This window comes from Streptomyces mutabilis (genome assembly GCF_014649815.1).
Classification (GTDB): Bacteria; Actinomycetota; Actinomycetes; order Streptomycetales; family Streptomycetaceae; genus Streptomyces; species Streptomyces mutabilis.
Map to the genome: position 1 here is coordinate 1 of NZ_BMTT01000021.1, position 57,671 is coordinate 57,671.

Genomic DNA, 57,671 nt, shown 5'->3' on the forward strand with positions numbered 1-57,671 from the left:
GCCACCCTCTACAAGACCGGCATCACCCCCCACCCCCTCGACGACGCCCCCACCCGACCCTGGTCCCGTGACCTCGGTGCCCTCGCCGAGCATCTGGGCAGCGCACGGCCCGACCGGCTGCGCGTCACCGGGGTACCCCACGCGCGGATCGCGGCAGACCTCGCCGCACAGCGCGCGCTCGAGTCGGGGACGGCACCGGACGTCCGGGACACGGACGGCGTCGAGCCGGAGGACCTGCACAGCCTGGGTGAGAAGTACGGCTACTGGACGGCGATCAGCTGGAACGGGCACGACCCGGCCGCCCTCGACCTCACGTACGTCAAGCGCGAACTGCTCGGCGAGGGGGTACCCGTCGGCTCCTACGCGACCACGGGCGCGGCCGGCCCCGACACGCCGCTCTCCTCCTGGACCACCAGTCCGGCCACCGCCCGGAGCACCGGCGCCCTGCTCGTGGCCGTACGGGAGCACCTCCGCCGTCGGCTGCCCGAGTACATGCGCCCCACCGCCGTCGTTCCGCTCGACCGGCTGCCGCTCACCTCCAACGGCAAGCTCGACCGTGCCGCGCTGCCCGTGCTCGAACCGGAGCGCGCCGACATCGGACGGGCGCCGGCCACCCCGCAGGAGCAGGTGGTGTGCGAGCTGTTCGCGGAGGTCCTCGGTCGGCCGGTGGTCGGTGTGAGCGAGGACTTCTTCGACCTGGGAGGGCACTCCCTGCTGGCCACCCGGCTGATGGCCCGGCTGCGCGCGGCCTTCGGCGTCGAGCTCGGCGTGCGGAGCCTGTTCGAGGCGCCGACACCGGCGGGCATCGCGGCCCGGCTCGACGTCGACGACGCGGACGGCTCGTACGAGGTGATGCTGCCGTTGCGCACCGGGGGCAGCAGGCCGCCGCTGTTCTGTGTCCATCCGGGCGGGGGCATCAGCTGGTCGTACAGCGCGCTCATCAAGCACCTGGGGCCGCAGTATCCGCTGTACGGCATCCAGGCGCGCAGTCTGGCCCGGCCGGAACCCCGGCCCGCCAGCATCGAGGAGATGGCGGTGGACTACGCCGACCAGATCCAGAGGGTGCAGCCGCACGGGCCGTACCACCTGGCCGGCTGGTCGTTCGGCGGGCTGTGCGCGCACGCGCTGGCCGCGGAGTTCCAGCGGCGCGGCGAACCGGTGGCACTGGTCGCGGTGCTAGACGTGGTCCCCGACTGGCAGGGGCTCACCCACGCCGACGTGCCCGCCCCGGACGACCGGGTGATGCTGCTCTACCACGTGGGTCTCGTCGACGACGGCAGTCACCACGACGACGAGGAGATGACCTTCGCCAAGGCGCGGGAGATCCTGCGCCGCCAGGGCAGTGTGCTGGCCAACCTGGAGGAGGACCGGCTCGCCACGATCACCGAGATCTCGGCGAACAACACCCATCTGACCGTCGACTACCGGCCCGGCCCGATCGACGGAGACCTGCTGCTGATCGCATGCTCGGAGGAGCAGGACCCGCCGGTGACCGCCGGGGCCTGGCAGCCGTACGTGCGCGGCTCCGTCGAGGCCCACGTGGTGCCCGGCGACCACGGGTCGATGCTGACCCGCCCGGACACGCTGGCCGAGATCGGCCGCATCCTCTCGGCCAAGCTCCACGACCTCACCGGCGACGAGTGACCTTCGCGGGCCGCCCACCAGGAACCCGCCGTCCGCTGTCCGCGAGGACCGACACCCGAGGACTGACACTGATGCTGACCGACGTGCTCTCCGTCGATGTGGCCAAGGCCCTGGCCACCGTGGACGAATGGCTGAGCGAGTACATCCGTCGACCGCACGGCGAACTCGGACGCACCGGCCCGGTGTGCCCGTTCGTCGAACCCGCCCAGCGCGCCGACGCGCTGGAGATCCGGGTCAGACTGGTCGGCCCCACTCCGAGCCAGACCCTGATCGACGAGATCGTCCGCTGCGGCCTCGACGAGTTCAGCGAGGTCGAGTGGAAGTCCGGCAACCCGAATCTGCGCTCGCTGCTGCTCGTCCTGCCGGACCTGCCGGCCGAGCACCTGCACCTGTTGGACGCGGCGCACACCGCGCTGAAGCCGGAGAGTGTGCGGCGGGGGTTGATGATCGCGCAGTTCCACGAGAAGTGCGAGGAGAAGGCCGCACGCAATCCGGCGTTCGAGGTGAGCCACGCCCCGGTGCCGATGATGGCGGTGCGGTCGATGGCGATCCACGACGTGCTGTTCCTGGCCGACCGGCGGGAGTGGTTCGAGGAGTACGCGAGCCGTTTCGGAGCCCGCTACCGCAGCGGGTCGCACGGCATCGACCCACTGCTGACCGAGGTGTACGAGCGGGCCCGTGCCGCACACGCTTCGGGGAGCTGATCGCATGCACGACGCACCGCCGGCCGGAGCTGCCGTGTACCGGGGCATGGACCGGGCCACGCTGGACCGGCAGTACTCGCCGAGTTCCCGCGTGGCGAGCCTGGACGCCTACCTGCGCGAGTACGAGCGGCTGAGCGAGGCCGCCCGCCGGGCCCACCCGGTGCGGACCTCTCTCGCCTACGGCCCGCACCCGGCGGAGAGACTCGACTACTTTCCAGGACCGGGAGCCGGGCGGGCGCCGCTGCTGGTGTTCGTGCACGGCGGGAACTGGCAGGCACTCGGCCGCGCCGAATCGGCCTTCCCGGTGCCGCCGTTGCTGGCCGCCGGCGCGGCGGTCGCGGTGATCGAGTACGGGCTGGCTCCGGACGTCGGCCTGGACGCCATGGCGGGCATGGTGCGCCGGGCCGTGGACTGGCTGCTGCGCCACGCGGAGGGGCTCGGGTTCGCCCCGGACCGCCTCCATCTGTGCGGCACCTCGGCCGGTGCGCACCTGACCGCCATGGCCTTGCTGCCCGATCCGTCGGTCGGCCCGGACGTGTCCGGCCGGATCGCCGGGGCGGTGCTGCTCAGCGGCATGTACGACCTGGAGCCGGTCCGCCTGTCCTACGTCAACGACGCGCTGCGGCTGGACGAGGCCGCGACCCGCCGCAACAGCCCGATCCTTCGACTGCCGGCGCGGCTGCCCGAGACGGTGGTCGCCCGCGGCGGCAACGAGACCGAGGAGTACGTCCGCCAGCACGACCGGATGGTGACGGCGCTGCGCCCCCGGGCAGCGGTGACGGAGGTCGTCGCCGATCGGCGCGACCACTTCGACCTCCCCTACGACCTGGGCGTGCCGGGCACCGGGCTGGGCGACGCGGTCCTGGCGCACTTGGGACTGGAGGGAACGACCGCATGACCACCGAACAGACCACCCGAAGCCCCGCGTGCCCGTTGTCCGTGGGATCCCCGTCGGACACCACCCCGTACGCCCACTACGCGAGGATGGACGAGCTGCTGGCGTTGCAGCATCCGCTCAGCTCGGCCCGTACCGAGCCGGGGTTCATCATCATGAGCCAGGTCAAGGAGCTGCTGTTCAAGCTGCTGCACACCGAATTCAGCACAGCACGGGACCAGTTGGCGGACGACCTGCTCGACGACGCGTTGTGGACGCTGCGCCGCGCCGCGCGGGTGCAGCAGGTGCTGCTGGTCTCGTGGGAGACGTTCTCCGTGCTGTCCCCGGTGGAGTTCGCCGAGTTCCGGGACGTCCTGGGGTCGGCCTCCGGCTTCCAGTCGGCAGGCTACCGGCGCCTGGAGTTCCTGCTCGGCAACAAGAACCCCGCGATGGCCGCGCCACACCGGAACACGGCGGGCTACGACGCGGTGGTCGGCCAGCTGCACGAGCCGAGCCTGTACGACGCCGCCCTCGCGCTGCTGGCGCGCCGCGGGCTGCTCACGCCGGACGACTCCACGGGCCGGGACGTCACCCGGCCGTACCGCGGCGGCGCGGAGGTCGAGGAGGCCTGGCGGTCGGTCTACCGGGACCCCGTCCGCCATCGCGACCTGCATCTGCTCGCCGAGGCGCTGATGGACACCGCCGACCAGTTCGCACGCTGGCGCTACACCCACCTGGTGACCGTGCAGCGGATGCTGGGCGCCAAGCCCGGGACCGGCGGCACCGAGGGCGTGTCCTGGCTCGCCCGGATCAGTGAGCACCGCTTCTTCCCGGAACTGTGGTCGGTGCGCTCCACGCTCTGACCGGGTGCCCATGGCCTCGCCGCGGACGGCGGGGACACGCCGACATGGACGGCACGAGACAGAAGGAGGCCGATGGTGAGCGGGATCCCGCGCACGGTGGCCGAGGAACTGGACGCGTCCGATCCGCTCGCCGCGTTCCGCGAGCGGTTCGTCATCGCCGATCCGGAGCTGATCTACCTGGACGGCAACTCGCTGGGCCCACTGCCCGCGGCCACGCCGGAGGTGCTGCGGGAGGTGGTCGAGGAGGGCTGGGGCGGGGGGCTGGTGCGGTCGTGGCAGGGCTGGATCGACTGGGGCGCCCGGCTCGGCGACCGCCTCGCCGAGCACGTACTGGGCGCCGCACCCGGGGAAGTGGTCATCTCCGACTCCACGTCGGTCAACCTCTACAAGCTGGCCGCCGCCGCCCTGGACGCGGCACCGGGGCGCGGCACCGTCCTGATGGACGCCGAGGACTTCCCGACCAACCGGTACATCGTCCAGGGCCTGGCCGAACAGCGCGGGCTGCGGCTGGTGCGGCTGCCGTCCGACCTCGACGGCGGCCTCGGCCTGGACGCGCTGCGCTCGGCACTGAACGGTGACGTCGCGCTGGTGGTGCTGTCCCTGGTGTCCTACCGGAGCGGCGCGCTGCTGGACATGGCGCAGGTGAACGACCTGGCCGACGCGGTCGGCGCGCGGGTGGTGTGGGACGTGTCGCACGCCGCCGGAGCCGTCCCTGTCGACCTGGGCGGCACCGGCGCGGAACTGGCCGTCGGCTGCACGTACAAGTACCTCAACGGCGGCCCGGGTTCACCCGCCTTCCTCTATGTGCGGCGCGACCTGCAGTCCCGGCTTCGGCAGCCGGTGTGGGGCTGGTTCGGGCAGCGCGGGCAGTTCGAGATGGGGCCGGACTACGACCCGGTGCCGGGCATCGAACGGTTCCTGGTGAGCACCCCGCCGCTGGTGTCGTTGGCGGCGATCGATCCCGCCCTCGCCCTGGTCGAGGAGGCCGGCCTGGCGCGGATCCGGGCCAAAGGGCTGAGGCTGGGCCGGCTGGCCGACGATCTGGCGGACGCCTGGCTCACTCCGCTGCACTTCCGGCCCGCCTCACCCCGCCCGCCGGAGCGGCGAGGTTCGCATCTGTCCCTGTACCACCCCGACGCCTGGCGGATCTGCCAGGCGCTGGCCGCGGACGCGAAGGTCGTCTGCGACTACCGGGTCCCGGACCGGCTGCGTATCGGTCTGTCCCCCCTGGTCACCCGGTTCACCGACGTCTGGGACGCGTTGGCCCGTATGCGCGACGTCGTGGCCGAGGGCACCCACACCTCCCGGCCGGCCGGCCTCGCCCGGGTGACCTGACCTCCGCCTCCCGCACACCACCTCCTCCACCTCAGCCGATTCGGAGTGACCATGGCTCACGCATCCCCGCTCACCACCGACGGACTGGTACAGATCCTGTTCGGCTCCTCGGCCTTCCAGATGCTCCGCGCGGGCAGCGACCTGGGCCTGTTCACCCTGTTGCACCGGCGACCGGGGCTGACCCCGCCGGAGATCGGCCGGGAGCTCGACCTGGAGGAGCGGCCGGTGCAGATTCTGCTGCTCGGCACCACCGCCCTCGGACTGACGGTGCGCCGGGGCGACGGCTACGAGAACGCCGACGTGCTGAACGGTCTCTTCGCGGAGGGCACCTGGGAGATCATCGAGGATCTGGTCGAGTACGAGGAGCGGATCGTCCGGCCCGCCGAGGTGGACTTCATCGCGTCGCTGCGTGAGAACACCAACGTCGGCCTGCGACGGATCAAGGGCACAGGGGAGGACCTCTACCACCGGCTGTCCGCGGACCCCGAGCTGGAGCAGCTGTTCTACCGCTGCATGCGGTCCTGGTCCCGGCTGTCCAACCCCGTGCTGGTCGAGAAGGCCGACCTCACCGGAGTGCGGAGCGTGCTCGACGTGGGCGGCGGCGACGGCGTCAACGCCATCGCCCTCGCGCAGGCCAACCCCGGCGTGGAGTTCACCGTCCTGGACCTTCCCGGCACGGTGGAGATCGCCCGCGAGAAGATCGCCGAGCACGGCCTGTCCGACCGGATCTCCGTGCGAGCCGCGGACATCTTCGCCGACGCCTACCCGACAGGCCACGACTGCGTGCTCTTCGCCAACCAGCTCGTGATCTGGTCGCCGCAGGAGAACGTACGGCTGTTGCGCAAGGCTTACGCAGCGCTGCCGGACGGCGGGCGGGTGCTGGTGTTCAACGCCATGTCCGACGACAGTGGGGACGGCCCGCTGTACGCGGCCCTGGACAACGTGTACTTCGCGACGCTGCCGGCCGCGAGCAGCACGATCTACCGGTGGGGCCAGTACGAGGAGTGGTTCGCCGCGGCCGGGTTCGTGAAGCCCGAGCGACTGCCCGGCGGCCGGTGGACGCCGCACGGCGTGATCAGCGCGGTCAAGTGACGCCCCAGCGAGTACCGGAGCCGACCATGCCCTCCACGTGCCAGGACGCCCGCCGGCCGGCGGCGGAGCGGTTCGTGACCCGCTATGACGACGTCAGCGCCGTGCCGCGCGACCGACGGTCCGGCAACGCCCCTTCCCGCGTGCCCGGCAGGAGGACGAGGTGAGTCACCCGACTACGGGTCCGCGACCCCGCCCTCGCGCTCGCTGACGGCGATCCGGAGCACGACCGTGCCCGGCTGCCCGGCAGTTGGCGGCTATACGCGTTGCGCCTGTGACTCCAGCACGTGCTCCGACCGCAGCACTGAGGGCTCCACGGTGACCGTGGAGCCCTCAGCCCTGGGGGGTGGCGGGAGTCGTGCCGTCAGGCGCCAGGCGGGTCGTTCCCCACGGCGATGGCCTGAACGAGGCAGGACAACGCGGCCTGGGTGACCTGCCGCGGGGTTGCCGTCCGTGCCCCGTAGGGTACGAGCGCGGTGTACCCGTCGTCGTCCCGGGTGGACACCGTGGGTGCCGTCAGGGTGCGCTGCCCGGACCCTGTACAGCTGCGGTGGTCGATGTGGATCTCCATTGGGGGGCGTCTCCGGTGGTCGGGCGGGGGCGTCAGTGACCGAGCTCGTGCGCGGTGGCACGGTCGAGCGTCAGCAGGACCCACTCCTCGAAGTCCCGGTCGCCCCTCGATGCGGCCTCCCGCCAGCGCTGGACACGGTCACAGGGGGCGCTGATCCGGAGCTGGCTGGCCCGTGCGGGTCCGGCCGGTCGGTTTCCTCTGCGGCTCTCCCGCAGCAGCAGTCGGAGCTGGTTCCGTGACCAGCCGTGCTGCTCCGCCTGGTCGAGCCAGGTGTCGGCCTCCGCCGGCGGTAGGGAGGCGACCTCGGCGTGATGGCCGAAGCTCAGCGTCTCGCGCCGACGCCAGAGCTCGAAGTGGCGTGCCACCCACGCGTAGTTGCGCAGCGTCTGGTAGTCGAGTCCCGCGGCCTGCACTCCGGTCTGGTAGCGGTCGGCGTAGCGGTCCTGGCCGTACACGAGCCAGTCGCCCAGGCACCAGGCGGAGGAGTCGGCGATCTGGAAGATGTGCTGCCCGGCCTTCTCCCATCGGTCGTACGTGAGGTTGGTCGGCATCTTGAGGCCGACCCGGGTGGTGAAGATTCGTTCCTGCTCGCCCGGTCTGCGAGGGCGGGCCGCCTCGGTCGCTCGGCGGCCGACTGGCAATCGACGGTCATTCCGGTCGTACTTGGCGATGTGCTGCACCGGTTTTCTCCTGAAATCGGGGCATGATACATCTCGCACCACTCCTCGCGCCCTCGAGCCATCAAGGGCGCAAGCTCGAAAAACGGTAGTCACCGTCCTAGATACCGTCAATGAGTATTTCCGGCCGGGGATGGCCGATCGGGATGTAATCAGCTCCGGTTTCGATCGCTTCAGGAGTGCGGCACGTGCCCGATCGTGCGGGCCCACCGGGCGCGCACGACCCCGTCAGGGGGTGCCGGCCGAGGCGTGGAGCGTGCCGTCGGAGTCCGTCCGCGCCGCCGCCTCGACGCCGTCGAGGATCAGGTCCAGGCCCACCCGGAACGCCTCCCTCGCCTCCCGCTCCATGTGTGACGCGGCGCGACCCGCCTCCGCCTCGGCCATGGCGGCGAGGCTCGCGGTCGACTCCAGGGCCGCGAGGGCGGGGAAGCGTTCGCTGAAGTCCGGCGCGAACTCCGCCACCAGCACGGACCGCTGCGCCCACCACTCCTCATCGGGCACCCCGGTCTCCGGCGCCGCCTGCCGGTGTTCCGTCGCCACCAGGGCCATACCCCGCACGAACTGGAACAACGCCGCGATGACCCGTCTGACGTGCAGGGGGCCCAGGCCGATTCCGCCCAGGATCCGCACCACCGTCTCCAGTCGCGCGTACTCGTTCGGCCCGAGTACGGGACGGGCCTGCGAGACCTGGAGCACCCAGGGGTGGCGCTGATAGAACGCCCAGGCGTCGTCGGCCCAGGCGGTGATCGCCGGGCGCCATCCCGCGCTCGTGTCGTACTCCGTGGGCAGTTCGGCCAGCACCCGGTCGTGCATGAGGTCGACCAGTTCGCTCTTGCTCGGCACGTACGTGTAGAGCGCCATGGCGGTCCGCCCGAGCCGGGTTCCGACCGCCCGCATGGACAGGGCCGCCATTCCCTGTTCGTCCGCCACCGCGACACCGGCGCCCACGATCGTGTCCACATCGAGTCCGGGCTTGGGGCCGGGTTTGGCGCCAGGCCCAGCCGATTCAGCCGATCGCCAGAGCAGGGACATGGATCGGCGGGCATCGCCCTGTCCGGCGAAAACAATCACCTTGCAACTCCTTACAGCATAAAGTAACCTCACCGGCGCATCTCTTTACGCTGTAAGGATACCACTGGGCGTTCGTCCGCCCCGGTATGCCCGTACGTTCGTGGAAGGTCTTGAATGGCAGAGCTCCCCGTCGCGTTCATCCAGGTCACCGACATCACACGCATCACACCGCGGATGGCCCGCGTGACGTTCGAGGCCGACCACCTGGACGACTCCGTCGGCCTGACCCCGGACCAGCAGCTCAAGCTCTGCTTCCCCCGGCCCGGCCAGGAGCGGCCCGTCCTTCCGGAGCAGAGCGACGACGCGACGGGCTGGTACCAGGCATTTCTGGCCATTCCGGAGGACGAGCGGCCCTGGATGCGCAGCTTCACCCTCCGCCGGCGCGTGCCCGGGACGAACACCGTCGAGGTCGACTTCGTCCTGCACGGCGACAGCGGCCCGGCCGGCGCCTGGGCCGGCTCCGCCCGCCCCGGCGACCGGCTCGGCATGGTCGGCCCCTCCGCGCTCTACGCCGGACCGGTCTCTCTGACGGACTCGATCGCCTCCGCAGACTGGCTGCTGCTCGCCGGCGACGAGACGGCACTGCCCGCCATCGGCACCCTGCTGGAGGCCCTGCCCGAGCGGACCCGCGCCCAGGTCTACATCGAGGTCGCCGACCGAGCCGAGCAGCAGACCTTCCGGACGGCGGGCGACGCCACCCTGCACTGGCTGCACCGCGACGGGACCCAGGCCGGCTGCAGCGAAGCCCTGATCGGCGCCGTCCGTGGCGCCGAGTTCCCGCCCGGGCGTCCTTTCGCCTGGCTGGCCGGCGAGGCAGGCGTCGTCCGGACCCTGCGGCGCCACCTGGTCAACGACCGGGGGCTCGACAAGCGCGCGATCGAGTTCAGCGGCTACTGGCGCGTCAAGCTCACCCAGGACGACGCCCCGACCGCCGACGACATGGCCGAGGCGCAGGAGCGCCTCGCCGAGTACCAGGCGGTGGCCGATGGCCAGTCCTGACGAGCCGCGCGCCACAGCCGGCATCCCGGCAGGGCGCCGCGAGTCGGCCGCACGACTGCCGGGCCGAGAGAAGGATTTCATGATCACAGTACGAGGGCTCGCCCGCCGGTTCACCGTGCGCGGCCAAAGTGTCGAAGCGGTCAAGGGCATCGACTTCGACGTGGCGCCGGGGGAGGTGGTCGGGTTCCTCGGCCCCAACGGAGCGGGCAAGACCACGACCTTACGGATGCTCACGACCCTGCTGCGCCCCACCGGAGGAACCGGAACCGTGGCCGGCTGCGACCTGCTGACGGATCCCCAGGGCGTCCGGCGCAGGATCGGCTGCGTCCACCAGGGCGGCGCCACCTGGCCCGAGTCCAGGGTCGCCGAGGAGATCGAACTCCAGGCCCGGCTCTACGGCCTGTCCCGGTCCGAGGCCAGACGGCGTGGGGCCCTGCTCGCTGAGCGGCTCGACCTCGCCGGCCTGGACCAGCGCCCCGTCAAGACGCTCTCCGGCGGTCAGCGCCGCCGGCTCGACATCGCTCTCGGGCTGGTTCACGAACCGACGCTCGTCTTCCTCGACGAGCCCACCACCGGGCTCGATCCGCAGAGCCGGGCCAACCTCTGGGACCACGTCCGCCGCCTGCGCTCCGAGCAGGCCACGACCGTCTTCCTCACCACGCACTACCTCGACGAGGCGGACGCGCTGTGCGACCGGATCCTCGTCACCGATCACGGCACGATCGTCGCCGAGGGGACCCCCGACGCACTAAAGGCCCGGGTAGCCGGCGACGCGATCACCATCGAGGTGACCGACCAGGTCGCGGAGGCGGCCGACGTCGCCGGGCGGCTGACCGGCGCCACCGAGGTGAGCGTCGACGGCGACACGGTGCGCTTCCGGGTGCCCCGCGGCGACGCCGCCCTGCCGGAACTACTGCGCACCCTCGACGGCCGGGGGATCACCATGGCCTCGGTCAAGGTCAACCGGCCCACCCTCGACGACGTGTTCCTCAGCCTGACCGGACGCTCCCTGCGGGACGGCGACCCCGCGCCCCGGACAACGGAGGCCGCCCATGCTGCGTGACACCCGTCTGATCTTCGTCCGGGACATGAAGCTCGCGCTGCGCAGCCCGACCTGGCTGCTCATCGGGATCATGCAGCCGCTCCTGTACCTGTTCCTCTTCGGCCCTCTCATGGTGTCCGTGGTCGACCACACCCCCGGTTTCCCGCCCGGCGGCGCCTGGGAGGTCCTCACCCCGGCACTCATCGTCCAGACGGCACTGTTCAGCGGCTCCTTCGCCGGGGTGGCACTGCTCACCGAGTACCGGGTCGGCGTCGTCGACCGCTTCCGCGGCACGCCCGCGAGCAGGGCCGCACTGCTGTTCGGCAAGGTCCTGGCCCAGGCCGTGCAGGCCACCGCGCAGTCCGTACTGATCGTGCTGGTGACGCTGCTCGTCTTCGACCTCGACGCCTCACTGACCGGGCTGCTGCTCAGCCTGGCGATCGCCGCGGTCCTGGCCATCGCTCTGTCCTCGGCATCGTACGCACTGGCGATGGTCCTCAAGAGCGAGGCCGCGTTCCCGGCGCTGATGAACGCCGTGCTCCTGCCGCTTCTGCTGCTGTCCGGGGTGCTGCTGCCGGTCTCCGAGCAACTGGCCCCCGGCTGGCTGTACAACCTGGCCCGCATCAACCCGCTGACCCATGTGGTGGACGCCGAACGCGCGGCGTTCCGGGGAGACATGAGCGCCACGGGGCTGCTGACCGGCTCACTCGTGCTGCTGGTCATGGCCGTCCTCGCCCTGATGTGGGGCACGCGGACCTTCCGCAAGGAGAACGCCTGACGGCACCGCCCGCAGGCCCACCCGAGACCGGGCTCCCCCTTACATCCCCCGGAGGGGGAGCCCACCCGCACCAGCAAGGAGCAACACGTGAGGACCGACGCCATCAAGGTGACCGGTGCCAGGGAGAACAACCTCAAGAACGTCTCGCTGCAGATCCCGAGACAGCAACTGACCGTCTTCACCGGTGTCTCCGGCTCGGGCAAGTCGTCCCTGGTGTTCGACACCCTCGCGGCCGAGGCCCAGCGGCAGCTCAACGAGACCTTCAGCGCGTTCGTCCGCACCTTCCTGCCCGACCACGGGCGGCCGGACATGGACGCCGTCGAGAACATCTCCGCGGCCGTCGTCATCGACCAGAAGCGCCTGGGCGGCAACCCTCGCTCCACCGTCGGCACGGTCACCGACATCAACCCGCTGCTGCGTCTGCTGTTCTCCCGGGCCGGCGATCCCGGGGGCCTGCGACCGAGCGCGTTCTCCTTCAACGACCCCCAGGGCATGTGCCCGACCTGCGAGGGCCTCGGCACGACCGTCCGCCTCGACCTCGACGCGTTCCTCGACCGCACCAGATCCCTGAACCAGGGTGCGCTGCTGCACCCGGACTTCTCCACCGACAGCTGGTACTGGCTGAGCTATGTGGAGTCCGGCCTGTTCGACAACGACAAGCCGCTGGCCGACTTCACCGAGCGGGAATGGCGGCTGCTGCTGCACGGCGAACTGCCGGACAAGCTCCGCCTCGTCTGGCAGGGCAACACCCTCAACGTCCGCTACGAGGGCCTCGTCGACAAGTTCACCCGGCTCTACGTCAAGAAGGAGGACATGTCCGAGCGCGGCCGCCGGGTGTTCCAGCGGTTCGCCCGCACCGCCTCCTGCCCCGACTGCGACGGCACCCGCCTCGCGCCCGCCGCGCTGGCCGCCCGGATCGGCGGCCACCACATCGCGGACCTCACCGCGATGGAGGCCCAGCACCTCGTACACGTCCTGGCGGAGCTGGACCTGCCACGGTCGAAACCGGTGCTGGACGATCTGACCACCCGTCTGCACCACCTGGTCGACATCGGTCTCGGCTATCTGAGCCTTGACCGGGAGACCCGCACCCTCTCGGGCGGCGAGTCCCAGCGGATCAAGATGGTCCGGCATCTGTCCAGCAGTCTCACGGAGATGCTGTATGTGTTCGACGAGCCGAGCATCGGCCTGCACCCCCGGGACGTGCACCGGCTCAAGGAACTCCTCATCGCGTTGCGGGACAAGGGCAACACGGTGCTCGTGGTCGAGCACGACCCCGACGTCATGGCCATCGCGGACCATGTGGTCGACATGGGCCCGAAGGCCGGGACGCTCGGCGGCGAGGTGGTCTTCGAAGGCAGCTTCGACGCACTCACCGGTGCCGACACCCTCACCGGGCGCCACCTCCAGCACCGACTGCCTCTCAACACACAACCCCGGCGCGCCACCGGGACGCTCACCGTCACCGACGCGACGGGCCACAACCTCAAGAACGTGACGGTCGGCTTCCCCACCGGCGTCCTGACGGTCGTCACCGGCGTGGCCGGATCGGGCAAGAGCACGCTGGTCAACGACGAGTTCCTCAGCCGTTACCCCGATGCGATCGTCGTCGACCAGTCGGCGGTGACCACCAGCCGGCGCTCCAACACCGCCACCTACACCGGCCTGATGGACCCGATCCGCAAACTGTTCGCCAACGCCAACAAGGTCAGCCCCTCCCTGTTCAGCGCCAACTCCAAGGGCGCCTGCCCCAACTGCCAGGGGCTCGGCGTCCTCTACACCGACCTGGCGTTCATGGACACGCTGAAATCGGTGTGCGAGGTCTGTCGAGGCCGCCGCTACTCCGAGGACGTCCTGGGCCACCGCCTGCGGGGCAGGTCCATCAGCGACGTCCTGGAGATGACGACGGCCGAGGCGGCGGACTTCTTCACGGAGCCCAAGCTCCGCCCCGTCCTGCACGCCCTGAACGAGGTGGGGCTGGACTACCTTCGCCTCGGCCAGCCGCTCAGCACCCTGTCCGGCGGCGAGTGCCAGCGCCTCAAGCTCGCGGCCGACCTGCACCGCGTCGGAAGCGTCTACGTCATGGACGAACCCACCACGGGTCTGCACATGTCGGACGTCCACCGACTCCTCGGCATCATCGAGCGCCTCGTCGACCAGGGCAACACCGTCATCGTCATCGAGCACAACCTCGACGTCGTCAAGAGCGCCGACTGGATCATCGACCTCGGCCCCGAAGGGGGCAGCGGCGGCGGACGAATCCTGTTCGAGGGAACTCCGGCCGATCTTCTGAAGACCACCGACTCCCACACCGCCGAGCACCTCCGGCAGGACACGGCGCCGTGCGAGAACGGCGGCAAGGACTACGCGACGCTGGAGCTGACCTTCACCAACGCCGGCTGACCCGAGTTCGGAACAGTGCCGCGGCGCCCCACGAGCGCCGCGGCACCCTCGTGGCAAGGCCGGTCACGACGCCCGGTGGCCCGATCGAGCTGCCCGTCGCCCGGGTCCGCGACCGTGGTGGTGTCTCACGGGGACGGGGAACCAGTGGGGTCGAGCCAGTGGTCGGCACCCTGGCCTAGCAGTTCGTGGAGCAGCGGGGTCGCGGGCAGTGCCGGGTGGAGGTACACACGCTCACGGCGTTGTCCGACAACGGCCAGCATCGTCCGGAAGGTGCTCCTCGCGTCCTCGGCCCGCCCGCTGTGCACCTGGGCCTGGCCCAGCAGGCCCAGGTGGAGGGGGTGGCGCAAGTACGTGCCGGACCGGCCCAGTTCGGCCAGCGAGGTGTGTGTGAGGGCGAGGCCCTCGTCGGGGTCTCCCGCGCGCGGCAGGCCCCATCCCCTGACGACACCCAGCATCGCCTTCCAGTGAAGCAGTCCGTGTTCGCCCGCGACGCGGACGCCCTCGTCGCCCGAGGCGAGCGCGGTGCGGGTGTCGCCCTCCCAGGCCGCCACGACCCCGTCCACGTACAGTGCGAAGGAGCGGTCGGACGGCCTGCTCCCGTACTCGGTGATGCTCAGGAGCTCACGTCGGCGCGCACCGGCGGTCTGCCGGTTCCCGAGAAGCCAGTGGGTGAAGGTGTCGTAGGAGCAGCAGGAGACCCGCGGGTTGTGCTGGAAGGTGCGGGCCAGCTCATGCCCCGCGTCGGCCAGGCGGTCCGCCATGCCGACGGCGCGCTCCAGTTCGGCGAGCGCCTGCGGCAGCATGCCGCGCACATGCAGCACGATGCCCTCGCCGTACGCCGCACCGAGCGACGCCACGGGCTCCCGGGTCCGGCGTGAGATGTCCCGCAGCAGGCCGGAAAACTGCCGCGAGGCGTCATAGCGGCTGGTGACCAGGTGCGCCGCGCACAGCGCCCAGAGCACCGACGGGTCCTCGGGGGCCTGAGCAGCCGTGCGCAGGGCGCGACCGCGCGTCAGGGCCGTCTCGGCCTCGTGGTGGCCGTAGCCGCGCGTGATGGCGAGCACCTGGCCGAGGTGGATGTGCAGCTTCTGCTCCAGCCGCACCGTGGCGGGATCGTCCGGCGGCAGAAGGCGATCAGGTGCTGCGCCCGGCGCAGCCACATCTCCACCTGCTCGTACGCCACGGACTGCTCGGCGTGCTCCGCGGCGAGCAGCAGCCGGGACAGCACCTGGGCGGCGGGCAGCGTGCTCTTGGCGTGCCAGCTGTGATGCGCCACCCGCTCGATCTCCTCGTCGCCCGTCTGTCCGCGGCGGCGTGCGCGCAGGGCGTCGGCGATTCTGGCGTGCAGGCGGTGGCGGTCCGCACGGGGCAGTTCGTCGACCAGCGTCTCCCGGACCAGGGCGTGGGCGAAGTGCAGCCGCCCCGGATCATGCGAATCCTCCTCGAGCAGACCGGCACGGAGGGCCGATTCGAGACCGGCGACGACCGGTTCGTCGGGCGTGGCGGTCCGGTACAGCAGGTCGGTGTCCACCTCGGCGCCGATGACGGCGCACAGCCGCAGCAACCGCAGCACCGGCTCGGGCAGCGCGGCGAACTGCTGGTGCAGTGCCTCGCGAATGCCGGTGGGAATGTGGGCCAGGAGCGCGTCGGCCGCGTCCGGGCGACGGAGGTTGCGCGCGTCGCCCACGAGGGAGAGCAACTGCATCACGAAGTACGGGTTGCCCGCGCTGCGCCGGTGCAGCACCTCGACGACCTTCGGGTTCACACCGGGCCCCGCATGTGCCTCGACGAGAGCGGCGACGGCGTCCGGGGAGAGCCCGCACAGCCGCAGCGTCTCGGTCCTGGGGCCGCGTAACACGTCGGAGACAATCCGGCGTAGCGTCGCGTCCGATTCGGCCTCGCACTCCCGGACCGTGAGGACGATGCCGAGCGGATGGCCCTGGCATCGGGTGCGTAAGAGCCTGAGCAGGTCGAGGGAGGCGGTGTCCGCCCATTGCAGGTCCTCGAGGAGCAGCACGAGGGGACGTTGCCCGGCCAGGTCGAGCAGCACCTCGCAGACCGCGTCATGGGCGAGGAAGCGGGCCTGGGACCCGTAGGAGGACAAGCTCGGGCCGCCGGTCCGGGCCGCCGACCGTTCGGGCAGGAGCGGGCCGATTAGGGCGTCGTACGGCCGCGTCACCTCGCGGAAGGCATCCGGCCGGGTGGCGGACAGCCGCCGCAGGACCTGGGTCCACAGCCAGTAGGGGGGAACGCCCTCACCGGGGAAGCAGTGGCTCCAGACGACCTCCGGTCCGGCGCCCTCTTCCTGTGCCGCCATGCTCTCCAGACGTGCGGCGAGTTCGAGCAGCAGGCGGGTCTTCCCGACTCCCGGGGGGCCGAGGACGCCGGCCACATGGCCGTGGCCCACGGCCGCGCCCGCGGCGGCGGTCGTCAGCCGGTCGAGTTCCTGGCCGCGGCCGGTGAACGGCGAAGGGGCAGCCGTCCACCCCGGCTCGGCCTCCGGGGATCTGTCGGCTCTCGGGGCGGTCGCCGGCTCGTTCGCCGGCCGGGGTAATGCCCGCCACCGGGCTGCCCCGTCCTGCGTGCCAACGTTGTCAACCCGCGCATCCGGCGGCACATCGGCTCGCGCGTGCGGGCGCGCGCCGGTCCCCGTGGTTCCGTCGCGGCCGACGGTCGCCACCGAGCCGGCTGTCGCGTGGGCGCCGCCGGGCGCCGCCGCCGTGCCGTGCCTGCGAGCCGTGACGGCCGTTCCGCCGTCCCTGGAGCCGTCGGAGCCGTCGGAGCCGTCAGAGCCTGCGGAGTCCGATGGCGTGCCGTCAGTGGTCTCGTTCGTCACGGGTGGCACAGGTGATGAGCCGAGCGACGCAAGTGGTGCGGAAGGGGTGCTCGCTCCCGGCTCCTGGCGCAGGATCATGTCTCTGACCTGGCGCAGTTCGGCCGCGGTGTCCACACCGAACTCCTCGGCCAGATGGCTGCGCGTCCGCTCGTACACCTCCAGCGCCTCGGCCTGCCGGCCGAGTCGGGACAGTGCTGTCATGAGGTGGCCGACCAGTCGCTCCCGTGTGGGATGACGGCGTGCTTCCCCGTCCAGATCGGCGGCGACCTCCTCGGCCGCGCCGAGGACCAGCCGCGCCTCCGCGCGGGATTCCACGGTGGTGAGCCGGATCTGTTCGAGTCGGGCGCACTCGTCGCTGAGCCGCGGATTGCTGTCGAACTCCGCGTACGGCGAGCCGCGCCACAGCCCGAGGGCCTCGGTGAGCCGGGCTTGCGCGGTACGCGGATCGCTCTGCTCCAGCAGCCGCCGTCCGTCGGTGACCAGACGCTCGAAGCGGCAGGCGTCGACGTGCTCGGGATCGAGATCGAGGACGTAACCGGGCGTCCTGTGACGCAGCAACGAGAGATGACCCGGCCCCGCCGCCGTGTGCAGGGCCCGGCGCAGATGGGAGACATGGCTCTGAAGGGTGGCGACGGCGTGCCGGGGTACCTCGTCACCCCACAGCTCCTCGACGAGCAGTTCGGTGGGCACCACACGGCCGAGACGGATGAGCAGCAGGGCAAGCAGCGTCCGCCGGCGTGGCGGACCGAGCGGGAGGTCGTGCCCGTTGAGTTGCGCCGACATGGGCCCCAGAACGCTCAGGAAGAGCTTGGTCTGGCCAATGGTCATGGGTGACCCGTTCGCGGTCGGAGGTACGGGCATGACGGTTCCCATCGGTCCTTTCGGGGGTGGGCCCGGCTCTTCCGCCGGGAAGAGCCGGGTTCTGCCGGGCGGTGATCAGCTTTGGTCGGAGCTGCACCCAGCGGTCGAGGGCGGTGAGGTGCTGTGGCGTCAGGCCGTGTCGCGGGTCGAACCGGCGTGGAAGATCCTGTCCAGGGTGACGGGTGTCCATTCGGTCGCGGTCGCGGTCCCAATCCCGGTTTCGGACCCGGTCCCGGTCGGTGGTCTCACCGTCGATCCACGCGCGAGGACGTCCGGTTGCCCGGTCGGCAAGGGGCGGGCTCTCCAGTGCGCTTCGCCCCTCCGGAGAGGAGGGGAGGTCCGACTGCGTCGCGGAGGGGCGGGGGCAGCGTGGAACTGATCATGAGGACACCGTAATGGTGTTCCCAGCGTTCGTAACAGGTGGTCGTTACGCGTGCATGGGCACTAACCAGCCGATACCGCGACGGTACGCCGGGGGCTCGTCGGTCGAGGAGCGGAGGCACGGGGGCCGCGGTCCGGGTGCGGGCGCCGTGCGAGACGACGGCCCGGGTGGGGATATGACACAGGCTCTTACGCGCCTGGCGGCCCCGAAATCACCGCCAGGCGGTATTTACCTGCCCGCACGGCGCGAAGTGCGAGACCGCCGGCGACTGCGCCGACTGCCTCAACGGAGCCTTTGACCGACTCCGATGCAGCACCACTATTGAGCCATCTTCCGAATCCGGAGCCGGAGCCGGATCGAACACCCCCCATGGCACGGCAGAAGTGCCTTCCGAGCAGACGATTCCCGATCGGCAAGCGAACGGCAGGCATGCGGCAGGGTTTTCGGCAAGGGGCGCGTGAAACGCCGGCGGGCGACGGCAAGGGGACGTCAGCGACTCGTCCAGGACCCCGCAAGGGAAGTGACGCACGATGTTCCGGTCTGGAGATACTGCTGGTCCAGGGCCGATGACGCCCCTGCTGACGGTCTTGACGGCCGCTCACCAGCCTTCGGATCGATCTCGCGCCCACGTTTCCGATAAGGAGCCCTTTCTTGCTGAGTGCAGCATTTGCAGCTCCGGGCCTGTGCATGGCAAGCCGCGATATTACACTGACCGCCCAGCAGGGAAACCGGATATTTCTCCGGCAGTTCATCGGTTCGTCCGAGGACATATGCGGCCCCGTTTTCCGCGGTGTGTTGCACCCGGGCGTGCAGCGGCCGTCGGCGCGTCGATTCCCCGCATCACCGGAAGGCAGGCACCAGCGATTCGTCGTGCCCGTCATCGTCATGGGGCCCGGCGAGGGGACACGCGTGCTGCCCGAGCGCGAGAAGACTCTCCGCGATGGACGCGCGCGACACCGAGGGTGTCGCCGCCGGCTGCTGCAGTCGGCAGGGCGTCGAGTGCCATGTGACCAGCCTGCTGCGGAAGATGCCGTTCCCCGGCCGCGCCGCGCAGGTCACCCGCTGTCGCAGGCACCGGGCGGGACGGCTCGAGACGCTGACCTCGTGGAGGCCGGGCCATGGGGGGCTCGGTCACCCGGTGTACGGAAGAGGGCGTGAGGTACGGCTTGCGCGCGGGCGCGCGCAGCGCGCTCACGGGTGTCTCAGGACGTGTGCCGGACCGAGCGAGTGGCCGATGCGGATGTCGGCGACTGCCTTCGCGCCGACCCCACACAGTCCCCGGTCCGTGCCGCTCCGGCCGGCTCTCCGATTCGCCTTCCCTTCCGTTTCCTCCCGTTTCCTTTCCTTCTGTTTTCTCCCCTTCGAAGCTCAGGAGCACAACACAGCATGAGCGCACATCAGCCTCTGTCGCGCCGTCGCATGCTCGGCCTCGCCGCCTTGGGCGCCGCCGCACTCGCAGGGCAGACCACGATTACCGCGGCCCCCCGGGCGGCCGCTGCCACCAGGACCGGTGTCTCCGACGGCACGCTCGTCCCCGCTGTCGTGGTCGGCACCGGATACGGCGCGGCCGTCTCCGCCCTGCGGCTCGGCGAGGCGGGCATCTCCACCCTGATGCTGGAGATGGGCCAGCTGTGGAACCAGCCCGGTCCTGACGGCAACATATTCTGCGGGACGCTCGCGCCCGACAAGCGTTCCAGCTGGTTCAAGACCCGCACCGAGGCCCCGCTCGGCTCCTTCCTCTGGCTCGACCTCGCCAACCGGGACATCGAGCCCTACGCGGGTGTGCTGGACCGCGTCAACTTCGACCAGATGTCCGTATACGTGGGACGCGGTGTCGGCGGCGGTTCGCTCGTCAACGGCGGCATGGCGGTCACGCCCCGGCGCTCGTACTTCGAGGAGGTGCTGCCCCAGGTCGACGCCGACGAGATGTACAGCACGTACTTCCCGCGCGCGGACTCCGGCCTCCGGGTGAAGAACGTCGACGAGGCATGGTTCGAGCAGACCGAGTGGTACCAGTACGCGCGCGTCGGGCGCGAGCAGGCCAGGAACGCGGGTCTGAGCACCACCTTCGTGCCCAACGTCTACGACTGGGACTACATGCGCCGTGAGGCGGACGGCTCGGTGCCCAAGTCCGCGCTGGCCGCCGAGGTCATCTACGGCAACAACCACGGCAAGGTCTCACTCGACAAGAGCTACCTGGCGGACGCCCTCGGCACCGGCAAGGTCGCCATCGAGACCCTGCACCAGGTCAAGACGATCCGTCAGCGGAACGACGGCACGTACCTGCTGACCGTCGAGCAGAAGGACGCCCAGGGCGGGCTGCTCGCGACCAAGGAGATCTCCTGCCGCCACCTCTTCCTCGGCGCCGGCAGCCTCGGCTCGACCGAACTGCTGCTGCGCGCCCGGGAGACCGGCACGCTCGCGGACCTCAGCCCGGAGATCGGTGGTGGCTGGGGCCCCAACGGCAACATCATGACCGCCCGCGCCAACCACATGTGGAACCCCACGGGCAGCAACCAGTCGTCGATCCCCGCCCTCGGCATCGACGACTGGGACAACCCGGACAGCCCCGTCTTCGCCGAGATCGCCCCCATGCCGGCCGGCCTCGAGACCTGGGTCAGCCTCTACCTGGCCATCGCCAAGAACCCGGAGCGCGGCACCTTCGTCTACGACGCCGCCAAGGACCGGGCCGACCTGCGCTGGACCCGTGAGCAGAACGCGCCCGCGGTCGCGGCCGCGAAGTCGCTGTTCGACCGCATCAACAAGGCGAACAGCACCATCTACCGGTACGACCTCTTCGGCCCGCAGATCAAGGCCTTCGCCGACGACTTCTGCTACCACCCGCTCGGCGGCTGCGTCCTCGGCAAGGCCACGGACAACTACGGCCGCGTCACCGGATACAAGAACCTCTACGTGACCGACGGCTCACTCATCCCCGGCAGCATCGGCGTCAACCCGTTCGTGACCATCACGGCACTGGCGGAGCGGAACGTCGAGCGCATTATCAAGGAGGACGTCACGGGCTCCTGACGAGCGGCGGGCGGGGCCACTCCGTGCCCCGCCTCCCTCTTCATCCGACGAACGCCCCGCCACGGTGGGCGGACGAACCAGAACCGAGAAGAAGACATCGCGTGAACTCCCCCCTCAGTGACAACGGCCTGTGGACCCGCGGGCTTCCCCCGCGCCCCGACGCCCGTGCCCGGCCGGTCCGCCTGCCCCACGCGGTCGGTCCCACCGGCTCCCCCTTCCCCGACTCCCCATCCGCACCCGGCAGCGTCGATGTGCTGCGCGAAGTGATCTCTCAGTTGACCGCACCGGATCATGAGTGCCATCGGCCGGCGCCGATACCTTCGAGGGGAGTGGCGATACCGTGATCGATGACTCGTTGGGCACGACGGCGGCCCGTGCCTCGTACATCGCGGCGAAACAGAGACCGGAGTACGGTGACATATTCCGGCTGATGTTCGAGCAGTCCGGGCTGTGCATGGCGACGCTGGATCGTGCTCTGTGTCTGCGTGAGGCCAACATGGATTTCCTCGCACAGTTCGACCGAAATCCGCAGGACAGTTACGGTCGTCCGTTCCTGGCGTTGCTGCATCCGACGGTACGGAAATCCATAGGCCGTGATCTGGCCCTGCTCGGCGCCGGTGAGCGTGACCGTGTCGGTGGAAAGATCATCGCGGTCAGACAGGACGGCGCGCTGCTGTTCGGTGAGCTGATCGCCGTTTCGGTGGTCGGGCCGGGCGGTGAAGTCGATGCCGTTCTGGTGGTGGTTGGCCGGACTTCCCGGGTCGGCAAGGCGCAGGCGATCGTTCAGCGCGGAGTGCTGCTCACCCCGATGGATGCCAGCATTCTGGAGGGTGTCGCCGCCGGGATGTCCACGGGCAAGCTGGCGGCCGTTCTGCACATGAGCCGAGGCGGGGTGGAGTACCGGGTAACGGCTCTGCTGCGCAGATTCAAAGCCATCAACCGAACCGAGCTGGCCTCCAAGGCCTACTCCATGGGCGTGTTGAATGCGGAGAGCTGGCCACCCACCGTGCAGTCGACGTACGTGCAGAACTGAAAGGCCGACAAGGAACGGAACCGCCCGGAATGGTCTTCCGGGCGGTTCCGTTCCTGTTGTATCCGGGTCATCCGGACTGCGTATCCCGGCGTCCGGTCATGTCAACGGCATTTGACGTGCTCTTGCTGGACCCGGGGCGGCCAGGTGCCGCTGCTGAGGATGCCTGTCGTGTAGGCGCGGGAGACCAGCGCCGGCCGGTTGGGAACGCCCAGCTTCCGAAGCATGGCGCTGATGTGGTACTCGATGCCTTTGCAGCTCAGGTGCAGCTGGCCGGCCAACTGGACGGTGGAGGCACCGGCGGCGACCCTCTCCAGGATCTTGGCCTCCATCTCGCTCAGCAGAGTGGACCGGGCGCCGTCCGGCGGGCATTCGGCGGGCGGCGGGTCGGTCTGGAGCAGCACGAGAAGCGGGCTGCTGGTGCGGGCGTCGGCGCGCATTCTCAACGCCGTCAGATTGCCTCGCACCGCATGGTTCGGGCGCGGGACCTTGACGTACTCGGTGAAGCGGCCGGTGCGGCCGAGGCGGAGTTGATCAAAGCCGACCTGTAACCGGGACCGGCTGTCAGGGTGTAAAAGCTCGGCGAACTCGATGTCCCGGACCTCGGAGGTGCTGCGGTCGAGCAGGGCGAGCAGGGCATCGTTGGCCTGCCGGATGCGGCTGCGCGAGTCCAGGGCCGCCATCCCGACTCCGGAGCGCTCGAACAGGGAATGGAACATGGCCGCCGACCGGGACGGTGTGCCTTGGTGCGACACAGAGCGACGCATATCGGTGTGGGAGCGTTCCGTCAGACGATCTATCGCATCTTGCATGATGTCCCTCGTCGGAAGTTCTCGGGCGATTGCGCTGGAGGCTCGTCAACGTTGACGGTGCCGCTCGCCGATCTTCTGTCTGTTGGTCGCCACCCTGAATCGTGTCAGGGCGTCCTGAACCACGTGGGCTTCGGTTTCGATGGAATCCCTGCGGCGTTTCCTGTGTGGTAACACTGTTGAAACGGAATACCTCTGTGCTGGTTAACATCACCCAGCCTCGCACCGCACGGCACCGCGTGAATTGGACCGGAATCAGGTTGATTCCCCCACCCGTCCGCCCATTTACCTCGTGCGTCGAAGGCTAGTTGCATATTCATCCACAACGCAACTCCGCGTGACTAGTGTCACGGGCCCTTGTGGGTGTCATCACGTCGTCCGGGATCCGGCTGTCTAGGGATTTCCGGCCGACGGTGCCGTGAGACTGTCCGGTGCTACCGGCCTTCACGCGGAGAGGACGCGAGCCATGACCATGGCCGAAGACAACATTCCCTCGATGGCGTCCCTGACCGCGCCACTGCTCGGCATCAACGAGGAACTCCGGGCGATGCAGGCGGAACGGCCGATCTGGAAGGTCCGGACCTTCACCGGTGACGAGGCCTGGCTGGTCATGGGCGCTCCGGAGGTCAAGCGGCTGCTCGTCGACCGGAGGCTGGGCCGCTCGCATCCCGACCCGAGCAGCGCACCGAAATACGCGCCGAGCCCGGTGTTCGAGCAGATCATGACCGAGTTCGAACGTCATGCCGAACTCCGGGCGCTGCTCACGCCGTACTTCTCGCGCGCGTCCATGCGGGCGATCCAGCCGAAGGTCGAAGCGACCGTGGCGGAACTGGTCGACAAGATGCTGGCGGGTGAACGCCCGGCGGAACTGCAGAAGGTGCTGGCGCGGCCGTTGGCCATGCGTGTGCTGTGCGAGCTCGTCGGCATCCCCGTGGCCGACGAGGAACTGGTCGGCGACCTGCTGCACCGTATGGCCGGCCTCGGTGCGGGCGACGGTGACGCCACCCTCGACACGTATCTGGCCGGGATCGCGGCGCAACGGCGGGTCGAACCGCGCGACGACATGATCTCCGGACTGGTCGCCGCGGGACAGACCGATGAGCGGGTGGCGACGATGGTCGCGATGCTGCTGTTCGCCGGCGGCGAGAGCGTTGCCACGCACATCGGGTTCGGCGTGGCCCGGCTGGCCACCGATGACGCGCTGCGGGAGGCGTTGCTCCAGGACCGCACGCTGGTCGAGCCGGCGGTCGAGGAGATGCTGCGCACCGCCAGTCACGGGGGCGGGGCGCAGCCCCATTACGCCAACGCGGACATCGAGATCGCAGGGGTGACCATTCGGGCCGGCGACCTCGTGCTGCCGGACTTCGCGCTGGCCAACTTCGATGCACGGGCCTTCGAGGCCCCGGAGGCCGTGGACATCACGCGCAGCCCGAACCAGCATCTGGCGTTCGCGCACGGGATCTGGCACTGCCTCGGTGCGCCGCTGGCCCGGATGGAGCTGCGGACCGTCTACACGACGCTGTTCGGGCGGGCGCCCTCCATCCGGCTCGCGGTGCCGCTCGACGAGCTCAACCGCGAGGCCGACCGCTTGTTCGCGACCATGCCCGAGCTCAAGATCACCTGGTGAGGCCAGGTCTGCGGTGAGCACGAGCGTGCCCTCCCGGGCAGCGTGCCGACGTCGGTCCGCTCGATGACCGTCTCGGACTGCCGGGAGGGCACGCCTTCGTGTGTCCTGCCCTGTGTGACCCTCGGTGTGACCTCCGGATCACCTGGCGGAACCGCGGCCGTGTTCCCTCATCAGGGCGTGGTGACGAACTGGGACGTGTACAGGTCGGCGTAGGCGCCGTCGGCGGCGAGGAGCTCGTCGTGCGTGCCCTGCTCGACGATCCGGCCCCGGTGCATGACGAGGATGAGGTCCGCGTCGCGGATGGTGGACAGCCGGTGCGCGATCACGAAACTGGTGCGGCTCCGGCGCAGCTCCGCCATCGCCTTCTGCACCAGCAGTTCGCTGCGGGTGTCGACCGAACTGGTCGCCTCGTCGAGGATCAGCACGGACGGAGCGGCGAGGAACGCCCGCGCCACGGTGATGAGCTGTTTCTCGCCGGCGCTGATGCCCGCCGCCTCGTCGAGCACCGTGTCGTAGCCGTTCGGCAGCGTCCGCACGAAGTGGTCCACCCGCATCGCCCTGGCCGCGGCCACGATCTCCTCGCGTGTCGCGCCCGGGCGCCCGTACGCGATGTTCTCCGCCACCGTCCCCTCGAACAGCCATGTGTCCTGGAGCACCAGGCCCGTGCGTGAGCGGAGGTCCTCGCGGCTCATCGTCGCGATGCCCACGCCGTCGAGCAGGATCCGCCCGGAGTCGGGCTCGTAGAACCGCATCAGGAGGTTGCCGAGTGTCGTCTTGCCCGCACCGGTCGGTCCCACGATCGCGACCGTCGTCCCCGGTGGCACCGACAGCGAGAAGTCCTCGATCAGTGGGCGGTCCGGCCGGTAGCGGAAGCTGACGTCCCGGAACTCCACGTGGCCGGAGACGGTGGCGAGCCTGGCCGGGGCGACCGGGTCGGCAGACTGCTCGTCGGCGTCGAGGAGGGCGAAGACGCGTTCGGCCGACGCCAGGCCGGACTGGAACTTGCCGACCACCGCGCCGATCTGGCCGGCCTGGTTGCTGAACTGGTTGCTGTACTGCAGGAACGCCTGCACCTCACCGATGGACAGCGCGCCCGAGGCGACCCGCAACATACCGATGACGGCAACGGCGACGTAGTTCAGGTTCGACACGAAGCTCAGCGAGGGTTCGACGGTCGCCGCGAAGAACTGCGCGGAAGAGCCCGCCCGGTACGCCTTCTCGTTGTGCCGGTCGAACTCCGCCTGGCTGTGGGCCTGCCGTCCGAACACCCGGACAAGGGTGTGTCCGGTGTACATGTCCTCGACATGTGTGGCCAGGGCTCCGGTCGCGGCCCATTGCTCGGCGAACCGCGGCCGTGCCCGGGCACTCAGCTTCGCCGCGATCACGGCGCACACCGGAAGGCTCAGCAGCAGCAGAGCCGCCAGCAGCGGCGAGATCACGAACATCACCGCGGTGAGGCCGGTCGCGTACAGGACGGCGGTGCCCAGCTGACTGAACGTCCGCTGGAGCACCTGCTGCAGATTGTCGACGTCGTTGGTGACGCGGCCCAGGAGCTCGCCGCGCGGCTGACCGTCGAAGTAGCCGAGCGGCAGCCGGGCCAGTTTCGCCTCCGCCCGCGTCCGTACGTCCCGGGCGACCGCCTGCACGACGTTCGCCGCGATGCGCTCCTGCACGAAGTTGGCCGCCGACCCGACCGCGTACAGGGCCAGCACCAGCAACAGCACCGACGCCACCGCCGCGAAGTCGATGCCGTGACCGGGTACGAAGTCGACCGTGTCGTACACGGACGCGAGGGTGCCGTGGCCCTCCGTGCGGAGCCGGTCCAGTGCCTGCTCCTTCGTCAGCCCGGCCGGCAGTGACTCGCCGGCCACGCCGGCGACGATCAGGTTCGTGGCGTCGCCGAGGCGGAGCGGGGCGATGATGTTCACCACGACACCGGCGAGGCTCACCAGGAAGGTGACGACGAGGACCGTCCGGTGCGGGCGCATCAGCCGCGCGATCGCCCGCAGCGTCCCCTTCGGGTCGGCGGCCTGCTGCTTGTCGGTCATGCCGCTTCCTCCGCATTGTCGAGCTGGGAGCGCACGATCTCCTGGTACGTCCCGTTCTCCGCCAGCAGTTGCTCGTGTGTGCCCCGGCCCACCACGCGGCCGTCCTCCAGCACGAGGATCAGGTCGGCGTTCCTGATGGAGCCCACCCGCTGCGCGACGATCACCACCGTCGCGTCGGCGAGTTCCGGCGCCAGCGCGCTGCGCACCGCCAGGTCCGTCGCGGCGTCCAGGCCGGAGAAGCAGTCATCGAAGAGGTAGATCCCGGGCCGTCGCAACAGGGTCCGGGCGAGGGCGAGCCGCTGCCGCTGCCCGCCCGAGACGTTCGTGCCGCCCTGGGTGATCTCCGCCTGCAGGCCGCCCGGCATCGCCGCCACGAACTCGCGCGCCTGGGTGATCTCGAGCGCGTGCCAGAGCTCCGCGTCGGTGGCGTTCTCGTTGCCCCAGCGCAGGTTGGACGCGACCGTTCCGGCGAACAGGTAGGGCTGCTGCGCGACCAGGCCCACCGCGAGACTTCGGGCGTCGTCGTCCAGCTCCCGCACGTCGACCCCGTCCACCAGCACCGTTCCGGTCGTGGCGTCGAACATCCGCAGGACCAGGTTCAGCAGGGTGGTCTTGCCGCTCCCGGTGCCGCCGATCACCGCCACGGTCCGGCCGGGCCCGGCGACCAGGTCGATGTCGTGCAGGAACGGCTCCTCCGCGCCGGGATAGCGGAACCCGACGCCGCGCAGTTCCAGATGTCCCGGCCGCGGCCGGGACACGACCGGCCGGGAGGGCGTGGTCATCTCCGGGTCGGTGTCGAGCACGTCACGGATGCGCCGCGCGGCGGCCGCGGCCCTCGGGACCGTGAGCATGACGTACATGGCGATGACCATCGAGGTCAGCACCAGCACGATGTAGCCGAGGAACGCGCTCAGCGCTCCGACCTGGAGAGCACCCGACGCGATCCGCTTCGCGCCGATCCACGCCACCACCACGGTGAACCCGTTGCCCAGCAGCCACACCAGCGGGAACATGCCGGCCGCGAGCCGGCGAACCCTGCGGGTCAGCAGGAACATCTCGGTGTTCACCGCACCGAACCGCTCCTGCTCGTGCCTGTCCCGCACGAACGCGCGGACCACGCGCACGCCGGTGATCTGCTCGCGGAACAACCGGCTCATGTTGTCCATGCCGACCTGTACGCGGTCGTACAGCCGGCTCATCCGGACCAGGATCACCGCCACCACGACCGTCGTCACCGGGATGAGCACGATTACCACCAGCGCCAGCGGCAGGTCCTGGCGCAGCGCGAGCACCACGCTCACCACACACATGATCGGCGCGGTGATGATGCTGCTCAGCCCGTCGGCCGTGAGGGTCTGGACCTGCTGCACGTCGTTGAGTGTCCTGGTGGCCAGCGATGACGTGCCGAAGCGGCCCACGTCGTGCGTGGAGAACCGCTGCACGTGGCGGAACATCGCCGACCGCAGGTCGCGGCCGACCGCGGTGGCGGCACGCGCGGCGAAGTACTCGGCCCCGAGCCGCGCGGCGAGCTGGACCACGACGACCAGCAGCATTGCCGCGCCCAGCCAGACGATCCCCCGCAGCGATCCCACCAGCAGTCCACGGTCGATGACCTGTGCGCTCAGCGTGGGGAGCATGAGGAGCGCGAGCGTCTGCACGATCTGCAGGGCGACGGTGAGCGCGACCCAGGTCCGGTAGGGGCGAAGGCACGTCCTGAGCAGTCGCAAGAGCACGCGGTACTCCGGGAGTCGGGGGCGGTTGACCGCCGGGCGCGTGCGTCCGGCGCGGGCAGCGTCGCCCGGACCGCGTCGGTAATTCCCTAGTGACCCCGGACATTTTTCCGTCCCGACACTAGGAAATTCCGGCTACCCCGAGATCGACACTGCACCAGGGTGTCCGCGAGTGAATGGAACCGACATGGATCGTGCGATGGGCAACGAGCAGCGCCTTCGGGACTACCTGAAGCGGGCGACCGTCGACCTTCGGCGCACCCGGCAGAAGGTGCAGGAACTGGAGGAGGCGGCGTCCGAGCCCATTGCCATCGTCGGCATGGGCTGCCGCTACCCCGGTGACGTGCGCGGCCCCGAGGACCTGTGGGCGATGCTGGAGCGCGGTGGCCACGGCGTGACCGACTTCCCGGCCGACCGGGGCTGGGACCCGGAGGCGCTGGGCACGTCCTCGACGCTGTCCGGTGGCTTCCTGCACGACGCCACCACGTTCGACGCGGACTTCTTCGGGATCTCACCGCGCGAGGCGCTGTCCATGGACCCGCAGCAGCGGGTGCTGCTGGAGACGACCTGGGACGCGCTGGAGCGCGCGGGCATCGACCCGACGGGCCTGAAGGGCAGCCAGACCGGCGTGTTCGTCGGCGCCATGCCGCAGGAGTACCGGGTCGGCCCGGCCGACAACATCGACGGTTTCCGGCTGACCGGCAACACGTCCAGTGTGATCTCGGGCCGTCTGTCATACTGCTTCGGCCTGGTCGGTCCGGCCGTCACCGTGGACACCGCGTGCTCCTCCTCGCTGGTGGCGCTGCACCTCGCGGCCCAGTCGCTGCGGGCGGGGGAGTGCGACCTCGCGCTGGCCGGCGGTGTCACCGTCATGTCGAGCCCGCTCACCTTCGTCGAGTTCTCCAAGCAGGGCGGTCTCGCCGCCGACGGGCACTGCCGTTCCTTCGCCGAGTCCGCGTCCGGCACCGGCTGGGCCGAGGGCGCCGGCGTGCTCGTACTGGAGAAGCTGTCCGATGCACGGCGCAACGGACACGAGATCCTCGCCGTCGTACGCGGCTCGGCCGTCAACCAGGACGGCGCGTCCAACGGCCTGACCGCCCCCAACGGGCCCTCCCAGGTCCGTGTCATCGAGCAGGCCCTGCTCAACGCGCGGCTCTCCGCCGACCAGGTCGACGTGGTGGAGGCGCACGGCACCGGCACCACGCTCGGGGACCCGGTCGAGGCGGAGGCGCTGCTCGCCACCTACGGCCGCAACCGCCCCGCCGACCGTCCGCTGCTGCTCGGCTCGGTGAAGTCCAACATCAGCCACACGCAGGCCGCCGCCGGTGTGGCCGGCGTCATCAAGCTGGTGCTGGCGATGCGGCACGGAATGCTGCCGAAGACACTGCACGTGGACGCACCGACGTCCCATGTCGACTGGTCCAGCGGAGCGCTGGCGCTCGCGACCGAGAACACGCCGTGGCCCGAGGAGGCCGACCGTCCGCGGCGCGCAGCCGTCTCCTCGTTTGGCCTGAGCGGCACGAACGCGCACGCCATCATCGAGCAGGCGCCCGCCGATGCGGACGAACCGCCCGCCGACGAGGACGAAGAGCCTGCCGGCGAGGACGAAGCGCCCGCCGCTGACATCGCGGCCGGCGCCGTGCCGCTGCTGCTGTCCGCGCGCACCCGTGAGGCGCTCGCGGAACAGGCCGCGCGCCTGCTGCCCACGGTGGACTCCGGCGCCCTGGCCGACACCGCCTTCTCGCTCGCGACCACCCGGGCCGCGTTCGAGCACCGCGCCGCCGTCGTGGCGACCGATCACGAGCAGGCCCGGGCCGCGCTGGCGGCGCTGGCCGCCGGCGAGACACCGGCCGGGCTCGTCTCGGGTGTCACACGGGGCAGGCCCAAGCTGGCCGTGGTGTTCACCGGCCAGGGCGCGCAGCGCGCCGGCATGGGCCGCGAGCTGTACGACCGCTTCCCGGTGTTCGCGGCCGCGCTGGACGAGGCGTGCGCGGCGCTGGACGTCCACCTCGACCGCCCGCTGCGCGAGGTCATGTGGGCCAGGACGGCACGCACCCTCAACCGCACGGAGTACGCCCAGCCGGCGCTGTTCGCCGTGGAGGTCGCGCTCTACCGGCTGGTGGAGTCGTGGGGCGTCAAGCCGGACTACCTCGCCGGTCACTCCATCGGCGAGCTGACCGCCGCGCATGTGGCCGGTGTCCTCGACCTAACCGCGGCAGCGGCTCTCGTGGCGGCGCGCGGGCGGCTGATGCAGGCGCTGCCCGCCGGCGGTGTGATGACGTCCGTACGGGCGTCCGAGGCCGAGGTCGCGCCGCTGGTGTCGGAACATGCCGACACCGTGTCGATCGCGGCCGTGAACGGCGCGCGGTCGGTGGTCGTCGCGGGCGAGGCCGACGCGGTCGCCGGGATCGAGGCGGCACTGGCCGAGCGCGGGCACAAGCCGAAGCGGCTGCGCGTGTCGCACGCGTTCCACTCGCCGCTGATGGCCCCGATGCTGGACGACTTCCGCGCGGTCGCCGAGGACCTGGCGTTCCGCGAGCCGCTGCTGCCGGTCGTGTCGACCGTGACCGGCGAGCAGGCGACCGTCGAGCAGCTCACCGGCGCGGACCACTGGACCGACCACGTGCGCCGTCCGGTGCGGTTCCACGACACCGTCGGCTGGCTGCGCGAGCACGGGGTCGGCGCCTTCCTGGAGCTGGGCCCGGACGGAGTGCTCGCCGCGATGGTGCGGGAGGACTTCCCGGACGCCGACGCGGTCGCGACGCTGCGCGGAGCGCAGCCCGAGGACGCCGCCCTCGCGTCCGCGGCCGCGGGGCTGCACGCGCTCGGCGTCCCGCTGCGCTGGGCCGACTACTTCGCCGGCACCGGCGCCCGCCGCGTCGACCTGCCGACGTACGCCTTCCAGCGCCGCCGCTACTGGCCGCGTGACGCCTACGCCTCCCTGGGCGACCTGCGCGCCGCCGGCCTCGGCTCGGCCAACCACCCCCTTCTGGCCGCCGCCGCGTCCCTGGCGGACTCGGACGGCGTGCTGCTCACCGGCCGGCTCTCGATGGCGTCGCACGCATGGCTCGCCGACCACGCCGTCCGCGGCACGGCCGTGCTGCCCGGCACCGCGCTGCTCGAACTCGCGGTGCGCGCCGGGGACGAGGTCGGCTGCGGCCGGATCGAGGAGCTGACGCTCGCCGCCCCGCTGGTCCTGCCCGACCAGGGCGGCGTGCAGGTGCAGCTGTGGATCGGCAGCCCGGACGCCCGCGGCCACCGCACCCTCACGATGTACTCGCGGCCGGATGCGGGCGACGCCTCCGACTCGGGCGAGGACCGCCCGTGGACCCGGCACGCCGATGGCGTGTTGGCCCCCGGCGAGCAGGTCGCCTCGTCCGACTCCACCATGTGGCCGCCGGCCGGGGCGGAGGCGGTCGGCCTGGACGGGTTCTACGAGCGCGCGGCCGAGGCCGGACTGGAGTACGGACCGGCGTTCCGCGGCCTCGCCGCCGCCTGGCGGGTCGGCCCGGACGGCACGGTCGCCGCCGAGGTCGAGCTGTCCGAGGGCGCCGCGGCCGAGGCGTCGTCCTTCGGCATGCATCCGGCGCTGCTGGACGCCGCCCTGCACGCGGTCGCCTTCACCGGTCTCGGCGACGGCACCGCCATGCTGCCGTTCTCGTGGGAGGGTGTGCGCCTGCACGCCGCCGGCGCGACGGCGGCCCGCGTGCTGCTCACGCCGCTCGGCGATGCCGCGGTGTCGATCGAGGTCACGGACGCCGCCGGCGCGCCGCTCCTGTCGGTGGCGTCCCTGGCGTTACGGCGCCTCGGGGACAACGAACGCCTGGCCGCCGAGCCGGGCAGGGACGCGCTGTTCCGGCTGGACTGGGTCCCGGTGTCCGGCGGAACGGTGCCCGCGACCGTCGCCGTCCTGGGGCCGGACGCCCCCGTGCTGCCCGGCGTGGAGGTGCTGGTCGCCGCCGGTGTCGCCGACCTGCCCGGCGCGGTGCCGCCGGTCGTGCTGGCGCCGGTGCCGGTGGGCACGGGCGATCCGGTCGCCGACGCGCACGCGAACGCCGCCTGGGCCCTGGGCATCGCGCAGGACTGGCTCGCGGACGAGCGCTGCGCAGGCTCCCGTCTGCTGTTCCTCACCCGCGACGGCGTGGCCGTGCGGCCAGGGGACACGGTCGACCCGGCCCAGGCGGCCGTGTGGGGCTTCGCGCGGGCGGCCGAGGCGGAGAACCCCGGACTGTTCGGCGCGATCGACGGTGTTTCGGGCCCGGCCCTCGGTACGGGCGAGCCGCAGACGGCGGTGCGGGACGGCGAGGTGTTCGCCGCCCGCCTCGCTCGCGTGCAGTCCGCCGACAGCGGTGCCGCCGACAACGATGCCGTCGACTGGGGCGCCGGTGCCGTCCTGGTCACCGGCGGTACGGGCGGTCTCGGCGCCCTGGTGGCGCGGCACCTCGCCGAGCACCACGGCGTGCGCCACCTGATCCTGGCCAGCCGCCGCGGTGCTGCCGCGGAGGGCGCGGCCGAGGTGGCGGCCGAGATCACCGAGCTGGGTGCGCGGGTGACGTTCGCCGCAGTGGACGCGGCCGACCGGGACGCGCTGGCCGCCGCGCTCGCCGCCGAGGGGCCCGTCACGGGCGTCGTGCACGCCGCTGGCGTCCTCGACGACGGCGTCCTGCCCTCCCTGACGGCCGACCGGTTCGACGCCGTGCTGCGGCCGAAGGCCGACGCGGCCTGGAACCTGCACGAACTGGCCGGCGACGTCTCGGCGTTCGTGGTGTTCTCCTCGCTCGCGGGCGTGGTGGGCGCGGCGGCGCAGACGGCCTACGCGGCTGGCAACGCCTTCCTCGACGCACTGGTCGTGAAGCGGCGCGCGGAGGGCCTGCCGGGCGTGTCGCTGGCCTGGGGGCCGTGGACGCGGGAGACGGGCATGACCCGCTCCCTCGACGCGTCCGGCCTGCGCCGCCTGGCCCGTACCGGCACCTTGCCGCTCTCCGTCGACGACGGACTCGCGCTGTTCGACACGGCGGTCGCCGGCCCCGACGCCGTGGCCGTCCCGGTGCGGCTCGACCTGCCCGCGCTGCGCGCCCGCGACGCGGTGCCGCCCGTGCTGCGCCAACTGGTCCGGCCCCGGGCCCGGCGCGGCACCGCGGCGGGCGTCGCCGTGAGCGGCCTGGCGCAGCGGCTCGCGCGGCTGAGCGCCGTCGAGCGTGCCGACACCGTGCTGGAGCTGGTGCGGGCGCAGGTGGCGTCCGTGCTCGGCCACACCGGCACCGACCGCGTCGACGCCGACCGGACCTTCGCCGACCTCGGCTTCGACTCGCTGACGGCCGTCGAGCTGCGCGGTCAGCTCGCGGCCGCCACCGGGCTGCGGCTGCCGGCCACGCTCATCTTCGACCACCCGACCGTCGGCGCGCTGTCCGCGTACGTGCTGGACGAACTGCTCGGCACCGATGAGCCCGTCGACGCGGTCACCGGTCCGGCGGCCGTCACCGACGACCCGGTCGTCATCGTCGGCATGTCCTGCCGCTACCCGGGCGGGGTCTCCTCGCCGGAGGACCTGTGGCGGCTGGTCAGCGAGGGCGCCGACGCGATATCGGGCTTCCCGACCAACCGCGGCTGGGACCTGGACTCCCTGTTCGACCCGGATCCCGACCGCATCGGCACGTCGTACGCGCGCTCCGGCGGCTTCCTGCACGACGCGGGCGAGTTCGACCCCGCCTTCTTCGGCATGAGCCCCCGCGAGGCGCTCGCCACCGACGCGCAGCAGCGTCTGCTCCTGGAGGCATCGTGGGAGGCCGTCGAGCGGGCCGGCATCCCGCCCGTCTCGCTGCGCGGCAGCCGCACGGGCGTGTTCACCGGCGTCATGTACAGCGACTACGTCCACGCGCTCGGCGGCGGCGAGTTCGAGGGGTACCAGGGCACCGGCACGTCCCCGAGCGTGGCCTCCGGCCGGGTGTCGTACACGCTCGGCCTGGAGGGCCCGGCGGTCAGTGTCGACACGGCCTGCTCGTCCTCGCTGGTGGCGCTGCACCTGGCCGCGCAGTCGCTGCGGGCGGGGGAGTGCTCCCTCGCCCTCGCCGGCGGTGTGACGGTCATGTCGACCCCGACGTCGTTCCTCGAGTTCTCCCGGCAGCGCGGTCTCGCCGCCGACGGCCGGTGCAAGGCCTTCGCGGACGCCGCCGACGGCGTGGCCTGGTCCGAGGGCGTCGGCATCCTCGTGCTGGAGCGCATGTCCGACGCCCGCCGCAACGGGCACGAGATCCTCGCCGTGGTCCGCGGTTCCGCGGTGAACCAGGACGGCGCGTCGAACGGCCTGACCGCGCCGAACGGTCCGTCCCAGCAGCGGGTGATCCGGGCCGCGCTGGCGAACGCCGGGCTGTCGGCGTCCGAGGTGGATGTCGTCGAGGGGCACGGCACCGGCACGGCGCTGGGCGATCCCATCGAGGCACAGGCGTTGCTGGCCACGTACGGCCGCGAGCGCGAGACGCCGCTGCTGCTGGGCTCGGTGAAGTCCAACATCGGCCACACCCAGGCGGCGGCGGGTGTCGCCGGGATCATCAAGATGGTGCTGGCGATGCGGCACGGTGTCGTACCGCGCACCCTGCACGTGGACGCGCCGTCGACGCAGGTCGACTGGGCGGCCGGTGAGGTGCGGCTGCTCACCGAGGAGACGCCGTGGCCGGACTCCGGCCGGCCGCGGCGCGCGGCGGTGTCGTCGTTCGGCTTCAGCGGCACCAACGTGCACACGGTCCTGGAGGCCCCGCCCGCGGTGGTGGAGTCCGCCCCGGAGCCGGTGACCGCTCCGGGTGTCGTACCCGTGCTGGTGTCCGGGCGCGGCCGGGACGCGCTGCGGGCGCAGGCGGAACGGCTGCTGGATTACGTCGACTCGGCTCCTCCGCTGGACCTGGCCTTCTCGCTGGCGACCACCCGTTCGCGGTTCGAGCAGCGGGCGGCGGTGATCGCACCGGACGCCGGGACACTGCGACGGGCGCTGGACGCGCTGGCCGCCGGCCGATCCGACCCGGCGCTGTTCGAGGGCGAGACGGTCCATGGCCGTACGGCCTTCGTGTTCGCGGGTCAGGGCGCCCAGCGGCTGGGCATGGGCCGCGAGCTGTACGCCGGGTTCCCGGTCTTCGCCGAGGCGTTCGACGCGGTGACGGCGGAGCTGGGCGAGGGCGTCCGCGAGGTGATGTGGGGCGAGGACGCGGAGGCGCTGAGCGGGACCGGCTCGGCGCAGCCCGCGTTGTTCGCGCTGGAGGTGGCGCTGTACCGGCTGGTCGAGTCGTGGGGCGTACGGCCCGACTTCCTCGCCGGGCACTCGGTCGGTGAGATCGCGGCGGCGCACGTCGCCGGTGTGCTGTCGTTGAGCGACGCGGCGGCGCTGGTCTCGGCGCGCGGCCGGCTCATGCAGGCACTGCCGGCCGGCGGTGGCATGACGGCGATCGAGGCCGGCGAGGACGAGGTCGCCGCCGAGCTGGCCGAGGGCGTGTCCATCGCGGCGGTGAACGGTCCGCGGTCGGTCGTCGTGGCCGGTGGGCTCGACGCGCTCGCCCGGATCGAGTCGGTGTTCCGCGAGCGGGGCTGCCGCACGAAGGCGCTGCGGGTGTCGCACGCGTTCCACTCGCCGCTGATGGATCCGATGCTGGACGAGTTCCGGACCGTGGTCGAGGGCCTGTCCTTCGGCGAGGCGCGGATTCCGGTGGTGTCCACCGTGACCGGCGCCGTCGCCGGGGACGAGCTGGCCACGCCGGAGTACTGGGTCCGGCACGTCCGGGAGGCGGTGCGGTTCGCCGACGGCGTGCGGACCCTCGTGGAGCGTGGCGTACGCGCCTTCGTCGAACTGGGGCCGGACGGCACCCTCTCCGCGATGGTCGAGGACAACGCCGCCGATGCCGCCGCCGTCGCCATGCTGCGGGGCGAGAGGGACGAGGAGCGCGCCGCCGTCACCGCGCTGGCGCGGCTCAACACGCTCGGCCTGGCCGTCGACTGGGCCGCCTTCTTCGCCGGCACCGGCGCGCGCCGCGTCGACCTGCCGACCTATGCGTTCTCCTACGAGTTCTACTGGCCCGAGGCTCATACGGAGCTGCCCGGCGACCCCGCGGACGACCGGCTGTGGGCGGCCGTCGACGAGGGCGACGCCGCCGGGCTCGCCGAACTCCTCGGCCTCGGCGACGACCAGCGCGGCTCGCTGGACGCGCTGCTGCCCGCGCTGTCGTCGTGGCACCGGGAGCGGCACGAGCGGGCCAGGCTCGACACCTGGCGCTACCGCGTCGACTGGGCCCCCTTGGAGGAGCGCGCGGCGACGCTGACGGGCACCTGGCTGCTCGTCAGCACGACCGAGCACGCCGATGTCACCGATGTCGCCGAGGCGCTGCGTGCGAACGGCGCCGAGGTCCGCACCCTGGTGGTGACCGACACCGATCGTGCCGCGCTCGCCGCCCGGCTCACCGAGGCCGGTGCCCCCACGGGTGTGGTGTGGGTGCCGCCGGCCGAGGAGGAGCCGGAGACGTTCCCGCTCGGGCTGGCCCTGACCGTCACGCTCGCGCAGGCGCTCGGCGACGCCGGTATCACCGCCCCCCTGTGGGTCCTCACGCGTGGAGCGGTGTCGACGGGTCCCAGCGACCTGGTGACCCGCCCGTCGCAGGCCGCCGCGTGGGGCCTCGGCCGCAGCGTCGCGCTGGAGCACCCGGACCGCTGGGGCGGCCTGATCGATCTGCCCGAGACGGTGCACGACCGGGCCGCACACCACCTCGCCGCCACCCTGGCCGGGACCGACGGCGAGGACCAGGTCGCGATCCGGTCGGCCGGTCGCAGCGGCCGGCGTCTCGTCCGGTACACCGCTCCCGTACCCGCCGGTGAGTTCACCGCGCGCGGGACCGTGCTCGTCACCGGGGGCACCGGTGGCCTCGGCGGCGAGGTCGCGCGCTGGCTCGCCCGCTCCGGTGCCGCCGAGCTCGTACTGACCAGCAGGCGCGGCCCCGACGCGCCCGGAGCCGACGAGCTCCGCGCCGAGCTGGAGGAACTGGGCGCCCGCGTCGAGATCGTCGCCTGCGACGTGGCCGACCGGGCCGCGCTGGCCGCAGTGCTCGCCGAGCACCCGGTGTCCGGCGTGGTGCACACCGCGGGTGTCAGCGACATGAAGGCGCTCGCGGACACCGGCCTCGCCGAGTTCGAGACCGTGCTGTCGGCGAAGGTGGCCGGCGCCCTCAACCTCGACGCCCTGGTCGGGGACGTGGACTTCTTCGTGCTGTTCGGCTCCGTCGCCGGCACGATCGGCAGCGGCAGCCAGGCGTCCTACAGCGCCGCCAACGCCTACCTCGACGCCATCGCCGAGACCCGTGCCGCACGCGGCCTGGCCGCCACGTCCGTGGCGTGGGGACCGTGGGCCGAGGCCGGCATGGCGACCGACGACGCCATGACCGCGAACCTGCTGCGGCAGGGCCTGCGGTTCATTGCACCGGCCGCCGGCATCACCGAGCTCCGCAACGCCGTCGTGCGCGGCGACACCACCGTAACCGTCGCCGACGTGGACTGGACGCGCTACGCGCCGGTCTTCACCGCCTCCCGCCCGAGCCCCCTGCTCGCGGCGCTGCCGGAGGCGGCGGCACAGGCCGAGGCCGAGGACGCGAGCGGCCGCACGGAGTTCGTCGCCCGCCTGGCCGCACTCCCCGCCGAGCAGCGGGAGCGGCAGCTCGTCGACCTCGTCCGCACCGAGGCGGCCGCCGTGCTCGGTCACGACTCCGTGGACGGCGTGCCGGAGCAGCGGGCCTTCCGCGACGGCGGATTCGACTCGCTGACCGCCGTCGAACTGCGCAAGCGCCTCAGCCGCGTCACCGGCCACGCGCTGCCCAGCACCATGGTGTTCGACTACCCGACGCCCTCGGCACTGGCTCGCTTCCTGGCCGAGGAGCTGCTCGACACCGGTGGTGCCACCGCGCAGGTGACCGCCGCGACCGGCGCCCTCGACGAGCCCATCGCGATCGTCGGCATGGCCTGCCGGTTCCCCGGCGGCGCCGGCACGCCCGAGCAGTTCTGGGCCCTCGTCGAGGACGGCGTCGACGCCAGCAGCGAATGGCCCGTGGACCGTGGCTGGGACGCGGCCGCGCTGTACGACGCGGGCCCGGCCAGGCCCCACACCACCTACACCACGCGCGGCGGCTTCCTGCACGACGCCGGCGACTTCGACCCGGCGTTCTTCGGCATCTCGCCGCGTGAGGCCCTGTCCATGGACCCGCAGCAGCGCCTGCTGCTGGAGACCTCGTGGGAGGCGCTGGAGCGGGCCGGCATCGACCCGGCCGCGCTGCGCGGAACCATGACCGGCACCTTCGTCGGCTCCAGCTTCCAGGAGTACGGCGCCCAGCACGTCGAGGACCTGGAGGCGCACGTCGTCACCAGCACCATCCCGAGCGTGCTGTCCGGCCGCCTCGCCTACGTGTTCGGGCTGGAGGGCCCGGCGGTCACCGTGGACACCGCCTGCTCCTCCTCGCTGGTCGCCATGCACCTGGCCTGCCAGTCGCTGCGCAACGGCGAGACGACGCTGGCGCTCGCCGGCGGCGCGACCGTGATGCCGAACCCCGGGCCGTTCACGGCGTTCAGCCGGCAGCGGGCGCTCGCCCACGACGGCCGGTCCAAGGCGTTCGCGGAAGGCGCGGACGGCATGGCGCTCGGCGAGGGCGTCGGCATGGTGCTGCTGGAGAAGCTGTCCGACGCGCAGGCCAACGGCCATCCGGTGCTCGCGGTGATCCGCGGCTCCGCGGTCAACCAGGACGGCGCGTCCAACGGCCTGAGCGCGCCGAACGGGCCCTCGCAGCAGCGGGTCATCCGGCAGGCGCTGGCCAACGCGCGGCTGGCGCCGTCCGACGTGGACGTCGTGGAGGCGCACGGCACCGGCACCGCTCTGGGCGACCCGATCGAGACCCAGGCGCTGCAGGCCACCTACGGTGTGGACCGGGACCCGGAGCGGCCGCTGCTGCTCGGCTCCGTGAAGTCCAACATCGGCCACACGCAGTCCGCCGCGGGCGTCGCCAGTGTCATGAAGATGGTGCTGGCCCTGCAGAACCGCGTGCTGCCGCCCACGCTGCACGCGGGGACGCCGTCCTCGCACATCGACTGGAGCGCCGGCACCGTCCAGCTGCTGCAGGAGGCCCGGCCGTGGGAGCCGGGGGAGCGGGTGCGCCGCGCCGCCGTGTCGTCGTTCGGCATCAGCGGCACCAACGTCCACGTCGTGCTGGAGGAACCGCCGGCCGCGCCCGCACCGGCCGAGCGCACGGCCGTGCCCGTCCCGGCCGTACTGCCGCTCGTGCTGTCGGCGCGGTCCGCGCCCGCGCTGCGTGACCAGGCCGCCCGCCTGGCCGGCCTGGACGCGGACCCGGTCGACCTCGGCTACTCGCTGGTGACCTCGCGGTCGCTGTTCGAGCACCGGGCCGTGGTCGTCGACCGCGACGCCTTGGACGGCTACGCCCGTGGCGAGGCGTCGCGCGAGGTGGTCGAGGGCGTGGCGGACGTCGAGGGCCGGACCGTGTTCGTGTTCCCGGGCCAGGGCTCGCAGTGGGTCGGTATGGGAGCGCAACTGCTCGACGAGTCCCCGGTGTTCGCGGAGCACATCAACGAGTGCGCCGTGGCGCTGTCGGAGTTCACGGACTGGTCCCTGCTGGACGTGCTGCGGCAGGCCGAGGGCGCGCCGGGCCTGGAACGCGTCGACGTCGTGCAGCCCGTGACCTTCGCGGTGATGGTGGCGCTGGCGGCACTGTGGCGGTCGCAGGGCGTGCACCCGGACGCCGTGGTGGGCCACTCCCAGGGTGAGATCGCCGCGTCGGTGGTCGCCGGCGTGCTTTCCCTCCGGGACGGTGCCCGCGTGGTCGCCCTGCGCAGTCAGGTGATCGCGCGGCGGCTGGCGGGCAGGGGCGGCATGATGTCGGTGCCGTTGCCCGCGGACCGCGTCGAGCCGCTGCTGCCCACCGACGGTTCCGTGCAGCTCGCGGCCGTCAACGGGCCGGGTTCGGTGGTCGTGGCCGGTGTTCCCGCCGCGCTGGACACGCTGTTCGACACGCTGACCGCGGACGGCGTCCGCGTGCGGAAGATCGCCGTGGACTACGCCTCGCATTCCGCCCAGGTCGAGGACATCCAGGACGAGCTGCTCGAACTCCTCGCCCCGATCCTGCCGCGGACCGCCGAGGTGCCGTTCTACTCGACCGTGACGAGCGAGTGGCTCGACACCACGGTCATGGACGCCGGCTACTGGTACCGCAACCTGCGCGGCACCGTGAACTTCGGCCCGGCCGTCACCGCCCTGCTCGGCGAGGGCCACCGCGCGTTCATCGAGTGCAGCCCGCACCCGGTGCTGCGGGTGGGGATCACCGAGGCGGTCGACGCGGCCGGCGTGCGGGCCGTGGTGACCGGCACGCTGCGCCGCGACAAGGGCGGCCTGGACCGCGTCCTCACCTCGTTCGCTGAGGCGTTCGTGCGGGGCGTCGACGTGGACTGGGCCGCGCTGTACGAGGGTGGCCGCCGGATCGACCTGCCCACCTACCCCTTCCAGCACGAACGCCTGTGGATTCCGGTGCCGCCACCCGCGGTGGCCGATGGCACGGACCCGGTCGAGGCGGACTTCTGGCAGGCCGTCGAGAGCGGCGACCTGGCCTCGCTCACCACCGACCTCGCCGTGGACGAGGACGCTCTCGCGGCGGTGCTGCCCGGGCTGTCGGCCTGGCGCGGCCGCCGCCGTGAGGAGTCCACCGTGGACGCCTGGCGGTACCGCGTGTCGTGGACGCCGGTGAGCACGGGCACCGCGAGGCTGACCGGACGCTGGCTCGTGGTCACCGCGGACGGCGTCGCCGCCGAGGACGTGGTCTCCGCGCTGGCCGCACACGGTGCCACGCCGGAGCGGCTCGTCCTCGACGCCGCCTGCGCCGACCGGGCCGTGGTCGCCGGGCGCCTCGAAGGATTCGACGACGTCACGGGAGTGGTGTCGCTGGTGGCGGGTGCCGAGCGCCCGCTCGAGGGCCGCTCCGCGCTGACCGAGGGCCTCGCGCTGACCGTGACGCTCGTACAGGCCCTCGGCGACGCCGGGATCGACGCCCGGCTGTGGTTCCTCACCCGTGCCGCCGTGTCGACGGGCCGTGCCGACGAAGTCCTCAACCCCGGCCAGGCGCAGGTGCTCGGCGTCGGCTGGACCGCCGCGCTCGAGCACGCGCAGCGGATCGGCGGCACCGTGGACCTGCCGGTCGAACTGGACGCCCGCGCGGCGGGCCGGCTCGCCGCCGTGCTGTCCGGCGCGACGGGAGAGGACCAGCTCGCCGTGCGTGCCGCCGGCACGCTGGCGCGGCGGATCGTCCGTGCGCCGAAGACCGCCGACGGCGAGGGCTGGATCGCCCGCGGCACCGTCCTGGTCACCGGCGGCACCGGCACCCTGGCCCCGCACCTCGCCCGCTGGCTCGCGGAGCAGGGCGCGGAGCGGATCGTGCTCACGAGCCGCCGCGGCCCGGCCGCGCCCGGCGCGGCCGACCTGGTCGCGGAGCTGACCGAGCGCGGTGCCGCCGCCGAGGTCGTGGCCTGCGACATCACCGACCGCGACGCCGTGGCCGCCCTGCTGGACCGGCTGCGTGCGGACGGGCCGCCGCTGCGGACCGTGGTGCACACGGCCGCCGTGATCGGGCTCCACACCCTCGCCGACACCACCCTCGACCAGTTCGAGCGGGTGCTGGACGCGAAGGTGACCGGTGCCCGCATCCTCGACGAGCTGCTCGCCGAGGACGAGCTCGACGACTTCGTGCTGTACTCGTCCACCGCGGGCATGTGGGGCTCCGGCACGCACGCCGCGTACGTCGCGGGCAACGCGTACCTGCACGCGCTGGCCGCGCGCCGCCGCGCCCGCGGACTGCCCGCGAAGTCCCTGTCGTGGGGCATCTGGGCGGACGACATGAAGCTCGGCCGGGTCGACCCGGAGCAGATCCTGCGCAGCGGTCTCGTGTTCATGGAGCCGCCGCTCGCGCTGGCGGCACTGCGCAACGCCCTCGACGGGGACGACACCGCACTCGCGATCGCCGACATCGACTGGGGCCGCTACCACGAGGTGTTCACCGCCACCCGGCCGACGACGCTGTTCGACGAGATCCCCGAGGTCAAGGCGCTCACCGAGGTCCGGGAGCAGGAGACCACCACCGGCGGTGCCGACGGCGAGTTCGCCGCCCGGCTGCGGACGCTGCCCGCCGCGGAGCGGCAGCGCACACTGCTGGACCTGGTGCGCGGCTTGGCCGCCACCGTGCTCGGCTACGCCTCCGGCGACGCGCTCGGCGAGCAGCGGGCGTTCCGCGACGCCGGCTTCGACTCCGTGACGGCGATCGACCTGCGGACCCGGATCGCCGACGCGACCGGCCTCACGCTGCCCAGCACCATCGTCTTCGACTACCCGAACCCGGTCGCGCTGACCGAGTTCCTGCTGTCGGAGATCGCCGGCGACACGCCGGCGGCCACGGGCACCGCCGCCGCGGCGGCCGCGCTCGACGAGCCCATCGCCGTCATCGGCATGAGCTGCCGCTACCCGGGCGGGGCCAACTCGCCCGAGGAGCTGTGGCGGCTGGTCACCGAGGGCGTCGACGCGATCAGCGGCTTCCCCGCGGACCGCGGCTGGCACGCGGACGAGCTGTACGACCCCGACCCCGACCGCGCCGGCAGGACGTACTCGCTGCAGGGCGGCTTTCTGCGGGACGCCGCGGAGTTCGACGCGGACTTCTTCGGCATCTCGCCGCGTGAGGCGCTGGCCATGGACCCGCAGCAGCGGCTGCTGCTGGAGACGGCGTGGGAGGTCTTCGAACGGGCCGGACTCGACCCGCGCGCCCTGCACGGCAGCCTCACCGGCACGTTCATCGGCGCCAGCTACCAGGACTACACGGCGTCTGTGTCGCGCACCGCGGACAGCTCCGAGGGCCACATGGTCACCGGCTCGCTGGGCAGCATCCTCTCCGGCCGCCTGGCGTACCTGCTCGGCCTGGAGGGTCCCGCCGTCACGCTGGACACCGCCTGCTCGTCGTCGCTGGTGGCGATCCACCTCGCCGCGCAGTCGCTGCGCAACGGGGAGAGCACGATGGCGCTGGCCGGCGGCGTGAGCATCATGTCCAACCCGGGCGCGTTCATCGGGTTCTCCCGGCAGCGGGCGCTCGCCGTGGACGGGCGCTGCAAGGCGTACTCCGACGACGCCGACGGCATGACCCTGGCCGAGGGCGTCGGCGTGGTGCTGCTGGAGAAGCTGTCCGACGCGCAGGCCAACGGGCACCGGGTGCTCGCCGTGCTCAAGGGCTCGGCGGTGAACCAGGACGGCGCGTCCAACGGCCTGACCGCGCCGAACGGGCCCTCGCAGCAGCGGGTCATCCGCGCGGCCCTGGCCAACGCCCGGCTGACGGCGTCCGACGTCGACGCGATCGAGGGCCACGGCACCGGCACCGCGCTCGGCGACCCGATCGAGGCGCAGGCGCTGTTCGGAACCTACGGCCGGGACCGCGACCCGGAGCGGCCGCTGCTGCTCGGCTCCGTGAAGTCCAACATCGGCCACACCCAGATGGCCTCCGGCGTGGCCAGCGTGATCAAGCTTGTGGTGGCCCTGCAGCAGGGCGTACTGCCGCGGACCCTGCACGCGGAAACGCCGTCCACGCACGTCGACTGGTCCAGCGGTGCCGTCAGCCTGCTCACCGAGCAGGTGCCGTGGCCGGAGACGGGCCGGCCGCGCCGCGCCGCCGTGTCGTCGTTCGGGCTCAGCGGCACGAACGTGCACGCGATCCTGGAGCAGGCGCCGGTCGCGGAGGAGCCGGCCGCGCCGCGCGTCGACGGCGCGCTGCCGTTCGTCCTGTCCGCACGGACCGACGCCGCGCTGCGGGCGCAGGCCGGGCGGCTGCTCGACCTCCTGCGCACCCGGCCCGACACGCACCCGGCCGACCTCGCGTACTCGCTGGCGACCGGCCGCTCGGCGTTCGAGCGGCGCGCTGCCGTCGTCGCGACGGACCTGGCCGAGCTGGGCAGCGGCCTGACATCGCTGCGGGACGGAGCGCCGGGCGCGGGTGTGGTGCGCGGCTCGGCGGAACGGGGCGGCCTGGCCGTGCTGTTCACCGGCCAGGGCGCGCAGCGCAGCGGCATGGGCCGCGAACTGTACGAGCGCTTCCCGGTGTTCGCCGACGCCCTCGACGAGGTGCTGCTGCACCTCGACAGCGAGCTGGACCGCCCGCTGCGGGACGTGATGTGGGCCGACGACACCACGGAACTGGACCGCACCGGCTACACCCAGCCCGCGCTGTTCGCCGTGGAGGTGGCCCTCTACCGGCTCGTGGAGTCCTGGGGCGTACGGCCGGACCACCTCGCCGGCCACTCGGTCGGCGAACTCGCCGCCGCGCACGTCGCCGGCGTGCTGTCGCTGGTCGACGCCACGAAGCTGGTCGCCGCGCGCGGACGGCTGATGCAGGCGCTGCCCGAGGGCGGCGCGATGGTCTCCGTACGGGCGTCCGAGGCGGTCGTCGCGCCGCGCCTCGACGAGCGGCGCGTGTCCATCGCCGCGGTCAACGGCCCGGAGTCCGTGGTGATCGCCGGCGACGAGGACGTGGTGCTGGCGCTGGCCGAGGGCTTCGAGGCCGACGGACACCGTACGCGGCGGCTGCGGGTGAGCCATGCCTTCCACTCGCCGCGCATGGACGCGGTGCTCGACGACTTCCGCCGGGTCGCGGCGACCCTGACGTACCAGGCGCCGCGCATCCCGATCCTGTCCAACGTGACCGGCGAGCCGGTCACCGCCGAGCAGGTCTGCGACCCCGAGTACTGGGTGCGGCACGTGCGCGCCGCGGTGCGGTTCGCCGACGGCGTCACCTGGCTGGCCGGACACGGCGTACGCGCCTTCCTGGAGCTCGGCCCGGACGCGGTGCTGACCGGCATGGCGCAGGAGAGCCTGCCCGAGGACGGCGTCGCGGTGGTGGCCTCGCAGCGGCGCGACCGCTCCGAGACCGCCGCCGTCGCCGCGGCGGTCGCGGCCCTGCACGCGCACGGCGTCTTCGTCGACTGGACGGCGTTCTTCGCGGACAGCGGTGCCCGCCGGATCGACGTGCCGACCTACGCGTTCCAGCACGAGCGCTTCTGGCCGGAGCCGGACGCCGACCCGGCGCTGCGGCCCGGCGACACCGTCGACGCCGCGTTCTGGGCGGCCGTGGAGCAGGCGGACGTCGACTCCCTCGCCACCGACCTCGGCCTGCCCGCCGGCACCGTCTCGGCGATGGTGCCCGCGCTGTCGGCCTGGCGGCGCCGCCGCGACGAGGAGTCCGCCGTGGACTCCCTGCGCTACCGCGTCGTCTGGGCCCCGGTGCCCGGCGGCGCCACGTCGCCCGGGGGCACCTGGCTGGTGCTCGCGCCCGGCGACTCGGAGTGGGTGACCGCGGCCGTCGGCGGGCTCGTCGCCGCCGGGGTGCACACCGTCCGGCTCGACGTCACGGAGCCCGACCGGGCCGCGCTCGCCGACGCGCTGCGCGACCAGGCCGCCGGCGGCGGCTTCGCGGGCGTGGTGTCGCTGCTGTCGGCCGCCGCGCCCGGCGACGGCGAGGTGCCCGCGGGCCTGGCGCTGACCACCGTCGCCGTGCAGGCGCTCGGCGACGCCGGGATCACCGCGCCCCTGTGGTGCGTCACGCGTGCCGCCGTCGCCGTGGACGGCACGGAGATCCCCGACCCCGACCAGGCCGCGGTGTGGGGCCTCGGCCGGGTGGCCGCGCTGGAACAGCCCGCCACCTGGGGCGGTCTGATCGACCTGCCGACACGACTCGACGCCGTCACCACACAGCGGCTGGGCGGCGTCCTGGCCGGGGACGGCGAGGACCAGGTCGCCGTGCGCGCGGCGGGCGCGTTCGCCCGCCGGCTCGCCCACGCCGCCCCCGGCGCGGGCCGGCCGTACAGCCCGCGCGGCACCGTGCTCATCACGGGCGGCACCGGCGGCATCGCCGGGCACGTCGCCCGCTGGCTGGCCGGGGCCGGCGCCGAGCACCTCGTACTGACGAGCCGGCGCGGCCCGGAGGCACCCGGTGCCGCGGAACTCGCCGAGGAACTGCAGGAGCTCGGCGCGCGGGTCACCGTCGCCGCGTGCGACGCCGGCGACCGCGAGGCGCTGGCCGCGCTGCTCGCCGACGTCACGCCGACCGCGGTCTTCCACACCGCGGGCGTGCTGGCCGACGGCGTGCTGGACGCGCTCACACCGGAGTCGTTCGCGACCGTGCTGCACGCCAAGGCGACGGCGGCCCGGAACCTGGACGAGCTCACGGCGGGGCTGGAACTCGACGCGTTCGTGCTGTTCTCGTCCACCACCGGCACCATCGGCGCGCCGGGGCAGGCGAACTACGCCGCCGCGAACGCCTGGCTGGACGCCTTCGCCGAGTGGCGGCGGGCGCAGGGGCGGGCCGCGACCTCGATCGCCTGGGGCCCGTGGGCCGACGCGGGCATGGTCGCCGACGGCGAACTGGCCGCCCGGGTGCGGCGCGGCGGGTTCGAGCCGCTGCGCCCGCAGACGGGTGTCGGCGCGCTGCGCCGGGCCGTCGAGCTGGACGACGTGGCGGTGGCCGTCGCCGATGTCGACTGGGCGACGTTCGTGCCCGCGTTCGCCCTCATGCGGCCCACCCGGCTGGTCGAGGACCTGCCGGCGGTCAGGGCGCTGCGCACGGGCCCGGCCGTCGAGCGGCCGTCCGAGTCTGGCCTGCGCGCGGACCTGCTGGGCCACAAGGAGAGCGACCGCAAGAAGGTGCTGCTGGAGCTGGTACGGGCGCAGATCGCCGCCGTGCTCGGGCACTCCGACGCGGGCCGGATCGAGCACGACCGCGCGTTCCGGGACCTGGGCTTCGACTCGGTGACGACGCTGGAGCTGCGCAACGGCCTGGCCGCGGCGACCGGCACCACGCTGCCCGCGTCGCTCGTCTTCGACCACCCGACGCCGACGGAGCTGGTGGACTTCCTGCTCGCCGAGATCCTCGGGACCGCGGAGGTGCCGGCGGCCGTGGTCGCGACGCGCCCCGTGGACGACGAACCGATCGCCATCGTCGGCATGGCCTGCCGCTTCCCGGGCGGCGTCGACTCGCCCGAGGAGCTGTGGGAGCTCGTCGCCGGCGGCGGGGACGGCATCGGAGCCTTCCCCACGGACCGCGGCTGGGACCTGGCCGCCCTCGCGGCGGGCGCGTCGGCCACCATGGAGGGCGGCTTCCTGGAGGGCGTCGCCGACTTCGACGCGGCGTTCTTCGGCATCTCGCCGCGCGAGGCCCTGGCGATGGACCCGCAGCAGCGGCTGCTGCTGGAGACGGCGTGGGAGGCGGTGGAGCGCGCGGGCATCGACCCGACCGCGCTGCGCGGCTCGCAGACCGGCGTGTTCGTCGGCACCAACGGACAGGACTACCTGACCGTCCTGCGCACCGCCACCGAGGACGTGCGCGGCCACGCAGCCACCGGCAACACGGCGAGCGTCCTGTCCGGCCGCCTGTCGTACACGCTGGGTCTGGAGGGCCCGGCCGTCACCGTCGACACGGCGTGCTCGTCGTCGCTGGTGTCGCTGCACTGGGGCGCGCGCGCACTGCGCTCCGGCGAGTGCTCGCTCGTGCTCGCGGGTGGCGTGTCCGTGATGTCCACACCGGACTCGATCATGGAGTTCACCACCCAGGGCGGGCTGTCGCCGACCGGCCGGTGCCGGTCGTTCGCCGACGACGCGGACGGCACCGCCTGGGCCGAGGGCGTCGGCGTCCTGGTGCTGGAACGGCTGTCCGACGCGCGGGCCAACGGCCACCACGTGCTGGGCCTGGTGCGGGGCACCGCCATCAACCAGGACGGCGCGTCCAACGGCCTGACCGCGCCCAGCGGCCCGTCGCAGCAGCGGGTGATCCGCGCCGCGCTCGCCGACGCCGGTCTGACCGCACAGGACGTGGACGCGGTCGACGCGCACGGCACCGGCACCGCGCTCGGCGACCCGATCGAGGCGCACGCGCTGCTGGCCACCTACGGCCAGGGCCGCGAGACGCCGCTGCTGCTCGGTTCCGTGAAGTCGAACCTCGGTCACACCCAGGCCGCCGCGGGTGCCGCCGCCGTCATCAAGATGGTGCTGGCGATGAGGCACGGCACAGTGCCGCCGACCCTGCACGCGGACACGCCGTCCTCGCACGTCGACTGGTCGGCCGGCGCGGTGGAACTGGTCACCGACGCGGTCGCATGGCCGGACAACGGCCGTCCGCGCCGGGCCGGAGTGTCGGCGTTCGGTATCTCCGGCACCAACGCGCACGTGGTCATCGAGCAGGCGCCGGAGGAGGAGCAGGCTCCGCAGGAGGAGCAGGCCCCGGAGGCGGAGCCGGCTGCTGGCCCCGTCAGCCCGGAGGTCCTGCCGTGGCCGGTGTCGGGGCGCACCCGCGAGGCGCTGGACGCGCAGCGGGAGCGGCTGACGGCCTTCGCCACCGGGCACGAACGGGTCGACGTGGCGTGGTCGCTGGTCAGCACCCGCGCCCACCTCGCACACCGCGCGGTGCTGCTGTCCACTCCGGACGGTGTCGTGGAGACGGTCACCGGCACGGCAGGCGGCGGCTCACTGGCGGTCATGTTCTCCGGCCAGGGTTCGCAGCGGCTGGGCATGGGACGTGAACTGTACGCACGGTTCCCGGTGTTCCGGGCGGCGTTCGACGCGGTGGCCGCGGAGCTGGAGGCCGACGTCCGTGACGTGATGTGGGGCGCGGACGCCGACGCCCTGAACGACACCGGGTGGACGCAGCCGGCGCTGTTCGCGGTGGAAACGGCGCTGTACCGCCTGATCGAGTCCTGGGGCGTCACCCCCGGCTTCGTCGCCGGTCACTCCGTCGGCGAGATCGCGGCGGCCCACGTCGCCGGTGTGCTGTCGCTGGCCGACGCGGCGGCGCTGGTGTCGGCACGGGCGCGGCTGATGGCCGCGCTGCCGGCCGGCGGCGGTATGACCGCGATCGAGGCCGGCGAGGACGAGGTCCGCGCCGCGCTCGTCGACGGTACGGCGATCGCGGCGGTCAACGGCCCGCGGGCCGTCGTCGTCGCCGGCGAGAGCGAGGCGGTCGCCACGGTGGCGGCACGGTTCGCGAGGTCCCGGGAACTGCGGGTGTCGCACGCGTTCCACTCACCGCTGATGGACCCGATGCTGGACGGGTTCCGCTCCGTGGTCGAGGGCCTGTCCTTCGGCCCGGCGCAGATCCCGGTCGTGTCCAACGTGACCGGCGGTATCGCCGGTGACGAGCTGACCACGCCGGAGTACTGGGTCCGGCACGTTCGCGAGGCGGTGCGGTTCGGCGACGGCGTGGCGACGCTGCTCGACGCGGGCGTGACGACCCTGCTCGAACTCGGCCCGGACGGGGTGCTGTCCGCGATGGCGGCCGAGACCGTGCTGGAGCGCGGCGCCGAGGCCACCGCCGTGGCGGCGCTGCGCCGCGACCGGGGCGAGGAACGCGCCGTCGTCACGGTGCTGGCGCGCCTCTACACGCAGGGCGTCGACATCGACTGGACGGCGTTCTTCGCCGGCAGCGGCGCACGCACCGTCGACCTGCCCACCTACCCGTTCCAGCGCGAGCGGTTCTGGCCGACCGCGGCGCCCGGCACCGCGACCGATGCCGTGGACGCGGAGTTCTGGGCGGCGGTCGAGCGTGCCGACCTCGACACGCTGGCGTCGACCCTGGAGCTCGAAGGCACGGAACTGTCCGCGGTGGTGCCGGCGCTGTCGCAGTGGCGCCGCCGCCGGCGCGACCGCGCGGCCACGGTTGGCCTGCGCTACCGTATTACCTGGTCTCCCGTCCGGCAGGAACCCGGCGACGGGCGGTGGCTGGCACTCGTGCCGGCCGGCTGGGCGGCGGACGGGACCGTGGCCTCCGCCGTGGCGGCGCTGGACGCGGTGCCCGTGGTGCCGGGCGCCGACCTGCCCGACACCGACGGCTTCGCCGGGATCGTGTCCCTGCTCGCCGCCACCGACGGCGACGACGTACCCGACGAGGCGTGGCCCGAGGCGCTGGTGGCCGCGGCCGAGGGGACCGGCCTGCCGGTCTGGCTCGTGACGCGCGGGGCCGTCGCCGTCGACGACGGTGAGCGATTGGTGCCCGCCCGCGCCGCGCTCTGGGGCGCCGGCCGGGTCGCGGCCCTCGACCATGCCGACCGCTGGGGCGGCCTGCTCGACCTGGCCGGCCCGGTGACGGCCACCACCGCCGAGCACCTCAGGTCCGCGCTCGGCGGCGCGGAGGACAACGTCGCCGTGCGCGAACCCGGCGTGCTGGCCCGCAGGCTGGTCCGTGCCACGGGCCTCACCGCGGAGTGGACCGCCACCGGCACGGTGCTCGTCACCGGCGCGGACACCCCCGAAGGAGCGCGCGTGGCGCGCTGGCTGGCCGACCGTCGGGTGCCCGGTCTGCTGCTGCTCGGCGGCGACCCCGACGACCTGGGCGTGCCGGTCACGGCGTCCGACGTGGACCCCGTGGACCGGGACGCGCTGGCCGCGCTGCTCGCCGAGCACGCCGTCTCGGCGGTGTTCGTCACGGGCGACGCCGGAGCCGACCACCTGGCCGCACTGCTGCACGACACCCCGCTCGACGCGTTCGTGCTGTTCGGGTCGGTCGCCGGCACCTGGGGCGTGCGGGACCGGGCCGGGCGGGCCGCCGCCGACGCGCGGCGCGAGGCCGTCGCCGCCGAGCGGCGGGCCCGCGGCCTGGCCGGTGTCGCCGTGGCGTTCGGTGCCTGGGCCGGCAGCGAGCGCGACGGGATGACCCGCCACCTGCAGCTCAACGGCCTGCCCGCCATGGAACCCGGCCGGGCGCTCGCCGCCCTGGACGGCGTGCTCGGCGGCACCGTCGATGTGACGGTCGCCGACGTGACCTGGGAGACCTTCGCTCCCGCCTTCCAGCGCACCCGGCGCAGCGGGCTGTTCAGCGAGCTGCCGGAGGCCGCCGTCGCACAACCGGCCGGGCACGGCCTGCGCGACCGCCTGCTCGCCCTGCCCGAGCAGGACCGCGCCCCCGAGGTGCGCAGCCTGGTCCGCGACCGTGTGGCCGCGGTGCTCGGCCACGCGGGCGGCACGGCGATCGAGCCGGACCTGCCGTTCAAGGACCTCGGCATCGACTCGCTGACCGCGGTGGACCTGCGCAACCAGCTCACCGAGCTGAGCGGGCTGCCGCTGCCGGCCACTCTGGCCTTCGACCATCCGACGCCTGCCGCGCTGGCCGACCACCTGCTCGCCGAACTGCTCGGGGAGCGGACCGAGGACCTCGCGCCGGTGCGCGCCGCGGCCGCCGACGACGACCCGGTGGTCATCGTCGGCATGGCCTGCCGCTACCCGGGCGGTGTCGGCTCGCCGGAAGATCTGTGGGACCTGATCGTCGAGGGCGCCGACGCCATCGGCCCCATGCCCACGGACCGCGGCTGGGACCTGGCCGGGCTGTTCGAGCCGGGACCGGACGGCCGGCCGCGCACGGTGGCGCGCGGCGGCGGCTTCCTGCCCGGAGCGGCCGACTTCGACCCGGCGGTCTTCGGCATCTCGCCGCGCGAGGCGCTGATCATGGACCCGCAGCAGCGGCTGGTGCTGGAGTCGGCGTGGGAGGCGCTGGAGCGGGCCGGCGTCGACCCGGCTGGCCTGCGCGGCTCGGACACGGGCGTGTACGTCGGCGGCATCAGCGGCGACTACCGGCCCGTCGCCGACGGGCGCGACTGGCAGACCGCGCAGTCGGCGAGCCTGCTGTCCGGCCGCCTCGCCTACACCTTCGGCCTCGAGGGACCGACCGTCTCGGTGGACACGGCGTGCTCGTCGTCGCTGGTCGCGATGCACCTGGCGGCCCAGGCACTGCGGTCCGGCGAGACGGACCTGGCGCTGGCCGGCGGCGTGACGGTGATGTCCACGCCCGTCAACTTCGTGGAGTTCACCGACCTCGGCGCGCTGTCGCCGGACGGCCGCTGCAAGGCGTTCTCCGACGCCGCGGACGGCACCGGCTGGGCCGAGGGCGTGGGCATGATCGTCCTGCAGCGGCTGTCCGACGCGCGGCGCAACGGCCGCGAGGTGCTGGCGATCCTGCGCGGCTCGGCCATCAACCAGGACGGTGCCTCCAACGGCCTGACCGCGCCGAGCGGCCCCGCGCAGCAGCGGGTCATCCGCCGGGCGCTGGCAGCCGCCGGCCTGGCACCGTCCGACGTGGACGCCGTGGAAGCGCACGGCACCGGCACCAGGCTGGGCGACCCGATCGAGGCACAGGCGCTGCTGGCGACGTACGGCCGCGACCGGGAGACCCCGCTGCTGCTGGGTTCCGTGAAGTCGAACATCGGCCACACCCAGGCCGCGTCCGGTGTCGCCGGTGTCATCAAGATGGTGCTGGCCATGCGGCACGGCACACTGCCGCGGACCCTGCACGCCGACACGCCGTCCTCGCACGTGGACTGGTCGTCCGGCGCGGTACGGCTCGTCACCGAGGCGACGGCCTGGCCGGAGGCCGGCCGGGCCCGCCGCGCGGCGGTGTCGTCCTTCGGCGCCAGCGGCACCAACGCGCACCTGATCCTGGAACAAGTGCCGCCGCCGACCGTGACCGAAAGGGTTCCCGAGCGTCCGCACGGCATGCTGGCGCTGCCGCTCTCCGCGGTGACCGGTGCGGCACTGCGCGACCAGGCCCGCCGGCTGCTCGCAACGGACATCACCTCGCTGCCGGACCTGGCACTCTCCCTCGGCACCACCCGCAGCATGTTCGACCGGCGCGCCGCCGTGCTCGCGGCCGACGCCGACGCCCTGCGGGACGGGCTCACCGCCCTCGCCGAGGGCACCCGGTCGGCTGCCGTGCTCACGGACCGGGCCGGCAGCGGCCACGTGGCGTTCCTGTTCACCGGACAGGGCGCGCAGCGCACCGGCATGGGCCGTCGCCTGTACGAGCTGTACCCGGTGTTCGCGGAGGCGTTCGACGCGGTCGTCGCGGAGCTGGACCCGCATCTGGCGCGGCCACTGCGCGAGGTGATGTGGGACGGCACGGACGGCGCGCTCGACCGGACGGAGTTCACCCAGCCCGCGCTGTTCGCGCTGGAAGTGGCCCTGTACCGGCTGGTGGAGTCCTGGGGCGTCAGGCCCGACTTCCTGGCCGGGCACTCCGTCGGCGAGCTGGCCGCGGCCCACGTGGCCGGCGTGTTCTCGCTGGCCGACGCGGCGGCACTGGTCGCCGCCCGCGGGCGGCTGATGCAGGCGCTGCCGACCGGCGGCGCGATGGTCTCCGTACAGGCCTCCGAGGACGAGGTGATGCCGCTGCTCACCGATGCCGTGTCCATCGCGGCGGTGAACGGCCCCGAGGCGGTGGTGATTGCCGGTGACGCCGACGCGGCCGAGGCGCTCGCCGCGCACTTCGCGCGGCAGGGACGCAGGACCAGGCGGCTCAACGTCAGCCACGCGTTCCACTCCCCGCACATGGACGCGATGCTCGCCGACTTCGAGCGCGTCGCCCACCGGGTGACCTACCACGTCCCGACGACACGGCTGGTCTCCACGCTCACCGGCGTGGTCGTCGAGCCGGGTGGCCTCGTCACCGACCCGGCGTACTGGGTCCGGCACGTCCGTGACGCGGTCCGGTTCGCCGACGGCGTGCGGACCCTGTTGGACCGCGGCGTCACGACGTTCCTGGAGATCGGCCCCGACGGCGTGCTCACCGCGATGGCGCAGGACACCGTCGCGATGCACGGCGCGGGACCGGTCGCGGTGGCCTCGCTGCGCCGCGACCGGGACGAGGACGCGGCACTGGCCGCGGCACTCGGCACGCTGTTCACGCGCGGCGTCCGCATCGACTGGGCCGGCGTGCACGCCGGCGCCGCCCGGATCGAGCTGCCCACCTACCCCTTCCAGCACGAGAGGTTCTGGCCGGAGACCACGGCGACCACGGCGACCACGGCCGTGCCCGCCGGCCGGCGCGACGACGACGGGTTCTGGGCGGCCGTCCAGGACACGGACCTGGCATCGCTCACGTCCCTGCTCGACGTCGACGGCGAGGCACTGGCGAAGGTCATGCCGAAGCTGCTCGACTGGCGGCGCGCGAAGGACGAGCAGGCCACGGTGGACGGTTGGCGGCACCGGATCGCGTGGCGCCCCGTCGCCGGACGCCGTACCGCCGTCACGGGCACCTGGCTCGCGGTGCTGCCGGCCGGCCCGGCCGGTGACGCCTGGGCGGACACCGTGGTCGGCGCGCTCGGCACGGACACCGTCCGGATCGAGATCGGCGACACCGACCGTGAGCGGGTGGCCGTACGGCTGCGCGAGGCCGTCGACGGTACGCGGATCGCGGGCGTCCTCTCACTGCTGGCGCTGGACGAGACGACGGTCGGCGCCGTACCGAACGGCGTGCTGCTGACCACCGCGCTCGTGCAGGCCCTCGGCGACGCCGGCATCACCGCGCCGCTGTGGTGCGCCACCCGTGGCGCGGTGTCGGTGGACGCGGGCGAGCCGCCGGCGCACCCGGTGCAGGCGGCGGTGTGGGGCCTCGGGCGCATCGTGGCCCTCGAACACCCCGACCGCTGGGGCGGTCTCGTCGACCTGCCGTCCCTGCTGGACGGCGCCGCGGCCGCCCGGCTCCCGGGAGCGCTGTCCGGCGAGGGCGGTGAGGACCAGGTCGCGGTACGGCCGGGCGCGGTGTTCGGCCGTCGGCTCGTCCCGGCGCTGGCGGCCGACCCGGACCGACTGTGGACGCCGGACGGCACGGTCCTGGTGACCGGCGGCACCGGCGCGCTGGCCGCGCACGTCGCCAGGTCGCTCGCCGCGGAGGGCGTGCCGCACGTGCTGCTCGCCAGCCGCCGCGGCGAGGCCGCGCCCGGCGCCGCCGCACTGCGGGCGGAACTGGAGGGCCTCGGTACGCGGGTCACCCTCGCGGCGTGCGACGTGGCCGACCGCGATGGCCTGACCGCGCTGCTGGACGGCATCCCGGCCGAGCACCCGCTGACCGCGGTCGTGCACACGGCGGGCGTACTGGACGACGGCGTGGTCGACGCCCTGACGCCGGACCGCTTCCAGGAGGTGTTCCGCGCCAAGGTGACCTCGGCACTGCTGCTCGACGAGCTGACGCGTGATCTCGACCTGACCGGCTTCGTACTGTTCTCGTCGGCATCGGGCGCGGTGGGCAACCCCGGCCAGGCCAACTACGCCGCCGCGAACGCCGTACTCGACGCGCTGGCCGAACAGCGCCGGGCGAAGGGCCTCGCGGCGACGTCGATCGCGTGGGGCGCCTGGGGCGGCGACGGCATGGCCGCCACCGCACGCGCCGACGAGGGCGCGCGGCGCACCGGCGTCGGCGCGATGGACCCGGCGTCGGCCGTACTGGCGCTGCGGCAGCTCGTCGCGGAGCCGGTGGCCACCGCGGTGGTGGCCCAGGTGACCGCCGCGGCGTTCCTGCGCGGCGCCACCGGGTCCCACCTGCGGACGCTGCTCCAGGAACTGCCCGGCAGCGAGGCCCTCGACGCCTCGGCGCAGTGGCAGGAGGAGGCGCCGCAGCTGCTGACGCGGCTCGCCGGCCTGACGGCGGTGCAGCGCCGGGAGGAGGTGCTGCGGCTGGTGCAGGACAGCGCGTCGGCGGTGCTCGGCCACGCCGACGCCGAACTGCTCGGACCCGACAGGTCGTTCCGGGACCTGGGCTTCGACTCGCTGAGCGGCGTCGAACTGCGCAACCGGCTCACCGCCGCGACCGGGCTGACACTGCCGTCCACGCTGGTGTTCGACCGGCCGACGCCCTCGGCGATGACCGCGTACCTGCTCGACGAGATCGGGCTCGACGAGGAGACCGGCGGCTCGGTGGCCGACGGCGACGAGGCGGCCGTCCGCGCGCTGCTCGCCTCCGTGTCGCTCGGCCGGCTCCGCGAGATCGGCGTGCTGGAGCCCTTGCTGCAACTGGCCGGCCGCGGCACCGGACCGGCGGAGGGCAGCGAGCCGGACGACGCCGACGAGAAGGTGGACGTCGACGAGATGACCGTGGACGACCTGGTCCGAGCCGCGCTGAACGGCTCGTCCGACCTGACGCTCGACTGAGGGAGGGAGATTTTCGGTGACCACACCCAAGGACAGCACCGACAAGGTCGTCGAGGCGTTGCGGGCGGCCGTGAAGGAGACCGAGCGGCTGCGCACGCAGAACCAGCGGCTGGTCGCGGCCACCACCGAGCCGATCGCGATCGTCGGCATGGCGTGCCGGTTCCCGGGCGGCGTCGCGTCGCCCGAGGACCTGTGGCGGCTCGTCGCCGCCGGCGACGACGCCATCACGCCGGTCCCCGCCGACCGCGGCTGGGACATCGGGGAACTGGCGGGCGGCGACACCACGCTGCTCGGCGGCTTCCTGCCGGACGCCGCCGACTTCGACCCCGCCTTCTTCGGCATCTCGCCGCGCGAGGCGCTGGCGATGGACCCGCAGCAGCGGCTGCTGCTGGAGACCTCGTGGGAGGCGTTCGAGCGGGCCGGCGTCGACCCGGCGTCCCTGCGCGGCAGCCGGACCGGCGTGTTCGTCGGCACCAACGGCCAGGACTACGCGTACCTGATGGTGCGCTCGCCCGCGGAGAGCACGGGCGAGGTGGGCACCGGCATCGCGGCCAGCGCCATGTCCGGCCGGCTCTCCTACACCCTGGGCCTCGAAGGACCGGCGGTCACGGTGGACACGGCGTGCTCGTCGTCGCTGGTGGCGCTGCACTGGGCGGCACAGGCCCTGCGCGCCGGCGAGTGCACGCTGGCGCTGGCCGGCGGCGTGAACGTGATGAGCACGCCGGGCGCACTGGTGGAGTTCTCCAAGCAGGGCGGCCTCGCCTCCGACGGGCGCTGCAAGGCGTTCGCCGACGAGGCCGACGGTACCGGCTGGGCCGAGGGCGCCGGCATGCTCCTGCTGGAGAGGCTGTCCGACGCCCGCCGCAACAACCACCCGGTGCTCGCGATGGTGCGCGGCTCGGCCGTCAACCAGGACGGCGCGTCCAACGGCTTCACCGCGCCGAGCGGGCCGTCGCAGCAGCGGGTGATCCGCGCGGCGCTGGCCAACGCCCGGCTCACCGAGAACGACGTCGACGCCGTGGAGGCGCACGGCACGGGCACCGCGCTCGGCGACCCGATCGAGGCACAGGCCCTGCTGGCGACCTACGGCCGCGACCGGGAACGCCCGCTGCTGCTGGGCTCCGTGAAGTCGAACCTCGGGCACACCCAGGCCGCCGCGGGCGTCGCAGGCGTGATCAAGATGGTGCAGGCCATGCGGCACGGCGTGCTCCCGCGCACCCTGCACGCACGGAACCCGTCCTCCCACGTGGACTGGTCGGCGGGCTCGG

Annotated in this window: 22 protein-coding genes and 1 pseudogene (1 of these 23 running past the window's edge); 15 read left to right on the plus strand and 8 right to left on the minus strand. The window is 72.8% G+C overall.

Annotated features, from left to right (window positions below):
* The 6 genes from IE142_RS29640 to acmL all read left to right on the plus strand — a co-directional run.
* On the plus strand, window positions 1-1,644 hold a 1,644-nt coding region (locus tag IE142_RS29640; protein WP_191888588.1), incomplete at its 5' end, for an alpha/beta fold hydrolase.
* Between the two features lie 71 nt (window positions 1,645-1,715).
* Window positions 1,716-2,348, plus strand: coding sequence for a DUF6875 domain-containing protein (locus IE142_RS29645; RefSeq protein WP_191888589.1), 633 nt, complete (start codon window positions 1,716-1,718; stop codon window positions 2,346-2,348).
* Window positions 2,349-2,352: 4 nt separating this feature from the next.
* Entirely contained in the window at window positions 2,353-3,246 is an 894-nt protein-coding gene (locus IE142_RS29650) for an alpha/beta hydrolase (protein ID WP_191888590.1), read from the plus strand.
* Window positions 3,243-4,085, plus strand: a complete 843-nt coding sequence (locus IE142_RS29655) for a tryptophan 2,3-dioxygenase (protein WP_191888591.1) — start codon at window positions 3,243-3,245, stop codon at window positions 4,083-4,085. The genes IE142_RS29650 and IE142_RS29655 overlap by 4 nt, the downstream gene beginning before the upstream one ends.
* Window positions 4,086-4,157: 72 nt before the next feature.
* Window positions 4,158-5,420: a kynureninase gene (locus IE142_RS29660; RefSeq protein WP_191888592.1), complete on the plus strand. Its 1,263-nt coding sequence runs from the start codon at window positions 4,158-4,160 to the stop codon at window positions 5,418-5,420.
* Window positions 5,421-5,471: 51 nt separating this feature from the next.
* Window positions 5,472-6,512 (plus strand): 3-hydroxy-D-kynurenine methyltransferase AcmL, encoded by a 1,041-nt coding sequence (gene acmL / locus IE142_RS29665; RefSeq protein ID WP_191888593.1) that lies wholly within the window; start codon window positions 5,472-5,474, stop codon window positions 6,510-6,512.
* A gap of 361 nt (window positions 6,513-6,873) precedes the next feature.
* Here acmL and IE142_RS29670 read toward each other — a convergent pair whose 3' ends face one another.
* From IE142_RS29670 to IE142_RS29680, 3 genes are all read right to left on the minus strand, one after another.
* The gene (locus tag IE142_RS29670) at window positions 6,874-7,080 is read right to left on the minus strand and encodes a ferredoxin (RefSeq protein ID WP_191888594.1); all 207 of its coding nucleotides are present in this window, start codon (window positions 7,078-7,080) and stop codon (window positions 6,874-6,876) included.
* A 32-nt stretch (window positions 7,081-7,112) separates the two neighbouring features.
* Entirely contained in the window at window positions 7,113-7,760 is a 648-nt protein-coding gene (locus IE142_RS29675; protein ID WP_191888595.1) for an LmbU family transcriptional regulator, read from the minus strand.
* A 225-nt stretch (window positions 7,761-7,985) separates the two neighbouring features.
* Complete coding sequence (locus tag IE142_RS29680) at window positions 7,986-8,828, minus strand: TetR/AcrR family transcriptional regulator C-terminal domain-containing protein (protein WP_191888596.1); 843 nt, start codon at window positions 8,826-8,828, stop codon at window positions 7,986-7,988.
* A 114-nt stretch (window positions 8,829-8,942) separates the two neighbouring features.
* Between IE142_RS29680 and IE142_RS29685 the strand changes: the two genes are divergently transcribed.
* The 4 genes from IE142_RS29685 (at window position 8,943) to IE142_RS29700 (ending at window position 14,050) form a co-directional block, all read left to right on the plus strand.
* Window positions 8,943-9,827 (plus strand): siderophore-interacting protein, encoded by an 885-nt coding sequence (locus tag IE142_RS29685; protein ID WP_191888597.1) that lies wholly within the window; start codon window positions 8,943-8,945, stop codon window positions 9,825-9,827.
* 79 nt (window positions 9,828-9,906) lie between these two features.
* Window positions 9,907-10,890: an ATP-binding cassette domain-containing protein gene (locus IE142_RS29690; RefSeq protein ID WP_191888598.1), complete on the plus strand. Its 984-nt coding sequence runs from the start codon at window positions 9,907-9,909 to the stop codon at window positions 10,888-10,890.
* Window positions 10,880-11,647: an ABC transporter permease gene (locus IE142_RS29695; protein ID WP_043386512.1), complete on the plus strand. Its 768-nt coding sequence runs from the start codon at window positions 10,880-10,882 to the stop codon at window positions 11,645-11,647. Before IE142_RS29690 ends, IE142_RS29695 begins: the two co-directional genes overlap by 11 nt.
* 87 nt (window positions 11,648-11,734) lie before the next feature.
* Window positions 11,735-14,050 (plus strand): ATP-binding cassette domain-containing protein, encoded by a 2,316-nt coding sequence (locus IE142_RS29700; RefSeq protein WP_191888599.1) that lies wholly within the window; start codon window positions 11,735-11,737, stop codon window positions 14,048-14,050.
* 125 nt (window positions 14,051-14,175) lie between these two features.
* Here IE142_RS29700 and IE142_RS29705 read toward each other — a convergent pair whose 3' ends face one another.
* Window positions 14,176-15,153 (minus strand): hypothetical protein, encoded by a 978-nt coding sequence (locus IE142_RS29705; RefSeq protein ID WP_191888600.1) that lies wholly within the window; start codon window positions 15,151-15,153, stop codon window positions 14,176-14,178.
* The gene (locus tag IE142_RS29710; RefSeq protein ID WP_229830976.1) at window positions 15,063-17,714 is read right to left on the minus strand and encodes an ATP-binding protein; all 2,652 of its coding nucleotides are present in this window, start codon (window positions 17,712-17,714) and stop codon (window positions 15,063-15,065) included. Before IE142_RS29710 ends, IE142_RS29705 begins: the two co-directional genes overlap by 91 nt.
* A gap of 1,801 nt (window positions 17,715-19,515) precedes the next feature.
* Between IE142_RS29710 and IE142_RS29715 the strand changes: the two genes are divergently transcribed.
* Entirely contained in the window at window positions 19,516-21,159 is a 1,644-nt protein-coding gene (locus IE142_RS29715; protein ID WP_191888601.1) for a GMC oxidoreductase, read from the plus strand.
* Window positions 21,160-21,499: 340 nt separating this feature from the next.
* Window positions 21,500-22,192 carry a helix-turn-helix transcriptional regulator gene (locus IE142_RS29720; RefSeq protein WP_191888602.1) on the plus strand — a complete coding sequence of 231 codons (693 nt, stop codon included), beginning with the start codon at window positions 21,500-21,502 and terminating at the stop codon, window positions 22,190-22,192.
* A gap of 101 nt (window positions 22,193-22,293) precedes the next feature.
* On the opposite strand, the gene IE142_RS29725 is transcribed toward IE142_RS29720, so the two are convergent.
* Window positions 22,294-22,908: a LuxR C-terminal-related transcriptional regulator gene (locus IE142_RS29725; protein ID WP_191888603.1), complete on the minus strand. Its 615-nt coding sequence runs from the start codon at window positions 22,906-22,908 to the stop codon at window positions 22,294-22,296.
* A gap of 556 nt (window positions 22,909-23,464) precedes the next feature.
* Between IE142_RS29725 and IE142_RS29730 the strand changes: the two genes are divergently transcribed.
* Window positions 23,465-24,625, plus strand: a complete 1,161-nt coding sequence (locus IE142_RS29730; RefSeq protein ID WP_191888604.1) for a cytochrome P450 — start codon at window positions 23,465-23,467, stop codon at window positions 24,623-24,625.
* A gap of 170 nt (window positions 24,626-24,795) precedes the next feature.
* Here the strand turns inward: IE142_RS29730 and IE142_RS29735 are convergent, their stop codons facing one another.
* Window positions 24,796-26,673 carry an ABC transporter ATP-binding protein gene (locus IE142_RS29735; protein ID WP_191888605.1) on the minus strand — a complete coding sequence of 626 codons (1,878 nt, stop codon included), beginning with the start codon at window positions 26,671-26,673 and terminating at the stop codon, window positions 24,796-24,798.
* The gene (locus IE142_RS29740) at window positions 26,670-28,406 is read right to left on the minus strand and encodes an ABC transporter ATP-binding protein (protein ID WP_191888606.1); all 1,737 of its coding nucleotides are present in this window, start codon (window positions 28,404-28,406) and stop codon (window positions 26,670-26,672) included. Before IE142_RS29740 ends, IE142_RS29735 begins: the two co-directional genes overlap by 4 nt.
* A gap of 184 nt (window positions 28,407-28,590) precedes the next feature.
* Here IE142_RS29740 and IE142_RS29745 point away from each other — a divergent pair, with 184 nt between their 5' ends.
* Together IE142_RS29745 and IE142_RS29750 are read left to right on the plus strand one after the other, a co-directional pair.
* Complete coding sequence (locus IE142_RS29745; protein WP_229830978.1) at window positions 28,591-56,403, plus strand: type I polyketide synthase; 27,813 nt, start codon at window positions 28,591-28,593, stop codon at window positions 56,401-56,403.
* A gap of 46 nt (window positions 56,404-56,449) precedes the next feature.
* A pseudogene (locus IE142_RS29750) lies at window positions 56,450-57,671 on the plus strand (type I polyketide synthase) (its annotated part continues 4,115 nt past the right edge of the window); the annotation flags it as partial.

Bases quoted from the DNA above. Each gene is read 5' to 3' on its own strand.
- IE142_RS29735 (WP_191888605.1), bottom strand. From the start codon at position 26,673: ATGACCGACAAGCAGCAGGCCGCCGACCCGAAGGGGACGCTGCGGGCG.
- IE142_RS29730 (WP_191888604.1), top strand. From the start codon at position 23,465: ATGACCATGGCCGAAGACAACATTCCCTCGATGGCGTCCCTGACCGCG.
- IE142_RS29745 (WP_229830978.1), top strand. From the start codon at position 28,591: ATGGATCGTGCGATGGGCAACGAGCAGCGCCTTCGGGACTACCTGAAG.
- IE142_RS29655 (WP_191888591.1), top strand. From the start codon at position 3,243: ATGACCACCGAACAGACCACCCGAAGCCCCGCGTGCCCGTTGTCCGTG.
- IE142_RS29695 (WP_043386512.1), top strand. From the start codon at position 10,880: ATGCTGCGTGACACCCGTCTGATCTTCGTCCGGGACATGAAGCTCGCG.
- IE142_RS29660 (WP_191888592.1), top strand. From the start codon at position 4,158: ATGGTGAGCGGGATCCCGCGCACGGTGGCCGAGGAACTGGACGCGTCC.
- IE142_RS29685 (WP_191888597.1), top strand. From the start codon at position 8,943: ATGGCAGAGCTCCCCGTCGCGTTCATCCAGGTCACCGACATCACACGC.
- IE142_RS29715 (WP_191888601.1), top strand. From the start codon at position 19,516: ATGAGCGCACATCAGCCTCTGTCGCGCCGTCGCATGCTCGGCCTCGCC.
- IE142_RS29725 (WP_191888603.1), bottom strand. From the start codon at position 22,908: ATGTTCCATTCCCTGTTCGAGCGCTCCGGAGTCGGGATGGCGGCCCTG.
- acmL (WP_191888593.1), top strand. From the start codon at position 5,472: ATGGCTCACGCATCCCCGCTCACCACCGACGGACTGGTACAGATCCTG.
- IE142_RS29650 (WP_191888590.1), top strand. From the start codon at position 2,353: ATGCACGACGCACCGCCGGCCGGAGCTGCCGTGTACCGGGGCATGGAC.
- IE142_RS29690 (WP_191888598.1), top strand. From the start codon at position 9,907: ATGATCACAGTACGAGGGCTCGCCCGCCGGTTCACCGTGCGCGGCCAA.
- IE142_RS29710 (WP_229830976.1), bottom strand. From the start codon at position 17,714: ATGACCATTGGCCAGACCAAGCTCTTCCTGAGCGTTCTGGGGCCCATG.
- IE142_RS29645 (WP_191888589.1), top strand. From the start codon at position 1,716: ATGCTGACCGACGTGCTCTCCGTCGATGTGGCCAAGGCCCTGGCCACC.
- IE142_RS29670 (WP_191888594.1), bottom strand. From the start codon at position 7,080: ATGGAGATCCACATCGACCACCGCAGCTGTACAGGGTCCGGGCAGCGC.